The following is a 56,526-nucleotide window of genomic DNA, read 5'->3' as shown; positions in this document are numbered from 1 at the left end:
CCGATGACGGCAGCCAGGGGGATACGGTCGGTCATGTGGGCACGATGCCCCTGAGCGTGAGCCACGACAAGAGCGGCAGCATCGGCAGCCCCTGGACGGTGAAGAAATCTCCGTCGATCGCGGCGAAGAGGCGCATGCCCTCGGCCTCAACCTGGTAGCCAACGACCGAGTGGCGGATCTCGTCCCAATTCCGCGCGACGTAGTCTCCGATATAGCCCGGCGAGAGTTGCCGCATGGTCAGGCGCGCGGTCCCGACATGCCGCCAGATCGGCTCTCCGTCCTCGTAGGCGACCATTGCGCTGTGCAGCATGTGACGCCGCCCGGAAAGCGCGGCGAGTTGGGCCATCGCGTCCTCGGGATCGGCCGGCTTCGCGAGGACCATGCCGTCGAAGTCGAGCACCTGATCGCAGCCGAGGACGATATCGCCCGGGCGCTTGGCCGACACCTTGCGCGCCTTGGCCTCGGCAAGTGCGTCCGAAATGTCGCGCGGCGAGCAGCCCTCGGCGATCATCGCGTCGCGGATGGAGGCTTCATCGACCCTCGCGTCCACCGTCTCGATCGGAACACAGGCCGCGGCGAAGAGAGCGCGCCGCGTGTCGGAGCGAGATGCCAGGACAAGTGCCATAATAACCCTGTGGATAGAGTTGGGACGAAATCGGCCGGCGACGCGGCCTCGGGAGAACCGGATCCCTTGTCGAGAAATTCCCGAAACTTGTCCACTGCATCAGGCAGGTTCTGAACAGCTTGGGACAAATCTCCGTCAATCTGAATTTATCCCCATGGTTATCCCGAAGATACCCTTCATCTGGTGACTACTTAAGTATATGAAGTTGCTATTATATTTAGATGTTCTTCGTTTGTCTTTGCGCTGATCCTTTCCCAAGGTACACAGACCGGGAGAACTGCACGAGAATCGGGGTTTCTGCGCCTCTGCACAGGGCCTACTACCTACAACAATCCTTCTCTTAAGATTCTTGATAGGTATTAGAGAGAGATGAATGATCTCTTGAGCACCGCCTACCCTTGGCTTCTCAGCCTGCACATCCTGTCCTTCGTCGCCTGGATGGCCGGCCTGTTCTATCTGCCCAGGCTGTTCGTCTATCACGTCGAGGCCGCTGCCGGTGACGCAGGCCGGGAAGAGATGTTTCAGGTCATGGAGCGTCGGCTTCTCAGGGCGATCATGAACCCCGCGATGATCTCCACCTGGATCTTCGGGCTGCTTCTGATTGGAACGGGTGTGGTCGACTGGTCGTCCCTCTGGCCCTGGACGAAGGCTGCCGCGGTCCTCGCCATGACCTGGTTTCACATGTGGTGTGCTCGTCAGCGGAAGGCGCTTGCGGCCGGCCATGTCGATGTGCCCGGCCGGCGCTACCGGATGATGAACGAAGTGCCGACGGTGCTTCTGATCGTGATCGTGCTCTCTGTGGTGGTGAAACCGTTCTAGGCTTGGAGCTTGCCTCGGAAGCGGTTAAGGATGACTTAAGCGCGGCTCTACGGTGCGGACAGATTGACAAGTCCCCGTCAGCTGCCTAATTCGCCTAGGCGGCCGTCCGGCCGTTCGATTTCCCTTTACGATCCTTGATTGGCCCCACGACGGGCCCCGGAGCCTTTCCATGAGCGATGACCGCGTAAACCTGGCCGATCTCAAGGCGCAGAGCCCGAAGGATCTTCTTGCGCTGGCCGAAGAGCTCGAGATCGAGAACGCCTCGACCATGCGCAAGGGCGAGATGATGTTCTCGATCCTGAAGGAGCGCGCGGACGAAGACTGGACGATCGGCGGCGACGGGGTTCTCGAGGTGCTCCAGGACGGTTTCGGCTTCCTGCGCTCGCCCGAGGCCAACTATCTGCCCGGCCCCGATGACATCTATGTCAGCCCCGAGATGATTCGGCGGTACTCGCTGCGCACCGGCGACACGGTGTCCGGCGTCATTCGCGGCCCTGACGAGAACGAGCGGTATTTTGCGCTGGTCGAGGTCGAGACGATCAATTTCGAGGACCCGGCAAAGGCGCGCCACAAAGTCGCCTTCGACAACCTGACGCCGCTCTATCCTGACGAGCGATTGAACATGGAAGTTGAGGATCCGACGATCAAGGATCGCTCGGCCCGCATCATCGACTTGGTGGCACCGATCGGTAAAGGGCAGCGATCGCTGATCGTCGCCCCTCCACGGACCGGCAAGACGGTCCTGCTGCAGAACATCGCCAACTCCATCGAGAGGAACCACCCCGAGTGCTACCTGATCGTGCTGCTGATCGACGAGCGGCCGGAAGAAGTTACCGACATGCAGCGCTCGGTGAAGGGAGAAGTGGTGTCTTCGACCTTCGACGAGCCCGCAACGCGCCACGTCGCGGTCAGCGAAATGGTCATCGAAAAGGCCAAGCGGCTGGTCGAGCACAAGCGTGACGTCGTAATCCTGCTCGACTCGATTACCCGCCTCGGCCGAGCATTCAACACGACGGTCCCCTCTTCGGGCAAGGTGTTGACGGGCGGTGTCGACGCGAACGCGCTGCAACGCCCCAAGCGCTTCTTCGGCGCGGCCCGGAACATCGAGGAAGGGGGGTCTCTGACGATCATCGCGACCGCCCTGATCGACACAGGCAGCCGCATGGACGAGGTGATCTTCGAAGAGTTCAAGGGCACCGGCAATTCCGAGATCGTGCTCGATCGCAAGGTTGCGGACAAGCGCGTCTACCCGGCGATGGACATCCTCAAGTCAGGGACACGGAAGGAAGAGCTTCTGGTCGACAAGGGCGACCTGCAGAAGACATACGTCCTGCGTCGAATCCTCAATCCCATGGGGACGACCGACGCGATCGAGTTCCTTCTGGGTAAGCTGAAGCAGACCAAGTCGAATGCCGAATTCTTCGACTCGATGAACACGTAAAGCGCCATGGATACGATCTTTGCCCAGGCGACCGCACGCGGGAAGTCCGGGGTGGCGGTCGTACGAATCTCGGGACCGGAGGCCTTTCCCGGCGTCGGGACCCTGTGCGCCCTGCCCCCGGCGCGTCGCGCTGGATTGCGCAAGATCCGCGATCGCCAGGGGCGGATCCTCGACGAGGGGGTCGTCCTCGTCTTCCCCCGGGGTGCCAGTTTTACGGGCGAAGATGTTGTCGAGCTGCAATTGCACGGCTCTGTAGCGGTTGTTCAGGCGGTCTTGCGGGCTCTCGACCGGATCTCAGGCTTCCGACCTGCCGAGCCTGGGGAATTCACGCGGAGAGCGTTGGACAACCACCACCTCGATCTGGTTCAGGTCGAAGGACTTGCGGACCTGATCGATGCGGAAACCGAGGCGCAGCGTCTGCAAGCACAAGCGGTGCTGAGCGGTGCGCTGTCGGAGAAGGTGGCGCTATGGCGTCGAAACCTCGTCGAAGCGGCCGCCCTGCTGGAGGTTACGCTCGATTTCGCGGATGAGGACGTCCCTGTTGATGTGACGCCCGATGTCACCGCACGGATTTGTTCGGTGCAGACTTCACTGGAGGCCGAAATTGCAGGTTCGAGCGCGGCAGAACGCGTCAGGGATGGATTTGAAGTCGCCATCATGGGACCGCCCAATGCCGGGAAGAGCACATTGCTCAATGCGATCGCGAAGCGCCCCGTGGCGTTGACGTCCGAAATCGCAGGCACGACCCGGGACGTTCTCGAAGTACGAATGGATCTGAATGGTCTTCCAGTGACCCTCTTGGATACGGCCGGTATCCGCGAAACGCAGGATTCTCTGGAGAGTGCCGGCATCGAAATGGCCCGGGTCCGCGCGCGGCAGGCCGATCTTCGGATTTGGCTGGACACTGATGGATCGGGAGCCGCGGAAGAAGCTGATATCATTCTGCGCGCACAGGATGACGAGGGAAAATTCGGCGGCATCTCGGGAAAGACCGGTTACGGCGTGAGCAGGTTGCTCGAGACGATTGGCGCCACTCTCGCCGACCGTGTCCCGGAAAGCAGGCTCGCGATACGGGAACGACACCGAAGTGCCATGGTGCGGGCCGCTAGCTTGTTGCGCAATGCCGCCGACGACCTTGCAAGGGGGCTTGAACCGGAGCTCGCAGCTGTGCAACTGCGAGAGGCCTCTGGTTCTCTTGCCGAGATCGTGGGTGGTATCGATGTTGAAGATTTGCTCGGAGAGATCTTCGGCCGTTTCTGCATCGGGAAATGAGGAGTGTTTCACGTGAAACATACGGATGTGGTAATTGTCGGAGGTGGCCACGCGGGTGTTGAAGCTGCCAGCGCTGCCCGCCGCCTGGGAGCGGAAGTCACCCTCGTAACGCTACGCGCGGACCAGATCGGGGCCATGTCCTGCAATCCGGCGATTGGAGGCCTCGGAAAAGGTCATTTGGTTCGGGAACTCGACGCTCTGGGCGGCATCATGGGCGTCGCTGCGGATCGCGCCGGAATTCAGTACCGCTTGCTCAACCGCTCGAAAGGTCCTGCCGTTCAAGGTCCGCGCGCGCAGATGGATCGGGCTTTGTACCGGGCGGCGGTCCAAAGCATGGTCGCAGAGCTCGGGATAACGATCGTGGAAGCCCAGGTGACGGACCTGCTCGTCTCGGGTGATCGTGTGCAAGGCGTCCAGACCGATGTCGCAGGTGAAATTCGGGCACGGGCTGTGGTTCTCACCACCGGCACATTTCTGAACGGTGTCCTGCATATCGGCGACGAGCAACGCTCCGGTGGCCGCATGGGCGAGAACGCGGCGATCGCCCTGTCAAAGCGTCTTTATGGCCTCGGTCTCCCGATGGGGCGCCTGAAAACCGGCACCCCCCCTCGCCTTGACGGAAAGACGATTGACTGGAGCCAGTTGGAGCCTCAGCCTGGCGACGAGGACCCGGTTCTTCTGTCGTTCCTAGGCGAAAGGCCCCTTCCCCGCCAGGTTCCCTGCCATATCACACACACGAACGAGCGGACTCACGCGATCATCCGCCAAAACCTCGACCGGTCTGCCATGTATTCCGGTAATATCACCGGCCAAGGCCCACGATACTGCCCTTCCATCGAGGACAAGGTTTCAAGGTTTTCGGACAAGCCCTCGCATCAGATCTTCCTTGAGCCGGAGGGCCTTGATGATGACACGGTATACCCGAACGGCATTTCCACGTCTCTTCCGGCGGACGTTCAGGAGGCGTATGTCCAGTCGATCAAGGGTCTGGAAGACGCTACCATTCTGAAGCCCGGCTACGCGATCGAGTATGACTACGTCGACCCCCGCGCCCTGGACGCCTCGTTGCAGCTCAAAGCGCTTGGCGGGCTGTATCTCGCGGGGCAAATAAACGGAACGACCGGATACGAAGAAGCAGGTGCACAAGGGCTCGTGGCAGGTCTGAACGCGGCTGCGGCTTGCTTCCAGAGGACTGCGATCCTGTTTTCGAGGACCGACGCCTATCTGGGGGTGATGATCGACGATCTGATAACCCGAGGCGTAACGGAACCGTATCGGATGTTCACGTCGCGAGCGGAGTTCCGGCTGTCACTCCGCGCAGACAACGCCGATCAGCGGCTCACACCCCGCGGTATCGAGCTAGGGATCATTGACGATGCGCGACGTGCTGCCTTCGCTGAGAAGACGCGTCAGCTTGACGAGGTCAGAGGCTACCTCGAGAGCAGGACCTTCTCTCCGAAGGATTGCCGGGCAGTCGGTATAGAACTGTCTGCCGACGGTGTGCGGCGGACAGGGTTGCAACTGCTGAGTCTGCCGAATGTAGCACCCGCGGATGTCGAGAAACTTGCTCCGGAACTCGGTGAATATCCAATCCCGGCCGTTCGCCAGATCGCTCGGGAGGCGGTGTATTCGAACTATCTTGAGCGGCAAGAGCGAGACGCTGCACGAATTCGCCGGGAAGAAGCCCTTCGGATTCCCGCCGAATTCGACTACAATTCGGTGAACGGCATCTCGTTAGAGCTGAAGCAGAAGCTGGACCGTGTGCGTCCTGGAAACATCGGTATAGCGTCTCGCATTGAAGGAATGACCCCTGCCGCCCTGAACTCGCTCATCTACGGGATCCGATTCGCCGAACGTGAATCGGCACGATCCGCTTCGTGATTGTTTCACGTGAAACTTCTGCCCAGCTCGAGCGGCTGGAGAATTTGATAGGTCTCTGGAATCCAAAGATAAACTTGGTTTCCAAGAGAACGATCGAGGATCTTCGGACCCGTCATATCGCCGACAGCATTCAAGTCGTAGAGGCTGCCGGGCACTGCGAAACATGGGCGGACTTGGGGTCCGGCGGAGGTTTCCCGGGAATTGTGGTTGCCATCTGCAGGCCTGGGACGGAAGTTGTTCTCGTTGAAGCGGATCAGCGCAAGGCGGTTTTCCTCCGTCGGGTGGTCGGGGAACTTGGCTTGAATGCGAAGGTCGTCTCCTCCCGGATCGAGGATATCGAGCCGCTGCATGCAGACGTCATATCCGCTCGCGCGCTTGCGCCGTTGGAGAAGCTGATCCCTCTTGCACTCAGGCACGGGCGACCGGATACGCGATACGTCTTCCCCAAGGGCGCACGGTTCCGCGAAGAGATCGCGACGGCTCGCCGGAAGTGGCGGTTCGAGATTGACGTCCGGCCCAGCAGGATCGACAAGGAAGCTGCCATCCTCATCATGGAGCGTATCGAACGTGCCTGAGACGCGGTCCGGCGGCGGGAAGATCGTTGCTATCGTCAATCAGAAAGGCGGGGTCGGTAAGACGACGACCGCCATCAACCTTGGCGCGGCTCTTGCCGATCAAGGTAAGCGCGTGGCCATCATCGACCTGGATCCGCAGGGAAATGCCAGTACCGGACTGGGGATCGAGATCGACCGCCGGCAATTGTCGACTTACGATCTCTTGCTAGAGAACATCCCTCTTGCCGAGGTCCTGCAGGATTGCGCCATCGAAAATCTTCAGGTTGTTCCTGCGACGTCGGATCTGTCGTCCGCGGACATCGAAATGGTGTCCAAGGGACAGCGCACGACCCTTCTGAAATCAGCACTCCGGGGATCGGCGATCGAGGGACTTGACTTCGTACTTATCGATTGCCCACCGTCGCTGTCGCTTCTGACCGTGAATGCCATGGTAGCGGCCCACTCGGTTCTTGTTCCACTACAGAGCGAGTTCTTTGCGCTCGAGGGGCTGTCTCAGCTCATGCTGACGATCCGCGAGGTCCGAGCGAGCGCGAATCCGGACCTTGCCATCGAAGGGGTTGTTCTGACGATGTATGACGGGCGGAACAAGCTTGCCCAGGGTGTTCTTGCAGACGCGAAGGAAACCCTGGGGGAGCTTGTGTTCGATACGATCATTCCCCGAAACGTACGCGTCAGCGAGGCGCCGTCTTTCGCCCAGCCGGTCCTTTACTATGATCCGGCATCCAAGGGCAGCCTGGCCTATCGGGCTTTGGCCCATGAGTTTGTCGCCCGCGACCAAGTCTGAGGTATCCCATGGTGGAAAAGAAGGAAAAGCGGCGCGGTTTGGGCCGTGGATTATCGGCCTTGATGGCCGATCTTGATACGGTTGAGACGGCTTCGGTCCCCGATCCCGAAGCCTCCGACGATGCGCCCCGGCGGCCGGATCTGCTTGTTCCGATCGACCACATCGAGCCCAATCCGGACCAGCCGCGACGCACTTTCGATGGCGAACCCCTTGAGGAATTGGCGAATTCGATCGCGCATCGGGGTGTAATCCAACCCCTTATCGTTCGCCCACATCCGGAAAAAAATGAACATTATCAGATAGTTGCTGGTGAGCGTCGTTGGCGGGCCGCGCAGATGGCGCAGCTGCACGAGCTGCCGGTGGTCGTGCGCGCCTTCGATGACACCGAGATGCTCGAGGTCGCGATCATTGAAAACATCCAGCGGGCAGACCTGAACCCGGTGGACGAGGCGGCGGGTTATCGCCAGCTGATGGACCGCTTCGGCCATACACAGGAGCAGATGGCCGAGGCGCTCGGGAAGAGCCGTTCTCACATCGCCAATTCGCTGCGGTTGTTGAACTTGCCCCAGGACGTGCTGAGTTGGCTTGGTCGAGGCCAACTGACAGCCGGCCATGCCCGCGCCCTGGTGGCAAACGAGAACGCGAGTGACCTTGCCAAGAAGATCATCGCGAAGAACCTGTCTGTGCGTGAAACCGAGGCGCTTGTGAGGAAGCCGAAAGACGCTCGGGCTCCGCGGCCGCGCAAGTCGGATGCCGAGAAGGACGCGGATACGCGCGCCTTGGAGCAGGACCTGTCGGGTGCGCTTGGGCTGCCAGTGACGATAGATCACAAGCAGGAAGGCCAGAGCGGCAGGATTTCGATCAGCTATAAGTCCTTGGAAGAGTTGGACGAAATCTGTCAGCTCCTCTCGCGGGGCCTTGGCTAGGCGAGAAGCTCACGCAGAACAGCGTTCAACAGCGGTCGCCCGGCGGGCGTCAGTACCAGCCTGTCCGCAGTCCGCACGAGCAGGCCCAGCTCTTCCAGGTTGCGCGTGTCGCCGAGGCTCGCATCAAGCCCGGCAAGATCCACTCCCGACCGTAAGCGAAGGCCCATCATGATGCGCTCTTCCGCTATCTCGCGCGCGGATAGCTCGGTTCTCGTCTCGTAGCCCTTGCCACGCTCGACGGCGTTCAACCAGCCGCCGGGAGCCATGAGTGCCTCTGTCGCGATGCGTCCCAAGGGGGCGCTCAGACGCCCATGAGCGCCCGGTCCGATCCCGATATATTCGCCCCCCGTCCAGTAGATCATGTTGTGTCGCGATTCAGCATCCAACGCAGCATGGTTCGAAACCTCATAAGCAGGCAGGCCGGCACCGGCCGTCATATCCTGTGTGAGTTCGAACATGTCCGCTGCTAGATCCTCGTCCGGCAGTCCGGGCAGCTTCCCGCGGTCGAACCGGTCGCCGAAGGCTGTGCCGGGTTCGATCGTCAGCTGGTAGAGGGACAGGTGATCGGCCGCCAAGCCGAGCGCGCGACCTAGTTCAGCCTCCCACGCGGCCAGGGATTGATCCTGGCGAGCATAGATCAGGTCGAAACTCACGCGGGGGAAATTCTCACGCGCGACCGTGAACGCCGCTTCTGCCTCGCTGACGCTGTGCAGCCGGCCGAGCTTTCGTAGATCGGGATCGTTCAGCGCCTGGATGCCGATGGAGATGCGGTTGACGCCCGCAGTGCGGTAGCCTCGAAACCGCTCGGCCTCGACGGATGTGGGGTTTGCCTCCAGCGTGATCTCGACATCGTTCGCGAACCGCCACGCCTTTTGAGTCGCGTCGATGATCGACGCCACCGTCTCGACCTCCATCAGGCTCGGCGTGCCACCCCCGAAGAAGATCGAACCGATGACCGCATCGGGCATTTCGTCGCGGTACCGCGCGATCTCGCGCGCGAACGCCGCCCGCCAGCGCGCCTGATCGATCCCCGACACGACATGGGAATTGAAATCGCAATAGGGGCACTTCGCCTGGCAGAACGGCCAGTGGATGTAGAGTCCGACCCTATTCAAAGGCGCCCGCAATCAGCTTCGCGAAAGCGTCGGACCGGTGAGAAATGTGGTTCTTTTCCCAGCGATCCATTTCGCCAAATGTCTGATCATGGCCGTCCGGAAGAAAGATCGGGTCGAACCCATGTCCCTGATCCCCCCGCATCGGCCAGACGATCCGACCCTCCATGGTGCCCGGATAGACGGCGTCCTCGCCGTCGGGCCATGCCAGGACCAAGGTACAGCAGAACCTGGCACGCCATGGTTCCTTGGCGCCCTTCCCGACCAGTTCGTCACGGACGCGGCTCATCGCCATCGCGAAGTCCCTGCCGCGCGGCGTTTCTGCCCAGTCTGCGGTGTACACGCCAGGCGCACCGTCAAGCGCGTCGACCTCGAGCCCGGAATCATCGGCCAACGCGGGCAGGCCTGTGGCTTTCGCCGCTGCATGTGCCTTGATCCTGGCGTTTTCCACGAAGGTGGCGCCGTCCTCGATCGGTTCGGGCAACCCGTGATCCGCGTTCGACGTGATCTCGAGCCCGTAGGGCGACAACAGGTCCCTGATCTCGGCGAGCTTTCCGGAATTGTGGGTCGCCACCACTAGCCGGTCGCTTTCGAACCGGCGGCTCATGCCAGGGCCGCCTTCTGGGCGGCCACCAACTCGTCCACGCCCTTTTCCGCGAGGTCTAGAAGTCCGTCCATCTGCTCGCGCGAGAAGGTCGTGCCCTCGCCCGCCATCTGCACCTCGATCAGCCGCTTGGATCCGGTCAGGATGAAATTGCCGTCCACCCCGGCGTCGCTGTCCTCGGGGTAGTCGAGGTCCAGCACCATCTGCCCGGCATAAAGGCCGCAGGACACGGCGGCGACGTGATCCGTGATCGGGTCGGTCACGAGGGCGCCGGCCTTCATCAGCTTGTTCACGGCGATCTTCAGCGCGACCCATCCCCCGGTGATCGAGGCGCAGCGCGTCCCGCCATCGGCCTGTATGACGTCGCAATCGATGGTGATCTGACGCTCGCCAAGTGCATTGCGATCCACCGCGGCGCGCAGAGAACGCCCGATCAGGCGCTGGATTTCCTGCGTGCGGCCAGACTGACCGTTCTTGGCTTCGCGCCGGCCGCGGGTGTGGGTCGCGCGCGGCAGCATCCCGTATTCGGCGGTCACCCACCCCTGCCCCGTGCCTTTCAGGAAGGGAGGCACTCGCTCTTCCAACGTAGCCGTGCAAAGCACGTGGGTGTCGCCGCAGCGGATCAGGCACGACCCTTCGGCATGGCGCGTCACGCCCGTTTCGATTGAAACCGGGCGCATATCGCTTAAGTCTCTGCCGGATGGACGCATGAACTACACTCCTGAATATTTGATGCCCAGATATTCCTCGACCGTATGCCCGCGCAACCCCCGCACTTTTTGGCCGAGATGACGCAGAACCCCGACAAGCATGGCCTCATGACCGAGATGAACGACCGGACGCGCGAAGTGTTTCGCCGCGTGGTCGAGGGCTATCTGGAAACAGGTGATCCCGTGGGCTCGCGGACGCTGACCCGCAGCATGAGCGAGAAGGTCTCGGCCGCGACGATCCGCAACGTGATGTCGGACCTCGAGTTCCTGGGCCTTCTCGACGCGCCGCATGTCAGCGCCGGTCGCGTGCCCACGCAGCTTGGCCTGAGGATGTTCGTCGACGGGCTGCTCGAAGTGGGCGAACTGGGCGAGAACGACCGCCAGAAAATCGACCAGACCCTGGGCTCGAACGAGCGCGACATGGGCACGATCCTCGACCGGGTGGGCGCCGCGCTGTCCGGCGCCACCTCCGGGGCGTCGCTGGTCCTCGCGCCGAAGCACGAGGCGCCGATCCGCCACATCGATTTCGTCTCGCTGGCTGCGGACCGCGCGCTGGTCGTGCTGGTTTTCGCCGATGGTCACGTGGAAAACCGCGTCTTCGCGCCTCCGCCGGGGCAGACCCCGTCATCGATGCGCGAGGCCGCGAACTTCCTCAACGCCATGGCCGAGGGGCGCACCTTGGGCGAACTGCGTGACACGGTCACCGCCGAGATCGCCCGCCACCGGCGCGAGCTGGACACTCTGGCGCAAGCCATGGTCGACACCGGGCTCGCAGTCTGGGACCACGACGGCGAACCCTACGAGCGCCTGATCGTCCGTGGCCGGGCCAATTTGCTGGGCGAAAGCGAGGCCGACCTCGAACGTGCGCGCCAGTTGTTCGACGATCTCGAGCGCAAGCGCGACATCGCCGAGTTTTTGGAACTGACCGACGAGGGCCAGGGCGTGCGGATCTTCATCGGGTCCGAGAACAAACTCTTCTCACTTTCGGGTTCATCTCTGGTGGTGTCTCCTTATATGAACGCGGATCGCAAGATCATCGGTGCGGTGGGGGTGATCGGCCCCACCCGGCTGAATTACGGGCGAATCGTGCCCATCGTGGATTACACGGCCCAGGTGGTGGGAAAACTGCTGTCGGGTCGAAGCTGAGAGGCAAAGAAGAGCGTATGGCTGACGAGAACGAACAGGACATCCAGGCCGCCATCGACGAGATGCTCAAGCGCGAGACCGAGGGCACCGACGGCCCGTCCGAAGCGGACAAGGTCAAGCGCCGCCCCGCGACGAAGAGCACCTCTGACGAGCCCATGGATCTTGACGCACTGGCGGGCGAAGAGCCCCCGATCGTCGAGGAAACCGACGGCATCGCCGGCGAGGTCGAAGAGCTGCGGGCCGAGAACAACGAGCTCAAGGACCGGTTCGTCCGCGCTCTTGCGGATGCCGAGAACGCCCGCAAGCGTGCCGACCGCGAGCGGCGTGAGGCCGAGAATTACGGTGGGTTGAAGATGGCCCGCGACATGCTGCCGGTCTACGACAACCTGCAGCGTGCCGTGGCCGCCATCCCCGAGGAGAACCGCGAAGCGAACGCCTCGCTGATCGAGGGCGTGGAGCTGACGCTGCGGGAGCTTCAGAACGTCTTCGCCAAGCACGGCGTGACCATCGTGGAACCGCAGCTCGGCGATCGCTTCAATCCGAACATGCACGAAGCGATGTTCGAAGCGCCTGTACCCGACACGAAGCATGGCGACATCATCCAGGTGATGACCGTGGGCTTCATGATCCACGACCGCCTTCTGCGTGCCGCACAGGTCGGCGTCAGTTCCACCCCGAAGTAATCGGCTCTGTCCGGAGGACGTCGCGAAATGAAACTATCCGACGCCCTCGGGCGCCTTGGCACGGAAAGCGCCTTCGAGGTCCTCGCCCGGGCCTCGAAGCTCGCGGCCGAGGGGCGCGACATCATCAATCTCGGCATCGGACAGCCCGATTTTCCGACCCCCGAGCATATCGTCGAAGCGGCCGTCAAAGCGCTGCGCGACGGCGCCCACGGCTACACGCCTGCAAATGGTCTTCCTGCCCTACGCGAGTCTGTGGCGGCCGACCTGAACCGCCGGCACGGCGTTGAAGTGCATCCCGATCGGGTCATCGTTCAACCTGGTGGCAAGCCCACGATGTTCTACGCCGCGCTCGCGTTCGGGGAGCCCGGCGCCGAGATCATGTACCCGGATCCGGGATTTCCGATCTATGAGTCGGTGATCTCGTTCTCCGGCGCGACGCCGGTGCCGATCGAGTTGAGAGAAGAGGACGGTTTTGCGTTCCGGGCCGAAGAGGTGCTTGCCAGGATCACGGACCGGACGCGGCTCATCATCATCAACTCGCCGGCCAATCCCACCGGCGCAGTGACCCCGAAGGCCGAGATCGACAAGCTGGTGGCCGGCCTCGCCGATCATCCCGATGTGGCGATCCTGTCGGACGAGATCTACTCGCAGATGCTTTATGGCGGACGCGAACACGTGTCCCTGCTGAGCTATCCCGAAATTCGGGACCGGCTGATCGTGCTGGACGGCTGGTCCAAGACCTACGCCATGACCGGCTGGCGGCTCGGCTACGCGGTCTGGCCTGAACGGCTGGTGGAGCCGATCACCCGCCTGTGCATCAACGACCATTCCTGCGTCAACGCGGCGGCGCAACATGCCGGCATCGCCGCCCTGGAAGGACCGCAGGAGCCCGTGGCCCGGATGGTCGCCCAGTTCGACCGGCGCCGGCACGCCGTGGTCTCGGGGCTCAACGGGTTGCCGGGGGTCAAGTGCGCAGACGCCGGCGGCGCGTTCTACGTTTTCCCGAACATAACAGGCACCGGAATGGATGCCCGCACGGTGCAGGACCGCCTTCTAACCGAGGCCGGAGTTGCCACCGTAGCGGGCACCAGCTTCGGGCGGGCCGGCGAGGGATTCATCCGCGTCTCGTATGCGAACAGCCTTGAGCGTATAGAAACCGCCATCGCGCGCTTTTCCGACCTTCTGAGCTGACACAGGACCGGCAGATGATGCCTTCGAGGCTGCCGATCTTGCGGTGATCGGCATCGGTTAACAGTAACGGAACCTTTCGCAGTCATATGAGAGCAAACTGCAACCGCGTCGGTGCCGATGCCGATGGTGGCAAGGGGGTCCCGGTATGCTCCTCGGTAATAGTGCATCGCTTGCCACCACCGCTGGTGACACGCTGTCTGGCGGCGATGGCAACGACACGCTCGTGGGCGGGAGCGGAAGCGACCAGCTAACGGGCGGTCAGGGTGCCGATGTCTTTGTCTTCATCTTCGACACGGAACAGACGGGCTTCGATACGATCACGGACTATTCCGGGGAAGATCGCATCGCCCTCTATGGCTACGAAAACAGGCCGCTGACGCTTGAAACGGAGTCGTATCTCGGCATCTCCGGTGTCTTCGCTCTGCATAATGTGCCTGACAGCTTCGACGTCATGGTCCATCTTCCCGACATCGGATGGGAAGTTCATACATTTGACACCAGCCCGACCTCGAACGTCGTTTACGCCGTGGCGAGCTACAACCTGACGAGCGCCCTCATTTCGGGTAAGGTCTCGAACGCTGACGGCTCCACGGAAGACATCATATACGACTTCGCGAACGAGCAGCCCTATTCGAGCGTCCACATCTACAAGAACTCCGTCGGCCAGAACCACATGACGGAGACGATCCTCGATGACGGTGCCTACAACAAGCGCAGCTACGACGTGGATCACGTCTCAAATCATACCAGCTTGCTCAGGACCTTCACGTCCGGTGGGGTAGAAAAGACCCGTGTTCTGGAACTGGATAATGGGTCGCGGACGGACACCGTCTTCGACTGGGCAAGTCAAAGCGCCTGGACCGAACTTCGCCGCAACTTCGACGTCGACGGCCGCCTCACTTTCGAGGAAACGCTGAACGACAACGGAACCACCAGCCAGATCTCGTACGACTATGCAAACGCCAGCAACTGGGCCCGTATCGTGACCGAGCTGAACGTGGCGGATCAGATGACCATGCAGCGAAGATACATGGATGACGGCTCGAACATCACCGTGAATTTCGACTTCGACGACTCGCGCAACTGGACTCAGTATCAACAGAGCGTCGATGCCAACGGAAACGTCCTCTATGGCACGCAGATCATGGATGATGGCCGTCGTTTCACGACGCATTTCGACCACGATGGCACCAGAACCTGGCAGTCCTATCTGCAACATTTCGGTTCCGATGGAACGGTTATCAGCACCACGTTCCAGTTGGACGATGGAAGCCTTTTCATCGCATGACCGGCCAACACCATGAGCGTTGACGGTGCACCGGACTCGGTCGAGAATCCGGGCAGCCAGCGCGTACGTTTCACGATCGTCAGTCCCGCAGGACCCGACAATTCTGTTGCGCATCTTCTGCCGAAACTTCGAGAAGCCCTCGCGGTTCACCCCAATGCCGATGCACGGCTTCTCATGGGCCATGACGGACCATTGCGTCGGAAGCTGAGTTCTGTCCTGCCCGGGCGAAAGCGCATCGCCGCCCTGATCGAAGCCGATGTTCTGATCGTCCACACCGCTTTGATGATGTGCGCCGCCGAGATCCTCCTCGCGCGGCTGATGGGGCGGCGGATCTGCGCGATCTACTGGGACACCTATCCGGACAGTTTTCGCAGACCCTGGGGAAATCGCCCCGCGCACATCCTTGCCGCCATGGGTGCGCTCGAACGCTTCCTGCTGCGGCGCTGCGACCTGATCCTTCCACCCTCGACGGATTACATGCCTGCGCTCGAACGGCTAGGCGTCGCGGATCGGGTGCATGTCCTGCCGATTTGGCCTTTCACCGAGACCTTCCCGGCGCGGCGCGAGCGTCCCGGAACGGGCCCGGTTCGGGTCGTATTCGCGGGCCAGATCAATCTGATCCGCGGCCTCGACCATGCATGCCGAGTCCTGTCGAACGCCGCCCGGCATCACCCGGTAGAATTGCACGTCTACGGCGATCTGAAAGGCTGGACGCCTCCTGAATTGGATGAGGGCTTCTCGATCGTCACACACGGCCGCGTGCCGCAAGCCAGCGTCAGCGCCGCTCTGCCCGACTTCGATTTCGGCCTTGTCTCGTTGCATCCTGACTTCGACTGCGCCGTCTTCCCGTCCAAGACAGCGTCCTGCATCACCGCCGGCCTGCCGATCTTGTATGTCGGCCCCGAACTCCCCGCCTATTCGCGCTTCCTGCAGGATACCGGTGTCGGCGCGACCATCACGCTCGAGGAAACATTCGATCTAGCCGAGGCTTCCCGACGCTATCGAGCACACCTGCCGGCCGCGCAGCAACGCGCGTTGGAGGTCCTTCGGATCGATCCGGTCTCGATTCAGGCGATGATTGGAACGCGTTGAAGGCGGGCGCGACGGATCGTCAGCCCGGCCGCCCCGATGATGAGGGCGGCAAGGTAGGCAATCAACGCGACCTCTGGCCAGAACGAGAAGACCAGCACATACACCGCGACGCCCGGAACCAGTGCACCCAGCATATAGATAGCGTAGGACCGCAGTTGGAAATGCGCCATTTGGTACAAAACCGCGATCGACCAGCCGCCCCGGATCGCTTCGCAGGCCAGGAGAAGCACGATCATGGTTCCGTAGCTGACCCCCTCTGCCTCGACCGTACCCGCAATCCCGGCGAGGAGCGCGACGGCGGCGAGGCTGGAAAGCGCCAATGCGCCTCCAGCCCTGGGGGATGTGAACATCCGCTCCGGCACGCTCGAGCCTGCAAGCGTCATGTGGCCGAGTTGCAGGATCGTGTCGGTGACCCGAAGCAAGAGGAACACGAGGGCTGCGAATTCCGGAGTGGCATCGTTGCGCCAGACCTCGCGCAGGCCGAAGGTTGCCAGCAAGCTGGTGACGTTGATCGCGCCGACGCCGGCGCCTTCCTTGACGAAGCGCCACGCGCCTGACGCCCCCGCCACCTCGACCCGCGCCATCACGTCGCGCAAAAGCCCCGGGCAAAAGACGACCAGCAACGCCAGATTGCCGATCTGAAAGGCCCCGAGCAGAAGATAAGGCAAAGCGGGATGAGCCGCATCGTTCAGCAACAGCACGAGGCCCGGTGAAACGGCTAGAGCGGAGAGGCAGGTCGGGCCGAATGCTCGGAACGGACCCGTACGCTTTTGTACGACCGCTGCCCACGGCCCGGCCAAGGCCGAGGCCGACGCGCCCAACCAGATCGGGATCAGAACTGGCCAGATTTCTCGGTAAACCGGAAAAATGCCAAGCAGCAACAGTGGAAATATGCCCGACAGCGGCAGCAGGCAGATGCCTGCGATGATGTAGTCGCGCACGTCGTCTTCCGCGTCGAGCCGTTGAACGCGGAAGAACCCTGCCGCGGAAACGAACGCGATCAGGATCGCCTGCAGGAACACGAGCTGAAAGAACCGCGCCGCGTCGGACGCGCTCAACGCGGTTCCGGCCAGCAGGTACAGGCCCAGCATGAAACACGACCGAGCCGCGATAGACAAACCGATCGCGATGGCGCGGGCCTTCATGCGTTAGGCACACGAATAGAGCTCACCTGTGCCCCCGCCGTCTGTGGCCGATTGCTCAGGATCCGCGCAACCTGGCACCCGAACAGCAGCAGGTAGATCGCGATCCAGTCGAGCGAAATGGCTAGCTGCATGTTCGCGGACGAGTAGATGATCATCATCGCCACCAGAAGCAGGCATCCCAGCGACAGCTGATCCCTGTTCTGCAGCCACGACTTCTCGGACACCGCAAAGACGATGCCCCAGACGAAGAAGTAGAACGGCATCAGCACCCAGTGGAAATCGGTCGCGAGCACCGTATAGACCGACGCCCACTTGTTGCTCGTGTCCCACCCGTGATCCGGCAGCCGGTCGATATAGGTCGACATCTCGCAGGCGACGCGCACGGTGCTGCACAGCGCGGATTGCAGCGGAGGCATGTGTCCGATGAACCAGCCGAACCGCATCGGCAGTTCGGTAGCGCGAGCCAATCCTTCGTAGCCCTGCGTCAGGTAGTTGGTGAGCGTGATGCGCAGGAACTCGAGGCTCGGCGAGACATAGACCGAAAGCGCATTGTCGAAATCGAAGCAGGCGTCGGGAGAGCCGGGCAGACAGCTGAAGTCGATGCCATCGTACCGCCCCATCTTGCGCGCCGCGAAGAGCATGAGGATGAAGGCCACAACGCCGAGCGCGATGACGACCCGTCTGCCCAGGACCCGGTGGTAGTACGAGAGGATCAGGAAGAAGATGGCCAGATCGACCGTCTCCTTGTCCGTCCCCCGCATCATGCTCGATGCGAGATAGGGGAATATGAGGAACAGCAGCAACTTCGTGTTCCGCCGGAAGCTGGCGACGATCAGCAGGAAGATCATGGGCCAGACAACCGCCTTCGCGACCGTCACCAGCATCGCGATTGCGCCGGATTGCCGTTCGTCGAGTCGGGTCAGATAGCTGGAATAGACGTCGCCGAACGCGAGGGAGTACGCAGTCGGGTCAAGGATGAAGCGCCCGGTGATGTCTTGGACATGAAGCGCGGTGAGGGCCAGGAACACGCACCCGAGCCACCAGGCCGCGCGCCGGTCGACGAAGGTGTCGAACCCTCGCGCGGGTAGTGCAGGGCAGCGCTCGCCGACGGCGGAGCCCAGGTTGAACAGCCCCAGGCACGACAGAACGACTGCCGCAGGGGCGAACCGATCTGCGCCCGGCCAGTCGATGGGGCCGAAGTAGAACAGCGCCAGCACCGACAGTACCCAGATGTTATAGAACTTCAGCATGCGATCCGCCGGTCCAGCAGCTCGAGGATAACGCCGATCACTTCGTCCTGCTCGCTCACGGTCAGATCGCTGCCCGAGGGCAGGCACAGGCCGCGATCGAACAATCCCTCGTCGAAGCGGCGCCCGACGTAGCGCGCACCTGCGAAGAGCGGCTGCATGTGCATCGGCTTCCACATGGGACGGGATTCGATCTCGCGCGCCAGCAAGGCCAGCCGGAGATCCTCGCGTGTGATCCCGGCGATATCGGGATCGACCGTCATCACCGTGAGCCAGCGCGTCGAGTGCGCCCCGTCCGGCTCCGGCATGAACGTGATGCCAGGCCGCGCCAGCGCGTCGCGATAGCGCGTGAACAGCCGACGGCGCGCCGCAACCCGGTCGCCAAGCACGCCCAGTTGGCCGACCCCCACAGCAGCCGCAAGGTTGCTCATGCGGTAATTGTAGCCGAGCTGCGAATGTTCGTAATGCGGCGCGGGCTCGCGCGCCTGCGTCGACAGGACCCGTGCGCGCTGGATCAGGCCCGCGTCTCGCGACACCAGCATCCCGCCGCCAGACGTCGTGATGATCTTGTTGCCGTTGAACGACAGGATGGCCGCGTCGCCCCCGGTCCCGGCCTTCCGGCCATCGCGTTCCGCGCCTGCCGACTCGGCCGAGTCCACGATCAGCGCGACGCCGTATCGCTCGCAGATCGACTCGAACCGGTCGATGTCGACGCTCTGGCCGTACAGATCCGTGGGGACCACGGCTTGAGGCAGCGACCTGTTCCGTGCGGCAGCTCTGAGCGCCTCTTCCAGGAGATCGGCGTCCATCGTCCAGTCTGTGGGCGAAAGGTCGAAGAAGACGGGCTGCGCACCTTGGTACAGGATGGGGAACGCCCCGCCCGCGAACGTCATCGAGCCGGTCCAGACTTCTGAGCCGGGCTCCACGCCCTTCAGGCGCAGCGCCAGGTGCAGCGCGGCGGTCCCGCTCGATACCGCTGCGCATGAGACGCCGCCGCCCAGGTAATCCGCGAAATTCCTTTCGAACCGATCGAGCATGGGCCCGACCGGCGCGACGAAATTGCTGTCGAAGACCTCTTCGACCAGTCTGCGCTCGGTTCCCGACATGTGGGGTCGTGACAGCCAGATTCGCATTCTAGTCCCCGTATCCGAAACGCGAGAGCAGCGGCGCCATCGTTGCCGCCAGGCGGGCTGCGTCTGGTCCAAGCGTCTGACGTCCCTTTCCGACCGACGCGCGCGAGATGCTCGTTGTAGCGTGTGCCAACGCCTCATCCGTGCGGGCTTGGCCTACCATCTCGGCGATGGTCCGCAGCGCCGACAGCGGCTCGGCGATGACATCCTCGTAGCGCAACGTCAGCGCGACCGAGGACGGCATCGCCTTGATCGCCGCGTCCGCCGCCGCCGCGCAGGCGCTCCATTGCGCCGCACACAGATCGGCGAGCGGCACGCCCGCGCTCTGCATCTCGGCCATTCCTTCGAAGCGGGGACCCCAGACCGACATGCGCCGGTCCGGATTGCGCAGCATCGAAATCCGGTTGCGCAGATACGACCAGCCATACCGTGGCAGGTCGGATGCGGGCGTGTAGCGAACCTTGGCGGCGTAGTAAGGCAGCGCGGGCAGTTCCATCTCGCCCCGCCACCGCTTTCGCGCCGATCCGACCACGTCGCGCCCGTCACGCACGATATGGACGTATTTTGCCTCGGGCAGGACGGCCCGCACGAATGGCAGGCGCAGGGTGTTGGCGCAGGTCTTCTCGACGATGACATCAGGCTTTCCTCGCGCGCGCCACAACCGCAGGAAGGACCCGCGGATGAATTCTTGCGCCCGCTCGGCCCGCTCGGGCGGGATGGCGTCCGTGGGCCAACCCAGGTTTCCGTGCCGCCAGATCGGGTTGATCTCGTCGCAGGGCCAGGTCACGAACCCGTCCAGGGCCGTCACCGCGTCGCGCAGCATGTTGGTCCCCGAGCGTGCCGCGCCCACGATGATCAGCGGTTGAAACGGTAGCTCGCTCATGCTGCACCAACCTCGGAAACGAGTGCGCTCCAGCGGGAGAGCGCCGCCTCTACCGACAGATGCGACGCGTGATACCGCGCCACCCTGTTCCGGGTCCCGTTGTTCTGCGCGTCTGCCGCCGCACGAATTTCTGCCGCCATCGCGGCCGGGTCGCCATACGGCACGACCCGCCCGATCCCCTCGGTAAGCAGAGTTCGGGCCAACTCGCTTTCAGCCTCGATCATCGCGAGAACCGGCACGCCCAGTCCCAGGTAAGTCAGCGTCTTCGACGGGAACGCCGCGCGATAGATGCCGGGTTTCAGCGCGACCAATGCCAGGTCCGCCGTGGCGATCGTTGGGGCCGCATCGCGGAACGGGCGATGGGGCACGAATTGCACATTCCTCAGACCCTGCGCCGAACGGCGCAGAGCGGCCTCTTCCGCGCCTTCGCCCATGATCATGATCTCGATCCGGTTCGATCCGTCATCGAGAAGCCGTGCTGCCCCGATCAGCGTCTCAAGCCCTTGGAACCGACCTATATTGCCCGCGAAGATCACCCGGAACACGCCCTCGGGCTTTGCTGCAGGGGCCGGCGGAGGACCTTCGAAGTCGGAAAGCATGAAATTGTTCACGACCGCGATCTTCTTCGCCCCGATACCACGGGCTTGGATGGTCTGCGCCATGTCCCGCGACAGGACAATCACCCGATCGGCCGCGCGGGTATTCGCGTGGTCGATCCAGCCCACGATGCGCGCAAGAAGCCCGGACGACGTCCAGTTTCCGGCGAAGACCTGCAGCTCGGGATAGATGTCCTGGCAATGATACACGAACCGGGCGCCCAGCAGCCACGCTGCCCCGCGCGCACCCAATCCGTTCACCGCGGGCGGCATCGTCGCAGTCCAAACCACGTCGAAACGCCGCCCCCGCAGCCGCCAGACCATCGCCGTCCACAGGGCTCGCACAGGAAACAGTAACGCAGCTATCCGGCGACCCGGACCGCGACCCAAACGATGGACCTCAACGCCGTCCACTGCTTCGAAGCGGGCGGCGTTCTGCGCACGGTCTGCCACCTTGTAGCTCGGTTGCTCGGTCAGGACTGTCACGTCATGCCCGTCGCGCACCAGATGCGCGGCGATCTCGCGCAACATCGTCGCGTAGGGCGGCGAATCCGGCCAGAAATGGCGATAGATGACCAGGAGCCGCACGGGTCAGAGTTCCTTCCTTGCCTGCAGCGTCAGCAGGATGCAGCGAATATCCGTGCGGATGGAGGAGCGGTGCAGATACTCAAGATTGAGCCGCACCTTGTCCGGCCAGATAACGGTGTCGTTGTACCGGCGCGGGTCCGCGACCCGTGCCAGGATGTCCTCTTCATCGCGGTACTTCAGCGTCGCCGGCCCCGTGATGCCCGGTCGCAGGGTCAATAGCGCCCGCGCCTCTCCCTCCAGCGTGTCCGCATAGCCCGGGACGTCAGGGCGCGGACCGACGAGGCTCATGTCGCCCGTCAGCACGTTCCAGAGCTGCGGCAGCTCGTCCAGCTTCCACTGCCGCAACCTCTGCCCCAGAGACGTGATCCGCGCGTCTCCCTTCGCTGTCACGGTGCCGCCGGCATTGGGGATCATCGTGCGGATCTTGTAGAGCGTGAACGGTCGTCCCTCGCGCCCCACCCGCGTCTGCGCGAAGATGCCTGACGCTCCGGTATCCCGCGCCGCCAGCCATGCTGTCACGCAGATGATCGGCCAGAGCAGCGCCAGCCCCATTGCTGACAGCAGGATGTCCAGCAACCGTTTGTGAAAGGCACGCCCCGGCGTCATCGGCTACCGTCACGCATCATAATACGCGCTTCCGTAGTTGCCGTAGGTCCCGTGCTTGCCCCCATGGCCGTAGCGCTTCATGGCCGAGACATCGATCTGCGACAGCACCAGGCCGCTGGGTGTCAGGTTCACCGTCTCCAACAGGCGCAGCGCCTCCTTGACCTGCGTCCGGCTCGTGCGGTTCCAGGCCACGTTGAAGATGATGGCGTCGACGTGCTGACCGATCACCCGGGCATCCGGAACGACCAGAACCGGGGGAGTGTCGATCACGATGAAGTCGTAGGTTTCGCGCAGGCGCTCCAGGAAGGCGTGGAAGGTTTCGGACGAGAAGATATCCGCGGCATTCACCTTGCTCTTCTCACCCAACAGGATGTCGGCGTTCAGACGCGGGTCGGTCACGAGCAGCCGTTCGAACGAAGCGCCGGTTCCAGTCAGGGCGGCCACGATCCCTCCGCCGCTGGAACGCGCCGCAACACCGCGGAAATACTCGTTCAGGGTACGCCGGCGCACGTCGCCTTCGATCAGAAGAACCTTCTTCCCCAGGTTGGCCAGGTTGTGCGCGAGCGACACCGCTTGGGTCGTCTTGCCTTCGCCGGGCACCGAAGAGGTGGACATGATGATCTGCGGGGGCTTGTCCATCGAGGACAGAAGCACCGACGTCCGCAGGTTCCGGATTGCCTCGCACGCGGCAGAGGTCGGCTTTTCCGTAAGGTAGGTCAGAAGCTGGTTGCGGCGCCGGATCGGCATCACCGGGATTTGGCCGATGATCTCCAGCCCGGTTTCGGATTCCAGCACGTCGCCGGTTCGGAAGCCCCGGTCGATGAACTGCCTGGCGAACACGAGCGATCCGCCCAGTACCAGCCCCATGGCAAGCGACAAGACGAAGATGACCGACTTCCGCGGCTCGATATACCGGCCCGGAACGGCGGCGGACAGGATGCGGCTGTCGGCATTCTGGAGGCCCAGTTGCACCGTCGCTTCCTTGCGCCGGGCAAGGAACGTCTCGTACAGGGTGCGGGTGGCCTGAAGCTCGCGTTCGAGCTGCTGGAGCTGGGACATGTCCTCGGACTGAACCGCGACCTCTTCCTCCAGGCGCTCGACCGAGCGTGCCAGAAGATCGACCTGGCGTTGCTGGCGGTCGAAGGCCGTGGACGTGCTTCTGAGCGTCGAGTCCACGTGGCTGATGACGGCAGCAGCGGACGGATCGGTTTCGTCGCCGGCGATCGCGAGCAAGGCGTCGGCATCGCCCGCGTCGCGGGCGATCCGAATGCTGCGCATCTGCGCCTCGGAAGCGGCAGCGTCGGCTTGTGCGGCGGACAGCCGCGCGCGCGCATCGGCAAGCTGCCGGTTCAGCGCCTCGACCGCCTGAAGGTTCACGATATCGGTGCTGGTTCGGAAGTCTTTCAGCGCCTGTTCACGTTCACGCAGCTCGAGCTCCAGCTCGGCGACCCGGTCGGACAGCCATGTGACCGCGTTCTCGGTCATCCGGTACTTCTGCTGGATCTGGTCGGCGATGTAGAGCTCGGCCAGCCGGTCCGCGATGGCCATCGACTTCGCGCGGCTTGTCGTCGTGGCGGTGATGTCGAAGATGTAGCGGTCTCGTCGGACGGTCGCCGTGACGGCCTCGCCGACGATATCGACGGTCTGGTTCAGTGTCTCCTGTTCGGGCGACAAGATCAGGTCTTCCGACGATGGCAGGCCCAGACGGTCTTTCACATGCCTGACCAACGACTCCACCGACACCAGCGGCAGGGGACGCAGGGCCGGGTTGAACTCGGGATCGGCGGTCAGATCCAGGTCCTGCACGAGCTGTTCGAGAACGCCGCGCGACCGGATCACATCGACCTCGGTGTTCATCGCCGAGTCCTCGGTAGAGCTTCCTCCGACGATCGCCTCGATATCGACGATGGGAGGGGCCTGAAGCTCGACCTTGAGAGACGTGGTCGAGGCATATTTGGGGACGGCCGCGAAAAACGCATAGTAGCCACCCAGGCCGACCATGAGGGTGACACAGAGAAGAACCGTCAGCTTCTCGCGCCACACTGCGCCAAGCACCGCGAGCAGATCGATTTCCTTTGCCGCCCCGGCGGCACCAAACTTCGTGTTCCGAGTGTCTTGGAGCATTGGGCCTGGATTCCTCGATGGATGTTGATGGTCGGTCCTGTCCTCAATCGACACGACAAACCCTAGGGCCGGGACCAGCTTCGTGATCAGGCGAGATTTCGGTGTGCTAGCGCGCCGTTAACCATTATCGGCGATTCCTTAACCGAAGGTTTCGCGGCGAGGTCTCGGCGGGCACATGGCGGTCAGGATGACGGGTTCAGGTCAGCCATGGCTCCGGATCCCGTCCCAGGCGTTTGACAGCCGCGCGGTCCCGAGGATCAGGTTGACCACCCGCTCAGACGTGTTGGCGATGCAGTAATCGGCGGGAACGGGATGCGGCAAACCTGCCGCCTCGCGCGTGGCGAAGCTTCCTGCGGCGGCCTCGACGCCGGCGACGATCGCGTCGCGATCCACGCCAGTGACCATGATGCTGCCCGTGTCCAGTGCCTCGGGGCGTTCGATCGCATCGCGCGGGGTGATCGCCGGGAAGCCGAGGATCGAGGACTCCTCGGCGATGGTGCCCGAGTCCGAGATCGCGCAGAAAGCGTGCATCTGCAGATGGTTGTAGTCGTGGAACCCGAAGGGGGTGGCCCAGGTCACGCGGCGGTCGAATTCGGCCCCCAACGTGTCCAGCCTTTTGCGTGTGCGCGGATGGGTCGAGACGATGATCGGCTTGTCGTGCCGCTCGGCCAGCGCGTTCAATGCCGCCACCAGAGACGAGAGCCGGGCGGGGCTGTCGACGTTCTCTTCGCGGTGGAGCGACACCACGAAGTAGCCGCGCCGCTCCAGCCCGAGGCGGGCCAGAACGTCGGACGCCTCGATCCGGTCGCGGTAGTGCTCGAGCACCTCGCGCATGGGGCTTCCGGTCAGGTGGATGCGGCGATGCGGCAGACCCTCGGACAGAAGATGGCGACGGGCGTGCTCGGTATAGACGAGGTTGAAATCGGCGACGTGGTCCACGAGGCGGCGGTTGGTCTCTTCCGGGACGTTCAGGTCGAAGGAGCGGTTGCCAGCCTCCATGTGATAGACCGGGATCTTCATCCGACGCGCCATGATGGCCGAGATGGCCGAGTTCGTGTCGCCGAGGATCAGTACGGCATCGGGGCGAAGTTCGGTCAGGACGCGCTCGGTCCCGGTCAGGATGCCGGCCAGCGTCTCGCCCAGGGTGCCGCCACCGGCACCCAGGAAATGATCGGGTGGGCGGACGCCGAGATCCTCGAAGAAGACCTCGTTCAGGGCGCGGTCCCAGTTCTGGCCGGTGTGGATCACCGTGTGATCCGTAAGCGTGTCGAGCCGCGCCATGACGCGCGACAGGCGGATGATCTCGGGACGGGTTCCGAGGATGGTGGCGACCTTCAGTCTGTTCACGGCATGACCCTGTCTGCGTAGGTGTCGGGGGCGGCGGGATCGAAGAGGGCGTGGCTCCAGAACAGCGTGAGCAATTCTCCGGGGCCAATGTTCTCGATCGAGTGGGTGGTCAGCGTCGGCATGTCGATCGCCACGGGCTCCGAGCCGGACACGCGGATTTCCTGCACCTCGTCTGACAAGACGTGACGCAGGCGGATCACCGCCTCGCCCCCGAGGACGAGGAATCGTTCCACCTTGTCGAGGTGGAAATGGTCGCCGCGCGTGACGCCGGGCTTCGTCGTGGACAGGAACGTCTGACCCCCGCCGCCGCCTTTCACGGCCTCGAACAGCGTGCCGCGGGAATCAGTGTTGCGGGTCAGGGGCCGGACGGCGGGCACCTTGGCGGCGCGGTATGTGTTGAAGAGCTGCAGGTCGAACGGATCGGACAGGTCGGGGATGACGTTCGCAGCGTACGAGTCGTGGAACCCCCGCAGGCGTTCGTAGAGCGCCGCGACCGTCATCTGCCGGCCCTCCGGCGTGATCCGGCCCGCCTGCCCTTTCGCGATCGCGTCGATGGCCATGTCGGCGGCGGCCCCGGCGTGCAGCAGGGCGACCTGGCCGTCGGGGTTCAACTGAGGCCCGGTCCCGTCGAGGATCTGATGGATCAGGGTGGCGGTGACGTTGTTGTAGAACGGCCGCGCGTCCTCGCCGAAGATGTGAGGCAGAACCAGGTCGGTCATCCGCGTGACGCCCTCGGCCAGCACATCGGCCGCCCGGGCCTTGGACCGGCCATAGGCGGTGTCGCGCCCGGCATGAGTCGAGTTCGCGTGAACGATATGAGCATCACAGTCGGCGGCGCCGCAGGCCGCGACGAGGCGCTGGGAGATCGCGGGATTTGCAGTCTCGACCTCGGCCTCGGGGGCGCGGTTCACGCCGGCGAAATGCAGAACCGCATCCGCCCCTGCAAGCGCCGAGGCGAGCTGCGCGTCATTCTGGAATGCGGCGTGGCCGAGGGTGACGATGTCCCACGGCTTGGCCTCACCGCGATGGGCGGCGGCGCAATTCGCTGCGTGCAGGCGGGAGCGGGCGTGGCGGCCGATCAGCCCACCGGCGCCGGTGACGACGACGCGCATCATGCCCCTGCCCCGAGCGCCATGAACACGCACAGGGAGCGGACGCCCGAGCCGGAGCTGGCGAGGCTGTCCGCGCGCACCGGTGGCTCCGTGGCGCGGGTGAAGTGATCTTCCTCGGAGACGTTCGTGGTGATGCCGAACAGGCGCACGCGCCAGCCGCAACGGTCGACGGCGCCCCTGATGCGCAGGGCGAGAGAGGTGTGGTTCACGACACGGGCCATTCTGGTCCCCCTTTTCGTCGGGCGTAGGTCAGGCAGTGAGGGCGAGCGGCCGCCCGCTGTCCTGCAGCGCGCCCTGAACCTCGGGAAGGCTGAGGAGCAGCCGCTTCACGCCCTCCACGTCCAGCCGTTCGGTGTTGTGCGAGTGGTAGTCCTCGATCCGGGCGGTCCGCGGATCGCCTTCGCTGAAGAACGGCTTGTAGTTCAGGTCCCGAGTGTCGGGCATGATCCGCCAGTAGGCGCCCATGTCCTCGGCCCGCGCGAGCTCTTCGGCGCTGGCCAGCGTCTCGTAGAGCTTTTCGGCATGGCGCCAACCGATGGTCTCGACGGGATGGCGGGGCGCGTCGAACAACTGCTTCAGCGCCTCGATCAGGTCGGCGATGGTCGAGGCCGGAGCCTTCTTGATGAACAGGTCGCCCTGGTTGGCGTGGGCGAAGGCGTGGCGCACGAGGGCGACGCTGTCGCGCAGCGGCATCAGGAAGCGCGTCATGGTGGGCTCGGTCACCGTGATCGGCCGGCCCTCGCGGATCTGGCGCACGAAGAGCGGGATCGCCGAGCCGCGAGAATACATGACGTTGCCGTAGCGCACGCACGAGATCGTGGTGTCGGCGGTGTCGCCCAAGCTGCGCGCGGCCGCCAGCGCCGTCTTTTCCATAAGGGCCTTCGACAGGCCCATCGCGTTGACGGGAAATACCGCCTTGTCGGTCGACAGGCACACGAGCGAGCGCACTCCCGCACGGATCGCCGCCCGGATCACGTTCTCGGACCCGATGACATTGGTGCGCACCGCTTCGTGCGGGAAGAACTCGCACGACGGCACCTGCTTCAGTGCGGCCGCGTGGAACACCGAGTCCACGCCGGCCATGGCGCGCTCGACCGATTCCGGGTCGCGGATGTCACCGATGTAGTAGCGCACCCGGTCGTCGCGCAGCTCGGCGCGCAGGGCGTCCTGCTTTTCCTCGTCGCGGCTGAGGATGCGGATCTGGGGCACGCCCTCGGCCAGCAGACCCTTCAGCATGGTCTTGCCGAACGATCCGGTGCCGCCCGTGATGAGCACGCGTTCGATCCGCTGTGCGGGCCCGTTCTGGGTCCCGAAGGGTCTTGCCATCATTGTCTGGTTCTCCATCTCGATGGTCACATGGCGTCGGCAGTGGCGGGGATGTGGTAGCCGCTGACATATCGCTCGATGCAGGTGCGCAGGCGGATCGCGTCGCCGGCGTCGATCGCCGCCTGAACGGCGCGTAACATCGCCTGAGTTTCGATTTCCGAAAGGTGCTCTTCCTCGGCGCGCAGTATCTTTTCGTGGGGGGTCGCGGTCAGCGCGTCGCCGATCACAAGCTCTTCGTACAGCTTTTCGCCGGGCCGCAACCCGGTCACCCGGATCGCGATCCCGTCGGGGTCGGTGTCGCTCTGGACCTTTGCGCCGGACAGTTCGATCATCCGCCGCGCAAGCTCCATGATCCGCACCGGTTCGCCCATATCCAGGACGAAGACGTCGCCGCCTGCCGCGAACGCCCCACCCAGCAGCACGAGGCGCGCAGCTTCGGGGATCGTCATGAAGTACCGCGTCACCTCGGGATGGGTCACGGTGATCGGGCCGCCGCGGGCGATCTGCTTCTGGAACAGCGGCAGGACCGACCCGGACGAGCCGAGCACGTTGCCGAAGCGCACCATCGCCAGAGTCGTGCGCGGATTGCGGCGCTGCAGGTCCTGGACGACCATTTCCGCCAGGCGCTTCGAGGCGCCCATCACATTGGTGGGCCGTACCGCCTTGTCGGTCGAGACCAGCATGAACCGCTCCACCCCCGCGTCGACGGCGGCGCGGGCGACGATCCGGGTGCCGATGACGTTGTTGCAGGCGCCTTCCAGCTCGTTGTCCTCGACCATCGGGACGTGCTTGTAGGCCGCGGCGTGCAGGATGAAGTCGACGCCCTCGCTTTCGATCACCTGGCGCACGCGGCTTTCGTTGGTGACCGAGCCCAGGCGCGCGCGGACCTCGATCCCGGTGCCATCGACCAGCATGGTTCGCAGTTCGGCGTCGATCTCGTAGAGCGCGAATTCGCTGTGCTCGAACAGGACGATGCGCGCGGGGCGGCAATCGACCAGCTGGCGGCACAGTTCCGAGCCGATGGATCCGCCAGCCCCGGTGACCATCACCGTGCGCCCGGCATAGGTCCGGGTCACGGCCGGCACATCGAGGTCGACCTTGTCGCGACAGAGAAGGTCGTCGGGGCGCACGGGCCGCAATGCCTGCTCGACGCTGCCACGCTCGATCAATTCGGCGAAGGACGGCAGGGTCTGCACCTCGCAGCCCAGTGCGCGGATTTCGGCGGCGATCCAGTTGCGCCGCTCGTCCGAGGCCGAGGACAGCGCGAGGATCACGGTCTTCACGCCGAAGCGCGCCGCCAGCCGCGGCAGCATCCGTGCGCCATGAACCTTCAGGCCAGCGATGCGAAGCCCCTCGAAGGCGCGGTTGTCATCGACGAACGCGACGGGGCACAGGCTACCGGAAGAGCGCAGCGCATAGGCGATCTGCACCCCTTCGGTCCCGGCGCCGTAAAGGATCACGGGCGTCTGACCGGCGCTCAGCCTGCGGATGCTGAAGAGGGTGCCGAGAATTGCCAGCCGCGCACCGACCGCAAGGGTGAAGAACGCCGTGCCGAAGATCAGAGGCAGCGACAGCGGCGCGGGTGCCTGCAGCATTTGAGCGGCGGCCGCCGCGATCGTCGCAAGAAGCGTCGCGCCGAGGGCAAGCGAGGCCAGCGCGCGTGCCTCGGTATGATGCAATCGGATTTGCGGGATGCCGAGGCCGTGCAGGACCGCCGCGGCAAGGCCGCAAGTCGCCACCAGCACGCCGGTATGGGCGCGGATCGCGTCGGCGGCGTCCGCAGTGTCGAAGCGCAGCACGACAGCCAGGACCAGCGCCACCGCCACCAGCGACAGGTCGAGCGCCAGCACGAGCGCCCACTTGGTCCGCCGCGGCAGGCCGATGATCTTGTCGTAGAGCGGCGGGAGGGCCCTCTTTGCCTGCGCAGGAGCCGCGACCACGGGACGGTCCTCGTTCGACGCGGAACGGGCGATGGGCGTCATTGTGTTCACGGGGACGTCTCACGGCCAGGGATGGACAGTGAGTGTCGTAGAGTGCGCAGAGTTAACGCTTGCTTAGCGCGGGTCGCGGAAATGGCCGCGGAGTGTCAGAAACAACCAGGTTCAAGCTTTTGTGGCGAGTGTGCGCAGCTCGTAGATCAGGTCCAGCGCCTCGCGCGGGCTCAGGTCGTCGGGGTGGAGCGCCGCGAGTCGCGACTCGACCGCCGAGCCTTTCGGCGCGACCGGCGCAGGCGGCGGGGCGGCCGAAAACAATGGCAGGTCGTCGATCAGCGTCGCCTGCCGGCCCCCCGCCTCGCCCTCTTCCAGCGCGCGCAAGACCACCTCGGCACGCGCCACCACGGCTTGCGGCAGTCCGGCCAGCTTGGCCACCTGCACCCCGTAGGAGCGATCCGCGGTCCCCTTGCGCACCTCGTGGAGGAAGATCACCTCGCCCTCCCACTCCTTCACCGCGACGGTCGCGTTCCTCACCCCGTCAAGCTTTTCTGCCAACCGCGTCAGCTCGTGATAGTGCGTCGCGAACAGCGCGCGGCATCCGTTCACGTCGTGCAGGTGTTCCAGCGTCGCCCAAGCGATCGACAGGCCATCGTAGGTGGCCGTGCCGCGGCCGATCTCGTCGAGGATCACCAGCGCGCTCTCGTCCGCCTGGTTCAGGATCGCCGCGGTTTCGACCATCTCGACCATGAAGGTCGACCGCCCCCGCGCGAGGTCGTCCGCCGCGCCGACCCGGCTGAACAGCTGGCTGACTATGCCGATCCGGGCCTCGCGCGCGGGAACGAACGCCCCCATCTGCGCCAGAAGTGCGATCACCGCGTTCTGCCGCAGGAAGGTCGACTTGCCGGCCATGTTCGGACCCGTCAGCAGCCAGCAGGCCGGCCCCACTCCATCCGACAGGTCGCAATCGTTGGCGATGAAGGGCCCTGCCCCCTGCGCCTTCAAGGCACGCTCGACGACAGGATGACGGCCTTGTTCCACGTGGAACAGGCGGCTGTCCTCGACGGTCGGGCGCACCCAATCCTCGGTCAGCGCCAGATGCGCCAGCGCCGCGGTCACGTCCAGCGCCGCCAGCGCGCGCGCCGCCTCGCCGACGGCCGCTGCCTCGGCGACCACGGCTTGCGACAGGCTGCCGAAGATCCGCTTCTCGATCTCGAGCGCCCTGCCCCCGGCATTCAGGATCTTCGTCTCCAGTTCGGACAGCTCGACCGTGGTGAAGCGTACGGCGCTGGCGGTCGTCTGGCGGTGGATGAAGCGGTCCGACAGGGCGAACATCTTGTCGGCATGAGTCGAAGTGACCTCGATGAAGTAGCCCAGCACGTTGTTGTGCTTGACCTTCAGCGCGCCGATTCCCGTCGCTTCGGCATACTCGGCCTGCATCGAGGCGATCACGCCCCGCCCCTCGTCCCGCAGCGTCCGCGCCTCGTCGAGGTCACCGTCGTAGCCGGGCGCGACGAAGCCGCCGTCGCGCGCCAGAAGCGGCGGTTCGGCCACCAGCGCGGCGTCCAGAAGGTCGATCAGTGCCTCGTGGCCGCCCAAAGCCCGCGCCGCCTCGGCCAGAACGTCGGGCAAATCCTCGGCGCCTTCCAGCACCTCGCGCAGCTCGTCCGCGCGGGTCAGGCCGTCGCGGATGGCCGTCAGGTCGCGCGGCCCGCCCCGGTCGAGCGCCAGCCGCGACAGCGCCCGGTCCATGTCCGACACCTGTCGCAGCCACTCGCGCAGGGTCTCGCCCAGCCGCGCATCATCCACCAGCCGCGCGACGCCCGCCTGTCGCGCCCGGATCGTGCTCAGATCCCGCGAGGGCGAGGTCAGCCGCCGTTCGAGCAGCCGCCCCCCGACCGCCGTCACCGTCCGGTCGATGGCCCACAGAAGCGACCCCTGCCGGCCGCCCGACAGGGAGTGCGTCAGCTCGAGGTTGCGCCGTGTCGCCGCGTCGATCTGCATGACGGCCTGCGGTTCTTCCCGCAAAGGCGCGCGCAGCAGCGGCAGCTTCCCCCGCTGCGTGATCTCGAGGTAGTCGACGATCGCCGCCATGGCCGAGACTTCGGCCCGCCCGAATGCGCCGAACGCGTCCAGCGACCCGACCTTCCACGTCGCGCACAGCCGCTTCTCTCCCGCCACGCTGTCGAAGGACCCGCGCGACAGTCCTGTCGCCGAGCCCCCCAATTCGGCGACCAGCGGGGTCAGGTCGGCCTCGTGTGCCTCGCTCAGCAGCACCTCGCGGGGGGCCAGCCGCGCAAGCTCCGGCCCCAGCCGCACGCGCGGGCACGGCGTCACGCGCAATTCGCCGGTCGAGATGTCGACCCAGGCCAGCGCCCCCTCGCCCCGCACATCGGCCCAGGCGGCGAGGAAGTTGTGCCGCCGGGCGTCCAGCAACGACTCTTCGGTCAGCGTGCCGGGCGTCACCAGCCGCACCACCGCGCGCTTCACCACGGATTTGGACCCGCGCTTCTTGGCCTCGGCGGGGTCCTCCATCTGCTCGCAGACGGCGACGCGGAAGCCCTTGCGGATCAGGGTCAGCAGGTAGCCTTCGGCGGCGTGGACCGGGACGCCGCACATGGGGATGTCATCGCCCAGATGCTTGCCGCGCTTGGTCAGGGCGATGTCCAGCGCCTCGGCGGCCGCCACCGCGTCATCGAAGAACAGTTCGTAGAAGTCACCCATCCGGTAGAACAGCAGCGCGTCCGGGTGATCCGCCTTGATCTCGAGAAACTGCGCCATCATCGGCGTCGGTGCGTCGCTCACGGGTGCCCCCTTGCCCCAGGTCGCACCCCTCTAGCAAAGCCCCGCGTCCCGCAAAAGTCGGGCCTGAGCGTCTTTTCGTTTGTTTCCCAAAAATACCCGGCCGCGCAGTTTTCAGTATGGATGCGCGACCTTCTCCGTGTCACCTAGGGTGCCGGGGCAGGAGTGAGGGAACCGATGGCCAAGAAGTTCACCGACGAAGAGGCGCTGCAGTTCCACATGCAGCCGCGTCCGGGCAAGTTCGACATCGCGGCGTCGGTTCCGATGTCCACGCAGCGCGACCTGTCGCTGGCCTACTCCCCCGGCGTGGCCGTCCCGTGCGAGCGCATCGCGGCCGAGCCCGGCCAGGCCTACGACTACACCAACAAGGGCAACCTAGTCGCCGTGATCTCGAACGGAACCGCCGTGCTGGGCCTCGGCAACCTCGGCGCGCTGGCGTCGAAGCCGGTGATGGAGGGCAAGGCGGTCCTGTTCAAACGCTTCGCCGACGTGAACTCGATCGACATCGAGCTTGCCACCGAGGACCCCGACGCCTTCTGCGCCGCCGTCAAGCTGATGGAGCCGACCTTCGGTGGCATCAACCTGGAAGACATCAAGGCGCCCGAGTGCTTCATCATCGAAAGCCGCCTCAAGGAAGAGATGGACATCCCCGTCTTCCACGACGACCAGCACGGCACGGCGGTGATCTGCGCGGCGGGGCTGATCAACGCGCTGCATATCAGCGGCAAGCGGATCGAGGACGTGCGGATCGTCCTGAACGGCGCGGGTGCGGCCGGGATCGCGTGCCTCGAGCTGCTCAAGGCGATGGGCGCGACCGCCGACAACTGCATCATGTGCGACACCAAGGGAGTCATCTATCAGGGCCGGACCGAGGGGATGAACCAGTGGAAGTCCGCGCACGCCGCCCGGACCGACCTGCGCACGCTCGAGCAGGCGATGGACGGCGCGGACGTGTTCCTGGGCGTCTCCGTGAAGGGTGCCGTCACGCAGAAGATGGTCGAGAGCATGGCCCCGAACGCCGTGATCTTCGCCATGGCCAACCCCGACCCCGAGATCACGCCCGAGGATGTCCACGCCGTCCGCGAGGACGTGATCGTCGCGACGGGGCGCTCGGACTATCCCAACCAGGTGAACAACGTCCTTGGCTTCCCCTACCTCTTCCGCGGAGCGCTCGACATCCATGCCCGTGCGATCAACGACGAGATGAAGATCGCATGCGCCGAGGCGCTGGCCGCCCTCGCGCGCGAGGACGTCCCGGACGAGGTCGCCCTCGCCTATGGCCGCAGCCTGAAATTCGGGCGCGACTACATCATCCCGACCCCGTTCGACCCGCGCCTGATCTGGCGCATTCCCCCCGCCGTCGCGCGCGCCGGCATGGATACCGGCGTCGGCCGTCGGCCCATCGTCGACATGGAGGGCTACCAGCAGGCGCTGAAGGCGCGGATGGACCCGACCGCCTCGATCCTGCAGGGCATCTACGCCCGCGCCCGCCGGGCCCAAAAACGGATGATCTTCGCCGAGGGCGACGACATCCGCGTGCTGAGAGCCGCCCTCGCCTATCGTCGCGAGGGTCTGGGAGAGGCGATCGTCGTCGGCCGCGACGCGGACATCCGCGAGAAGCTGCACACCGAGGGGCTGGGCTCGGCCTTCGACGGGCTGAACATCGTGAACGCCGCCAAGACCGAGCACCTCGAGACCTACAAGGACTTCCTATACGAGCGCCTGCAACGGAAGGGCTACGATCGGTCCGACATCCACAGGATGGCCGCCCGCGACCGTCATGTCTTTTCGGCTCTGATGCTGGCCCATGGGCACGGCGATGCGCTGGTCACCGGGGCCACGCGCAAGTCCGCCCACGTGCTCGACCAGATCAACATGGTCTTCGATGCGCGGGCCGAGGATGGCGCCGTCGGCATCACCGCCCTGTCGCTGCGCGGCCGGATCGTGCTGATTGCCGACACGCTGGTTCACGAATGGCCCGACGAGGACGACCTCGCCAACATCGCCTCGCGCGGCGCCGACGTCGCACGCGCCCTGGGTCTCGAGCCGCGCGTTGCCTTCGTCAGCTTCTCGACCTTCGGCTACCCGGTATCCGAGCGTGCCCGCAAGATGCACCTCGCGCCGCAGGTGCTCGACGCGCGGGGGGCGGATTTCGAGTACGAGGGCGAGATGACGGTCGATGTCGCGCTCAACACCGAGGCGATGAAGCACTACCCCTTCTGCCGCCTCACCGGCCCGGCCAACGTGCTGGTCGTACCGGCCAGGCACTCGGCCTCGATCTCGGTGAAGCTGATGCAGGAGATGGGAGGCGCGACGGTCCTCGGGCCCATCCTCACGGGGATCGCGAAGCCGGTGCAGATCGCCTCGACCGGCATGGGCGTGGCCGACATCCTCAACATGGCGGCGATTGCGGCCCGCGACATGGCCTAGACCGCCACCGTCACCGCTTCGGCGAAGATCCTGGCGCCGACCTCGATCAATGCGTCGGGGAAGTCGTAGCGCGGGTCGTGGAGCGGGGGCTGTCCTTCGCCCGCGCCCAGGAACAGCATGGCGGCCGGAGCCAACGCGCTCAGCCGGCCGAAGTCCTCTGAGGGCCGCCACGGCTGCCCTTCGGGGCCGTGCTCAACCCCTGCTGCGTCCAGCGCCCGGCGCAGGACCTTCACCGCCTCGGGATGGTTCGACGTCGCCTCGAACACCTCGTGGTAGTCGATCGTGACCCCCAGCCTGTCGGCCACGGCCGTCTCGCGGACCAGCGCCTCGGCGTCGCGCACCAGCTGGGCCATCCGTTCATCGGTCAGGGTGCGCAAGGTCGCGCGCAATTCGCCCCGCCCTGGCGCCACGCCGAAGGCGGTGCCGCCCATCGAGACGCCCGCCACCGTCACCAGCGCGAACTGTTCCGCCGGGAACGTACCCTCGTCCAGATCCGTCAGCCCCTCCATCAGCCGTGACAAGGCGCGGCGCGGGCTCAGCCCGTGTTCCGGGCTGGAGGCATGTGCCTCGCGCCCGGTCAGACGAACCCGCATCCCGCGCGAGGCCGAGCCCATCGGCCCATCGGCCAGGGCCGCGCTTCCGATCGGCAGGCCCGGAAGGTTATGGAGCGACACCACCAGGTCCGGCGCCAGGCCCGCCGTGCGGGGATCGGCCAGCACCGCCTTTGCGCCTGCGCCGTCCTCTTCGGCCGGTTGGAACAGCAGCACCACCCTGCCCCGCGCGAAGCCTCGGCCCAAGGCGCGCGCCAGTGCCACGAGGATCGCCATATGCCCGTCGTGGCCGCACATATGCGCGACGCCATCGTGCTCGGACGACCACGGCACGCCGCTCTCCTCAAGGATGGGCAGCGCGTCCAGCTCGGCCCGGATCATCAGGCAGCGCCCGGGCCCGGTGCCGTGGAACACGGCTGCGACGCCGGTGCCGCCGAGCCCCTCCAACACCTCGTGGGCACCGGCGCCGCGCATCTCCGCCGCGATGATCCGCGCGGTCTCGTGCTCCTGCCCCGACAGTTCGGGACGGGCATGAAGACGGCGGCGCAGGGCGCGCGCCGCCGTCAGGTCGTCATTCGTCACATCTATCATGGGCGGCAGCCTGTCCGGGCCGCCGCCCGCCGTCAATTCACGAACGGTGCGTCGTCGCCCCAGACCTCGCGCACGCGCGCGTCGCGGCCACAGCCTTCGCGGTAGCGCTTGTAGGCGACCTCTTTCGGCACGGCGAGGCCCACCGAGGTGAAGGCGATCCGGTCGTCGGACTTGTAATAGTCCTGGTGATAGTCGCCCACCGGGTAGAATTCGTCGAAGGACATGACCGGCGTGACGATCTGCTGCCCCAGCTCCTGCTCGGCGGCGGCGATGGCGGCTTCGGCGGCCTGGCGCTGTTCCTCGGTCTCGACATGGATCGCGGTCTCGTATTCCCGACCCCGGTCGCAGAACTGCCCCCCTGCGTCGAGCGGATCGACCGAGCGCAGGAACAGGTCGTAGATCTGGCGGTAGCTGATCTGGCTATCGTCGAAGGGCACTTCCACCGCCTCGATGTGGTCGCCCGAGTTGCCGTAGGTCGGGTTCGCGGTCGTGCCCCCGGCGAAGCCCGAGATGACGTCGCCGACGCCCTGAACCTTCTCGAAGTCGGCCTCGACACACCAGAAGCAGCCACCCGACAGGTAGGCGGTCTGCTGCGCGGCGCCGGCAGGCACGGCGCCTGCGGCTACCGTCGCGGCCAGGATTGCGAATTTCATCATCGTGGGTCCTCCTTTGCGGCAGAACGTGCGCGCGCCCTGTCCGATTTCAAACCGAACTTCCCGTGACTGACGCCATCTTGACCGATGTTTCACCGCCACCGCCGTACCTTTCCGTGGCGCCATCGCCACCCCATATTCGGCGCGAGAACGAAGATCGGAGCCGGACGGATGGGATACGCAAAGACCGCGATGCTGATGGCCGCGATGACGGCGCTGTTCATCGGCGTCGGCTACCTGCTCGGCGGGACCACGGGCATGATCATCGCCTTCGCGGTGGCCGTCGGGATGAACGCGTTCTCGTGGTGGAACTCGGACAAGATGGTCCTGCGGATGCACAATGCGCAGCCGGTGGGGCCGAACGATCGCACGGGCCTCAGCGACATGGTTGCCGGCCTCGCGCGCAACGCTGGTCTGCCGATGCCCGCAGTCTACATCATCGACACGCCCCAGCCGAACGCCTTCGCCACCGGCCGCAACCCCGAGAACGCCGCCGTTGCCGTGACCACGGGCTTGATGCGCAGCCTCAGCCGCGAGGAATTGGCCGGCGTCGTTGCGCACGAACTGGCGCATATCCGGAACCGCGACACGGCGATCATGACCGTCACGGCGACCTTCGCCGGTGCGATCTCGATGCTGGCGAATTTCGCGCTGTTCTTCGGTGGCTCGCGCGAGCGGATGGGGATCGCGGGAACCATCGCCATGATGATCCTTGCACCGCTGGCCGCCGCGCTGGTGCAGATGGCGATCAGCCGGACCCGCGAATACTCGGCCGACCGCGCGGGGGCCGAGATCTGCGGCAATCCGCTGTGGCTTGCATCGGCACTCGGGAAGATCGCGCAAGGTGCGGCCCGGATCGACAATCATGCCGCCGAGCGCAATCCAGCCACGGCGCACATGTTCATCATCAACCCCCTGCACGCACACAAGCACGACAACCTGTTCTCGACCCACCCGGCGACAGAGAACCGCGTCGCCGCCCTGCGCGAGATGGCTGGCGGGGCGCAGCCCGCCGCCGTTCCGGCGCAGCGCGGCCCTTGGGGCTGACTACTTCAGAAGTTGCGAAAGTTTCAGTGCGACCTTCATGTCGCCCGACACCTTGATCTTGCCGGTGGCGAAGGCCGTCATCGGGTTCAGCTTGCCCGTGACGAGCTTTTCCAAGTTCGGCTCGGAGATGTGGATGGTGCAGTCGGCTGGATCGTCGGCCAGCCGGGCGTCGGTCCCGTCAAGGGTGATCGCGCCGTCATCGCCGCAGTCGAACTTGATGCTGTCGTCCAGCGGCTTGCGGTCCAGCCCGCGCTGGAACCTGTCGCGAATGTCGGTGAGTGCCATCTGCCCGTCCTCCTGCACGCGAACTGCATGAAGGACGGGCGTGACTGAAGCGTGACGTTACGACCCGAGCCGCCGCTTGCGCGCCGCCAGCAGCTTCAAGCGCAGGGCGTTCAACTGGATGAACCCCGCCGCGTCCTTCTGGTCATAGGCACCGGCGTCGTCCTCGAAGGTCACATGCGCCTCGGAATAGAGCGAGTGGTCCGACCACCGCCCGACCGTCCGCGCCATGCCCTTGTAGAGCTTCAGACGCACGGTGCCGGTCACGTGCTGCTGCGAATGGTCGATGGCGGCTTGCAGCATCTCGCGCTCGGGCGAGAACCAGAAGCCGTTGTAGATCAGCTCGGCGTAGCGGGGCATCAGCTCGTCCTTCAGATGCGCCTGCCCGCGGTCGAGCGTGATCTGCTCAATCCCGCGATGCGCCTCGAGCAGCAGCGTGCCGCCGGGCGTCTCGTAGATGCCGCGGGATTTCATGCCGACGAAGCGCCCCTCGACCAGGTCGAGCCGGCCGATGCCATGCTTGCCGCCCAGCTCGTTCAGCTTGGTCAGAACCGTTGCAGGCGACATCGCCGCGCCGTTGACCGACACGGCATCGCCCTTCTCGAACCCGATCTCGATGAACTCGGGCGTATCGGGCGCGTCCTCGGGGTTCACGGTGCGCTGGTAGACGTAGTCGGGCGCGTCATCGGCCGGGTTTTCCAGCACCTTGCCTTCGGACGAGGTGTGCAGAAGATTCGCGTCCACGCTGAACGGCGCCTCGCCGCGCTTGTCCTTGGCGATGGGGATCTGATGCTTCTCGGCGAAGTTTATGAGATCCGTGCGAGACGAAAGGCTCCATTCCCGCCACGGCGCGATGACCTTTAGGTCTGGGTTGAGCGCTGCCGCCGAAAGTTCATAGCGAACCTGGTCATTGCCCTTGCCGGTCGATCCATGCGCGATCGCATCTGCGCCGGTCTCTTGAGCGATCTCGACGCAGCGCTTGGTGATGAGGGGCCGAGCGATGGAGGTTCCGAGCAGGTAGAGACCTTCGTAAACGGCATTGGCGCGAAACATCGGGAAGACGAAGTCGCGCACGAATTCCTCACGCAAGTCGTCAATGTAGATTTCGCTTGCGCCCAGCATCTCGGCCTTCTTGCGTGCAGGCTCGAGTTCTTCGCCCTGGCCCAGGTCGGCGGTGAAGGTCACGACCTCGCAGCCATACTCGGTCTGCAACCACTTGAGAATGATCGAGGTATCGAGCCCGCCCGAATAGGCCAGCACCACTTTCTTCGGTTGCGACATGATCCCGTGTCTCCTTTGCGTCAGGGCGCGGATATCGGTTTGCGCGGCGGGGAGCAATATTGGCGTTCCGTGCTTCGTATGCTTCTTGCAACCGCGGGATGATCGCGGAGAACTTGCGATGAAAAAGGGCTGGCACTTGTTCCGTCACGCGGCGGCAATGATCCTGCGCGATCTGCCCGGCACGCTCCGGGTCACCCTGCCGCCTTACCTGATCGGCGCCATCTGCCTCGCGGTTATGATCGCCCATTGGCCCGAGGCCACCCTGGGCGCGCCGAACGACGAAGAGATGTCCCTGCCCGGCACCGGCTATTTTCTCGGCTCGATCGGTCTGTGGTTTTCGATGCTCTGGATGGCCGTCCTCTGGCACCGATGGGTGCTTCTCGGCGAGATGCCGGAGACGGTGCCGCCCCTGTATCCGGGGCGGCTGGCGGCGTATTTCTGGAAGGGCCTGCTGATCTCGTTGATCCTGATCCCGGCCATTCTGATCGTTGCCGTTCCGGCCGGGATCGCCCTGTTCGGGGCCGGTGTGCCGCAAGCCGACTTGATCATGACCTTCCTGACATCGGCGGTGGCGCTGGGGATCTTCGGGCGCTTCTGCCCGGTCCTGCCTGCCGCCGCCGTCGGGCGCTCGATGGGCCTGCGCGAGGGGTGGTCGGCGACCGCAGGGGCAACGGGGCCCATCGTCGTGGCATCGATCCTGCTTGCGGCGGTCACCACGCTTCCGCCCATCGTGTTCACCGACGTGATCCTGATCGATGTCGCCGTGCAGATCGTCGTTCAATGGGTTCTGACGCTCCTTGGGGCCAGCCTGATGACGACGATCTACGGCCATTATGTCGAAGGCCTGGAATTGACCTGAGCGCGGCTTGCGGGCATCCCGATGCCCATGGATGATTTCACCGATGCCGCCCAGGCCCTCACGGCCCGCCTGCGGACGCTGTTCCCCGCGACTCCGCTGCAGCGGAACGCGTATCTGAGCCAGAAATACGATGCCGACATCTGGCTGAAGCGCGAGGATCTGACGCCGGTGCGATCCTACAAGATCCGCGGGGCGTTCAACGCCATGCGCAAGGCGCTCGAGTCCGATCCCGACCGGGCGTTGTTCGTGGCTGCCTCGGCCGGCAACCATGCGCAGGGTGTGGCCTTCAACTGCGCCCATTTCGGGGTGAGGGGCGTGATCTTCATGCCGGTCACCACGCCGCAGCAGAAGATCGACAAGACCCGTGCTTTCGGCGGCACGGACATCGAGATTCGCCTGGTCGGCGACTATTTCGACGAGACGCTTCGCGTGGCACAGGAATTCTGCGCGGCAGAGGGCGGCCATTTCCTCGCCCCGTTCGACGACCCGCACGTGATCGAGGGACAGGCCTCGGTCGTGGTCGAGATGCTGGACGAGATGCCCGCGCCGCCCGACATGGTGATCCTGCCGGTGGGCGGCGGCGGTCTGTCGTCGGGCATCAAGCGGTATCTCGATGCGACCGTTCCGGGCCTGTCCCTGTGGCTGGTCGAGCCGGTGGGTGGCGCGAGCTTGACGGCCGCCCTCGCGGCCGGCGCGCCGGAAAGCCTGAGCCGCGTGGACAGCTTCGTCGATGGCGCCTCGGTCGCCCGGATCGGGGCGCGGCCATTCGAGATCCTGAAGACCGTCCCACCCGAGAGGGTACTGCTGGCGCCAGAGGACCGCATCTGCGCGACCATGCTCGAGATGCTGAACGTCGAGGGGATCGTCCTGGAACCTGCGGGGGCGCTGTCGCTCGACGTGCTGCCCGAATTGGCAGATCAGATCCGTGGGAAGACTGTAGTCTGCGTCACATCGGGCGGCAATTTCGACTTCGAGCGACTGCCCGAGGTGCGCGAGCGTGCGCAGCGGTTCTCGGGCATCAAGAAATACTTCGTCCTACGCCTGCCGCAGCGCCCCGGCGCGTTGCGCGACTTCCTCGAGCTTCTGGGGCCGGATGACGACATCGCCCGGTTCGAGTATCTCAAGAAGTCCGCGCGCAACTTCGGGTCCGTCCTGATCGGGATCGAGACCACGCACGCGCGCAACTTCGAATCGCTCTTCCAGCGCCTCGACGCGGCCGAGTTCGTCTATCGGGACATCACGGCCGACCCGATCTTGTCGGAATTCCTGATCTGACAGCCGCATTCCCCGGCGAAGGCGTCGGCCGACTGTTCCACAAGATGTGCGATCATCGCCGGATCCGTCTTCCGCCCCTCGTGCAGCGCCGTTTCGGCCTGTTTGCACACGAGGACGAGGCGCGCCATGCCCATGGTTTGCGCCGACCCTTTAAGCGTATGGACAAGAGGCACGAGGTCGGCACCGTCTTCCGCCCCGATCCGCTCGACCAGGACGGCGGCTTCCGAAACGAAAAGTGCGTGCAGTTCGGGCAGGATCTCCGCCCCGAAATCGTCACGCATTTCGGCGAGGCGCTGCATGTCGATAAGCGGCGTATCATCAATCATGCGGCGTGGAATCGCACAGCCGCGTTAAGGATAAGTAAGCAGGTGCGCTTAAACCGCGCTTAAGACCTTGGCGTCTACGGTTCGGCATTTCCAAGGGATATTGCTGCCGTGACCGACCCAGACCTGGAGAGTGCCGACGACTACCCTGCCCCTAGGCGTCCGACGATCCTTCTGGTCGATGACAGCAGCCTTCAGCGGCGGGTACTGGCCGCGGCGCTTCGTGGAACGCCCTTCACCGTAATCGAGGCAGCAAGCGGCGAAGAGGCGCTTGACCTGTGCCGCGAGACCCCGCCCGACATCGTGGTCAGCGACTGGATGATGCCGGGGATGAGCGGTCTGGATCTCTGCGCCGCGCTCAGGTCGGACCTCCGCGAGGACTACATCTATTTCATCATCCTGACGACCAAGACGGGGACCGAGGATCTGGCCACCGCGCTCAGCATCGGGGCGGACGACTTCGTCAGCAAACCACTGTCGCACCAGGAGCTTCTCGCACGTATCACCGCGGGCGAACGCATTCTCGGAATGACCCGCGAGCTGCGTGAGAAGAACCGCCTCGTCATGCAGACGCTCGACCGCATGAGGCGGATGAACGACCGGTTGGACCAGGATCTGGCCGAAGCCCGCCGCCTTCAGCTGTCCCTTTCCGCGAAGGGACCGATCGAGGTGCCGGGATGGTCGATCCACTTCGACCTCGAGCCGTCTGGCCATGTCGGAGGGGACATCCTGGGCACGTTCCCCGTGGGCGAGGATCGGATCGGGCTCTATTCCATCGACGTGTCCGGGCACGGGATCACGTCCGCCCTGGTCACGATGCGTCTGTCGTCCTGGCTCTCCAGCGGCAGTCCCAAGCGCAATATCGCACTGACCGACGGGCCTGACGGCATCAGGATGCTGCCGCCTGATCAGATCTGCACCCGGCTGAACGAGCGTTTCCTCGCGGATCACGACACCGGGCACTACTTCACCATCCTCATCGGCGAGCTCGACCCTGTAACCGGGCGCTTCGCCTTCTGCCAGGCCGGACATCCCCATCCGCTCCACTGCCTCGAAGCGGGCGACATGCGGTACGTCGGACTTGGCGGACCGCCGGTCGGGCTGATCGACGACATGGAATACGAGGCTGGCGAGATCACCCTCGCGCCCGGGGACAGGCTTCTGATCTACTCGGACGGGATCACGGAGTGCCCGGCGCCGGACGGCACGATGGTGGACGAGGTCGGCCTGACCCGGATGATCGACAGGCACCGGAACGCGCATGGGGCCGCGCTCTTTTCGGCAGTCCGAGCAGAGCTGGCTTACATGCGCGACGGCGGGGATCTGCCCGACGATATTTCCGCGATCCTGATTGAACGGCTCTAGCGCAGCAGCGTTTCCAGGAAACGCGCATCGCCCGGGATGGAAAGCTGCTGCACGGCCTCTTCGGCCGCCATCCATAGCGCCTCGTGCTCGGGTTCCACCGGCGGTCCGATGCGCAAGGTGGGGCGCGCCAGGTAGATGTGGCACACCTTCTCGGCATGGATCTGGTAGTCCGGCATCCACACGAAGCGCCGGTGCGCTCCCAACCGCCGCGGCGCCATCAGGCGGTAGCCTGTCTCTTCATAGACCTCGCGGTGCAGCGCGCGGACGGCGCCCTCGCCCGGATCGATGCCGCCGCCGGGAAGCTGAAATTCCGCGCGTGGGCTTCTCTGGAATGTCACCAGAACCTGCCCGTCCAGCATGAGGATCGCATAGGCGCCGGGCCTGTGCGTGTAGCGGATACCGGCTTCGGGAGGGGATTCGATGCGGATCATGGCGGCCTTTCCGGGGTTCAAGCGCGCGTCGCCTTGCCTATATGGGGCCAGTAACACCGAAATCCGCTCGATCGAGGAAACCATGACCCTGGGACAGACCATCGCCTGGGACGACACCGTCCTGCCCTTCCAGCTCGACCGTTCCGACACCCGCGGACGCGTCGCGCGGCTCGACGGCGTTCTGGCCGAGGTGCTGCGGCAACACGACTACCCGCCCGAGATCGAGGCCCTGGTGGCAGAAGCCGTCATGCTGACCGCGCTGATCGGGCAGACGATCAAGCTGCGGTGGAAACTGTCGCTGCAGGTGCGCGGCGACGGTCCCGTGCGGCTGATCGCCACCGACTACTATGCGCCGGGACAGGATGGCAGCCCCGCTCAGATCCGGGCCTATGCCAGCTATGACGGCGACCGGCTGACGGCCGGCGGGGACGCCTTCGACCACATCGGCAACGGGTATTTCGCCATGCTGCTCGACCAGGGCGACGGGACGAAGCCGTATTCCGGCATCACGCCGCTGGCCGGCGGGTCGCTGTCGGCCTGTGCCGAGACGTATTTCGCGCAGTCCGAGCAACTGCCGACCCGTTTCGCATTGACCTTCGGCCAGGCGCAAGAGCCCGGCCAGGCCGCGCATTGGCGCGGCGGCGGGGTCATGCTCCAGCACATGCCCGCGGCGTCGCCCCTTCGCGCCGATGCCGAGGCGAGCGCGCAGGACGGTCTGATGAACGCCGGAGATATCCTCGACGGGGACGAAGCCGAGAACTGGACCCGCGTGAACACCCTGCTCGACACGGTGGAAGAGACCGAGCTCGTCGGCCCCCATGTCGCGCCGACCGATCTTCTGGTGCGCCTGTTCCACGAAGAGGCGCCACGGGTCTTCGACGCCCAGCCGATCCGCTTTGGGTGCACCTGCTCGGCCGACCGGGTTCGGCAGTCGCTGTCGATCTACTCGCAGCGCGATCTGGCGCATATGACGACCGACGAGGGCACGGTTACCGCCGACTGCCAGTTCTGCGGCGCGCATTACGAGCTCGATCCCAAGACGCTCGGGTTCGAGGCCGAGGAGGCTCCGAAAAACGGTGAGTGACCTGCGTGGCACCTTGATGTCCGCCTTGGCGCGGGTTTCGGCGCCCTCGTCCGATTTCGAACTGTCGTCCGCTTCGGCGCCCGCCCGCCCGGCACTGCGCGAGGCGGGCGTCCTCGTCCCCATCCGCGAAGATGGTCGGGTGATCCTGACCAAACGGGCGAGCCATCTCAGCCAGCATCCCGGCCAGATCGCCTTCCCGGGCGGCAAGGTCGAACCAATCGACGCGGACGCCACGGCCGCCGCCCTGCGCGAGGCACAGGAGGAGATCGCCTTGCCCGGGGACGCGGCCGAAGTCCTGGGCACGCTGCCGCCTCATGTCACGGTCACCGGCTACCGGATGACACCTGTGGTCGCCTTGATCCGCGGCGCGCCGCCCCTGCGCCCCGAGGCCGGCGAAGTGGCCGAGATTTTCGAGGTTCCGCTGGCGCATCTGGTCGACCGCCGGAACTACACGGTGCAGGGGCGCCTCTGGCGGCGGGAGCTTAGGCGCTACTACGTCGTGCCCTTCGGCCCCTATTACATCTGGGGCGCAACCGCGCGAATCCTGCGCGGGCTCGCCGAGAGGATGGCATGAGGATCGATGGCCCCTGGCGGCAGCATGACGGCGTGCAGACGTTCCTTCGCGCGCTTGCCGACGCGGGGCACCGGGGTCTGTTCGTCGGGGGCTGCGTGCGCAACGCAGCGCTAGATGCGCCGGTGGATGACATCGACATCGCGACCGATGCACCCCCCGAGCGGACCGTCCAGATCGCCGAGGCCGCCGGTTTCAAGGCCGTTCCCACCGGAATCGACCACGGCACCGTCACGGTGATCGCCGAGGGGCGCCCGCTCGAGGTGACGACGTTCCGCCGTGATGTCGAAACCGACGGACGCCATGCGCGGGTCGCGTTCTCGACCGAGGTGGCAGAGGATGCCGCGCGGCGCGATTTCACGATGAACGCGCTCTATGCCGAGGCCGACGGCACCGTGGTCGACCCTCTGGATGGCCTGCCCGATCTTCAGGCCCGGCGCGTGCGGTTCGTCGGCGATCCTCGCGCGCGGATCGCCGAGGATTACCTGCGGATCCTGCGCTATTTCCGCTTCCACGCCTGGTACGGAGACGCCTCGGAAGGCGTCGATGCCGAGGCGCTGGCGGCGTGTGCCGACCTCGCGGACGGGATCGAGCGCCTCTCGGCCGAGCGCATCGGCAAGGAGATGCTGAAGCTTCTGGCCGCCCCCGATCCCGCGCCCTCGGTTGCGTCGATGGAGCAGTCGGGCATCCTCGCACGTGTCCTGCCGGGTGCCGGGACCGCATCCCTTGCGCCCCTTGTACACCTGGAAGGGCTGATCGGCGTCGCTCCCGACGCGCTGCGCCGCCTCGCCGCGATCGGCGGCGAGGGCGCGCACGACCGCCTGCGCCTGTCGAAGAAGGAGGCTGGGCGGCTTGCCCGGCTGACGGACGGGACCGGCGCGGAGTCCGGGCTGGCCGAACTCGCCTTTCGCCATGGGCGGGACGAGGCGCAGGACATCGCCCTCTTGCGCGCGGCTCATTTCGGCGCGCCGCTACCGGCGGATCTGAACGAGAAGCTCGACCTCGGGGCCGGCGCCGTGTTCCCGGTGCGGGGGGCGGATCTGAAGGATCGGCTCGAGGGGCCGGAGCTGGGCCGGCAATTGCACGAGCTTGAACGGCGCTGGATCGCCTCGGGCTTCACGTTGACGCGCGACGAACTGCTGGGCTGACGGCCCGCGCTTTTCCTTTCGCACGCCCGTCCCTATGTCAGCGGGGCACCCCGGAAGGCCCTCATGTTCCGTTTCTTCGAAAACCTGGTGGACCCCTTTGCCCACCACCCGGACAGCGACGCGCCGCCGCGTCGGCTGTGGCCGTTCCTGCGCGACTACTCCCGGCCCTTCACCGGCATCTTCGTGTTCGCGGGGCTCACTTCGGTCGCCGTCGCCGCGATCGAGATCCTGCTGATCGCCTACCTGGGTCGCGTCGTGAACCTGCTCTCGGATGCGGATCCCCGGCAGACCTGGGCCGAGCACGGGACCGAACTGATCCTCGTGGCGCTCGCGATCCTGTTCGTGCGGCCGGTGATCCAGTCGCTGAACGTGTTGCTGCTGAACAACGCGATCCTGCCCAATTTCGGCACGCTGTTCCGCTGGCGCGCGCATTCGCACGTCATGCGCCAGTCGGTCGGCTGGTTCGAGAACGACTTCGCCGGGCGCATTGCCAACCGGATCATGCAGGCGCCGCCGGCTGCGGGCGAGGCCGTGTTCCAGGTCTTCGACGCGATGACTTATGCCGTCAGCTATATCGTCGGCGCGGCGATCCTCCTGTCCGGCGCCGACCCGCGCCTCGTCATCCCGCTGCTGATCTGGGGGATCCTCTACGGGTTCCTCATCCGGTGGGTCGTCCGACGCGTCGGTCCGGCCAGCGAGGCGGCCGCGGATGCCCGCAGCTTCGTCACCGGGCGGGTGGTGGACAGCTACTCGAACATCCATTCGGTGAAGCTCTTTGCCCATCACGACAAGGAAATGGAATACGGTCGCGAGGCGATCGCGCTGGCCCGGACGAAATTCCAGTTCGAGATGCGCCTCTACACCCTGATGGACGTGATGCTGACCGTGCTGAACGGGGTGCTGACGGTCGGAGTGGTCGGATGGGCCATCGCGCTGTGGTATTCCGGCGCCGCGACGGTGGGCGTGGTGGCGACGGCGAGCGCGCTGGTGATGCGCCTGTCGGGCATGACGGGCTGGGTCATGTGGGCCATCAGCTCGTTCTTCCGCAACCTCGGCGTCGTCGCCGAAGGGATGGAGACGATCGCCCAGCCGATCGCGTTGACCGACCACCCTGGCGCCCGGCCCCTGCAGTTCGAGCGTGGCGAGGTCCGGTTTGATCGCGTGACCCATCGATACGGGCGCGAGACCGGCGGCCTAGACGGGCTCGACCTGACGGTTCGTCCGGGCGAGAAGGTTGGTCTTGTCGGCCGCTCGGGGGCGGGAAAGTCGACGCTCGTCAAGCTGCTGCTGCGCTTCTACGACGCCGAGCAAGGCCGCATCCTGATCGACGGGCAGGATATAGGCACCGTCACCCAGTCCAGCCTGCGCCGCCAGATCGGCATGGTCAGCCAGGACAGCGCGCTTCTGCACCGGTCGGTCCGCGACAACATCCTCTACGGCAAGCCCGACGCGACCGAAGCCGAGGTGATCGCGGCCGCGCGCCGGGCCGAGGCGCATGAGTTCATCGAGGGCCTGTCCGATTCCAAGGGTCGCTCGGGCTATGACGCGCTTGTGGGCGAACGCGGCGTGAAGCTGTCGGGTGGGCAGCGGCAGAGGATCACGCTTGCCCGGGTGATCCTGAAGAACGCGCCGATCCTGGTGCTGGACGAGGCGACCTCGGCCTTGGATTCCGAGGTCGAGACGGCGATCCAGGAGACGCTCTACGGCGTGATGGAGGGCAAGACTGTGATCGCGATCGCGCACCGGCTCTCCACCATCGCCCGGATGGACCGGATCGTTGTGATCGACGAGGGCCGGATCGTCGAAGAGGGCGCACATGACGACCTGATCCGCCGCGATGGCCTCTATGCGCGGCTATGGGCCCGGCAATCGGGCGGTTTTCTTGATCTGGAGGCGGCCGAATGATCCGTTCCCTCGCAAACGTCATCGACGCGTTCCGCCCGGCCGAGGGGTCGCCACCCGACTCGCTCGGCAAGTTCTTCCTCTGGGCCCTGTCGGGCGCGTGGGGGTGGATGATCGTCGCCGGCGCGCTTTCGGCGCTTGCCGGGACGGCCGAGGTCTTCACCGCGCTGATCCTCGGCTGGGTCGTGGATTCGGCCGCCGGCGCGACGGATGTCGGCAGCTATTTCACGGACGAGGCGCCGCTGTTGCTGGGGGCGTTGGCGTTCTTCGTGCTCTTGCGGCCGGTCCTCTTCGGGCTGTCATCGGCGTCGAACGCGATCGTGGTCGCGCCGAACTTGAACCCGATGGTCCTGATGCGGCTGAATCGCTGGACGCTGGGACAGGCCGTCACCTTCTTCGACAACGATTTCGCGGGCCGGATCGCCCAGAAGCAGATGCAGACCGCCCGGGCGATCACCGAGGTCGCCTCCGAGTTCATCAACGTGGTCTGCTTCGCGCTGGCCTCGGTCGTGGGCGCGGCACTGCTGGTGGGCACCATCAACGTGTGGATGGCGGTGGGCCTTGGCGTGTGGCTGGTGATCTACCTGGCGACGATCCGGTGGTTCATGCCGCGCATCCGGGTTCGCTCCAAGGCGCGCGCGGCGACGCGGGCCATGGTCTCGGGGCAGGTCGTGGACACGATCACCAACATCAAGACGGTCAAGCTGTTCGCCCATGACGACCACGAGGACCAGGCCGCCCACGACGCGATCTCGACCTTCCGCGAGAAGGTGGTGGATTTCGGCGTGCTCACGGCCGGGTTCCGCTTCACGCTGATGACGCTGGCGGGAGTGCTGCCGGTCCTGCTGATCGGCGGGACGCTTTGGCTGTGGTCGATCGGCACAGCGACTGCGGGCGATATCGCGGCGGCGGGGACGATCTCGATCCGGATTGCGCAGATGACGGGCTGGGTCAGCTTCACGCTGATGGCGATGTATTCGAACGTGGGCGAGGTCGAGGACGGGATGAACACCCTGACCCCGCCGCACCAGTTGACCGATCCCGGCGACGCGGATGCGCTGCCCACGGGCGCCGAGGTCCGCTTCGAGGATGTCAGTTTCACCTACGGTCGGAATGTGGGCGGGTTGCGCAACGTGACGCTGACCTTGCGCGCGGGCGAGAAGCTGGGCGTGGTCGGGGCGTCGGGGGCGGGCAAGTCCACGATGGTGGCGCTGTTGCTGCGCCTCTACGACACCGAGACGGGGCGGATCACCGTGGCCGGCAAGGACGTGCGCGACGTGGCGCAGTCCGACCTGCGAAAGCGTATCGGGATGGTCACGCAGGAGACCGCGATGTTCAACCGCTCGGCGCGCGAGAACATCCTCTACGGTCGCCCCGACGCGAGCGATGCCGAGATGTTCGAGGCCGCAAGGAAGGCCGAGGCGCACGACTTCATCCTCCAGCTGGCCGACCACAAGGGCCGCACGGGATATGCCGCGCATCTTGGCGAGCGTGGCGTGAAGCTGTCGGGGGGGCAGCGCCAGCGAATCGCGCTGGCCCGCGCGATCCTGAAGGACGCGCCGATCCTGGTGCTGGACGAGGCGACATCGGCGCTCGACTCCGAGGTCGAGGCCGCGATCCAGGAGGCCCTGGACCGTGTGATGGAAGGCAAGACGGTCCTCGCCATCGCGCACCGGCTGTCGACGCTGGCCAACATGGACCGGATCATCGTGCTGGAAGAGGGCCGGATCGTCGAGGAAGGCACCCATCCCGATCTGTTGGAGAAGGACGGCATCTACGCCCGCTACTGGAAGCGGCAGTCGGGCGGGTTCATCCAATATGACGAGGCGGCCGAGTAGATGCAGCTGAGGATCGAGCGGCTGGGCCATCGCGGCGACGGGATCGCGCCGGGCCCGATCTTTGCACCGCGGACCCTGCCCGGCGAGCTGGTCGAAGGCGAAGTGACGGGCGACCGGATGGCGGCCCCGACGGTGATCGAGCCTTCGCGGGATCGGGTGAAACCAGAGTGCCCGAACTACGATGCCTGTGGCGGCTGCGATCTGATGCATGCCGACGACGCCTTCGTCGGCCGCTGGAAGGTCGGAATCGTGCGTCAGGCGCTCGAGGCGCGGGGGCTGCCTGCGCCGATCGTGGGGGTCGCCACGTCCTCGGCCCGGTCGCGGCGGCGCGCGGTCCTTTCCGCCAAGGGCGGCACGGTCGGCTTCCACGGCCGACGTTCGCACGAGCTGGTCGACGTGACTGGCTGCCGGGTCCTCGTGCCCGAGATCGAAGGCGCCCTGCCGGTGCTCGCCCGCATTGCCAGGGCCGCGGGGTCCGCACGGACCGAGCTGTCGCTGACGGTGATCGCCGGCAGGAACGGGCTGGACGTGGCGGTGCGGGGCGGCCCGGACCCGTCGCAGGCTGCACTGACTGACCTCACGGGCATCGCGGCGGAGGCCGATCTGGCGCGCCTTACCGTGAATGGCGAGCTCGTCGCCCGCTCGCGGGCCGCTTCCGTCTCGTTCGCGGGTGTGCTGGCCGAACCGCCGCCGGGCGGGTTCCTGCAGGCCACGCGGCACGGCGAATCGGCGCTTCTGGCCTGCGTATCGAAGGCGCTGGGCCAGGCGGGGCGGGTGGCCGATCTGTTCTCGGGCTGCGGAACCTTTGCCCTGCCGATCTCGAGGCGCGCCGAGGTTCACGCGGTCGAGGGCGATCCCGACCTTCTCGAGGCCGCCGCGGCCGCCTGGCGCCATACTAAGGGTCACCGCAAGCTGACGACCGAGAGGCGCGACCTGTTCCGCGATCCGCTTGCCGCGGCCGAGCTGTCTCGCTTCGATGGGCTAGTGATCGACCCGCCCCGCGCGGGGGCTGAGGCGCAGTGCCGCGAGCTTGCGGAATCGGACGTGCCGCGTGTCGCCGGGATCTCGTGCAACCCTCTCTCATTCGCCCGCGACGCCGAGATCCTGATCGGCGGCGGCTATCGGCTGGACTGGATCCGGGTGGTGGACCAGTTCCGCTGGTCTCCGCATGTCGAGGTTGCGGCAGCGTTTCAACGCTCTTGACGGCACTTTTCCGCCTCTCAAACTCGTGATGGCCAGCCCCCCGGTTCCGGGGTTATGGCGGGCACGGTAAAGGGCAAGAAAGACCCAGAGGCGAGCGAGACCAATGAAAATGATCCGGGCAATCCTGATGCTGACCGTCCTGGCCGCGCTTGCGGCGTGTGGCGGAAAAAGCAAGTTCCAGTCCTATGACGGCCCCGAAGTGACGCGGGTGCTGGTCTTCAAGGACGAGCGCAAGCTGTTCCTGATGCACGACGACGAGGTGTTGGCCGACTACGACATCGGCCTCGGCTTCTCACCCGACGGGCATAAGGAAATCGAGGGAGACGGTCGCACGCCCGAAGGGCACTACCTGATCGACCGGCGCAATCCGAACAGCCGATTCCACCTGTCCATCGGCATCTCGTATCCGAACGAGATCGATGTCGCGCGGGCGGAGGCGCTCGGAAAGGAGCCGGGCGGAGACATCTTCATCCACGGCCGTGGACCGACATATTGGGAGGACGCGCCGGATGACTGGACGTTCGGCTGCCTCGCGGTGACGGATGACGAGATCGAAAGGATCTATGCCATGGTGCGCGACGGGACGCCGATCTCGATCTATCCCTCGCGGGCACACATGAAGGCCGAGCTGCGCGCCCTCCGCCGTCAGGCGAAGAAGGCTGGCAGCACGACCGTCGTGGCGCCGGCGGTACCCGTCACTGGTACGACGGCGGTCGCACCCGTCGCGGCGGATACGACGGTAGTCACACCGGCGACGCCAATGCCGGCCGTCCCGGCGACGCAGCTGCCCGTGACGGAAGCGGCCGCCGGTTAGCGGCCGGTCGGCGGGGCGACGATCACCCCCTGGGTCTGCCGGATCGCGGATTGTTCCCGTGTTCCGGTGACCATCGTCCACCAGATCTTGCCATTGGCCTCCTGGTGCCACGCGAAGCCCAGATCGCGCGCGAGGGGGTCGACGACGATCTGGCGCGTCTCGGGCGTCTCCATCCAGGCGGCGAGCGTCTCGAGCTCGGTTTCGTAGGTCTCGGAGATGTTCTGGCCGAGCACGCGTCCTGAGTAGCCCACGCGGTCCGCGCGATCGAGCGGCGAAGAGCCGTCGGATCCAAAATGCCAAGGCCGATTCTGTATGCTCATGTCGCGCGAGTGGGTCGCCGCGGCGGCCGTCAGCTCCGAGTTCAGCGACAGGGACGGCGCCCCCGCCGCCTGGCGCAGCGCGTTCAACCCGTCGAGAAAACGCAGCTGCACCACGTCGTCACCTTGCGCCGAAACGCTGTAGAGCTGCGGCAAGGGCCGCCCGTCCGGGCCGACTTGCGCCACCGGGGGCGGCGCCGCGCAGGCGGCGAGGGACAGGCAAAGGGCAGCGGTCGCAAGTGGGGCGAACTTCATCGACGATCTCCGGTCGGACCAGCCCGGCCTTAGCGCCTACAGTGCATCATGGCAATTGACCCTTGGCGGATTGACGCCAGCGTGAATTGCGCCGGTCCGGCGCGCGCTATATGTTCGGCGAAAACAAGACCGGCACCCATTTTTCGAGTTTGAGGCGGTAACAATGACCACCAAGTTTTCCGGCGGCGTCAGCCGTCGCGCGTTTGTCGGCGGAGCGGCGGCTACACTGTTGTCGGCGCCGGCCATCGCGCAGCAGAGCAATTCGACCGAGTTCAGCGCGCCAGTGACCGACGCGACCCGGCGCAATGTGTCGAGCTTCCGCACCCTCGAATGGCAGCCCTATTTCGAGACGCTGACCAACGGCGCCATCCTGTGCGACATCTCTTCGCGTGCGTTGCATTTCTGGAACGACGACGGCTCGATCTACAAGCTCTATCCCACCTCCGTCCCGCAGACCGACGATCTCACCCGGCGCGGCCGGACCGAGGTGATCCGAAAGGTCGAAGGACCAAGCTGGGCGCCGACGCCCGAGATGAAACAGCGGAACCCAGAATGGCCGGATTTCATCGGACCGGGCCCGGACAATCCTCTCGGGACACACGCATTGTACCTGAGCTGGCAATATTACCGCATCCACGGAACGCAGGACACGCGGAAGATCGGCCGCCGTTCGTCGAACGGCTGCATCGGGCTGTATAACGAGCATATTGCGGAACTCTTCAGCCTCACCGGGTCGGGCACGCAGGTGTTGCTTATTTGACAGATTCCGGTGCGGGGGGAACTCTTCACGCTGCAGTGGCATTTGCGTGATGTGACTGATGGCTTATTACCGCAGTCGAGGTACAGTCTATGGGTGCCTGCTGCCGCCTCACTGAACTCTAGGCACCAGGCCAAACTGGAGTAATGAAATGAAGAAAATCGCTCTCGCCGCTGCTCTTTCCGTTGCCTCGACCTCCGCGTTCGCCGGTGGCATGGCGCCCGTCGCGCCCGTCATGGAGCCCGCCGTGGTTGTCGAAGAGTCGTCGTCCTCGTCGGCCGGCATCGTGATCCCGCTTCTGCTGCTGGCTGTCGTGGCCGCCGTGGCCGTTTCGGACTAATTTCACGGCAGATTCCTTAAGAAAGGCGGCCGGTTTCCCGGCCGCCTTTTTCTATGTCCGCAGGTTGGATCGGCTCAGGTCCAGCCGGCCAGATTCTCCGTGATTGTCGCCTCGAGCGCACTGATATGTGCCTCGTCGTCGTTCAGGCACGGAATGTAGGTGAAGCGCTCCCCACCTGCATGCTCGAAGCTTTCGCGGATTTCCTCGTTGATCTCTTCGAGCGTCTCGATGCAGTCCGCCGAGAAGGCGGGCGCGCAGACCGCGATGTTCTTGATCCCACGCTCGGCAAGGCGCGCGACCTCTTCCACGGTATAGGGCTGCAGCCATTCCTCGGGGCCGAAGCGGCTCTGGAAGGTGGTGGTGATCTGCGTGTCGTCCCAGCCCAGCCGCTCTTTCAGCAGGCGCGTCGTCTTCTGGCACTGGCAATGGTAGGGGTCGCCCTCCATCAGGTAGCGCTTCGGCACCCCGTGATACGAGCAGACCAGCATGTCGGGCTTCGTCTCGAGCGCGCCGTAGGCCCGCTCGATCGATTGGGCGAGGGCGTCGATATAGTCTGGCCGGTCGAAGTAGGGCGGAACGGTGCGCGACGCCGGCTGCCACTTTGCCTTCATCAGCGCCCGGAAGAACTGGTCGTTGGCGGTCGCCGTCGTGGCGCCCGCGTATTGCGGGTAGAGGGGGAAGAACAGGATCTTCTGGCAGCCGTCGCGGATCATCTCCTCGACCTTCGTAAAGGTCGACGGGTTGCCGTAACGCATGCAGAACTCGATTCGGACGTCGCCGCCGAAGCGGTCCTGCATCCGCTCGCGCAGTTTCGCTGTCTGCGCCTTGGTGATCGTCATGAGGGGGCTTTCGCCCGCCTCGTTGTTCCAGATCGACTTGTAGGCCGCGCCGGACGAGAAGGGGCGTTTCGTCAGGATCACGCCCTGCAGCAGGGGCTGCCAAACGAAGGGCGAGTAGTCGATCACCCGCTTGTCCGAGAGGAACTCGTTCAGGTAGCGGCGCATCGACCAGTAGTCGTAACCGTCCGGGGTGCCGAGATTGGCGAGCAGCACGCCGATCTTCGCACGCGGGATCTTCGGGTGATCACTGTCCGCATGGGCGGGACGTTCCGCGTCTCTTGCGGTGGGTTCGGCGTTCTTCGTGTCGAGCATCGTGGTCGGTCCTCACATCCGCGCGTTCGATCGGGATATAGAATTGCTCTAAACTGTCAATCTCGGTCCCGCTGCGAATCGTCGCGGTTCCCTGTTCCCAAGGCGTCCGCCAGCCTGGTCGTGGCAGAACCGGGGCGGAGCGGTTTCGGTTGGCTCCCGTCCGGCGCCCAGCCCGACAGGTGAACCAGCTCGAACGTCGCGTGGATGCGGGCGGGATCGTCCGCGTCGGGGAAGCGGTCGTGGTAAAGGCGTGCAGCCTCGGCGAACAGCGTGCGGGGCGGGATGCGGCGATCGCGGGCGGCGAGCGCGTTCGCTTCGCCCATCTGCCGCAGTTCGCGCAGCAAACCGAGCATGTCGGCGTAGCTGACGGTCAGCTTCTCGGTATCCGCGACGGGCAGGTTGAGGCCGGCGCGTTGCAGCAGGCTGCCGGCGTCGCGAATCTCGAGCATCGGGGCCACGCGGGGCGACAGGCCGCCCATGAGGCGTGTTTCCGCCTCGGCCAGGACGGCGCGCAGTTCGGCAAGGGTCTGGCCGCCGAAGGCCACCGACAGGCACAGCCCGTCCGGCCGAAGTGCGTGGCGCGCCTGCACGAGCTGCCCCACGGGATCGTTGGCCCAATGCAGCGCCATGGCGTGCAGCACCAGGTCGAAGGCCTCGCGAGGCAGATCGAGCGTCTCGTCATCTGCCACGACCGTTGCCGCGGGAAATCGCGCGGCCCAGAATTCAGGCTGCCCGGTGACGATCGCGATGTCCCGAAAGCTCCGCTTAACCATTTGCAGGCGATCATCGATCTGGTCGGCGGCAATCTCGTGCAGGAACAGGGCATCCGGCGTGGTGCGGGCACGGTTGCGGGCGAGGGTGGCCCGGTCGGTCAGTCTCGGCGGAGCATTGGTCATGGAGCGGAGGTAGGAGGGCGATGGGTCTGTGGCAATCGGTGGTGGACGCAATCTACCCGCCCGGCTGCGCCTTTTGCGATGCCGAGACCGAGACGGCGGGCGGGCTTTGCGGCGCCTGCTGGAGCAAGACGCGCTTCCTGAAGGGCTGCGTCTGCGACCAGTGTGGCGCTCCGCTA

Annotated in this window: 54 protein-coding genes (2 of these 54 running past the window's edge); 27 read left to right on the top strand and 27 right to left on the bottom strand. The window is 65.3% G+C overall.

Going from position 1 to position 56,526, the window contains the following annotated elements:
* Both PAM7066_RS11480 and PAM7066_RS11475 read right to left on the bottom strand, forming a co-directional pair.
* Positions 1-35: the beginning of a shikimate dehydrogenase gene (locus PAM7066_RS11480; protein WP_085854306.1), read on the bottom strand. Its footprint begins 796 nt before the window's first position; the window shows 35 of its 831 coding nt (coding positions 1-35); it begins with the start codon at positions 33-35; its stop codon lies off the left edge, out of view.
* Complete coding sequence (locus PAM7066_RS11475; protein ID WP_085854305.1) at positions 32-625, bottom strand: Maf family protein; 594 nt, start codon at positions 623-625, stop codon at positions 32-34. The genes PAM7066_RS11480 and PAM7066_RS11475 overlap by 4 nt, the downstream gene beginning before the upstream one ends.
* Before the next feature lie 369 nt (positions 626-994).
* Here PAM7066_RS11475 and hemJ point away from each other — a divergent pair, with 369 nt between their 5' ends.
* The 7 genes from hemJ (at position 995) to PAM7066_RS11440 (ending at position 8,323) form a co-directional block, all read left to right on the top strand.
* A complete protein-coding gene (gene hemJ, locus PAM7066_RS11470; protein ID WP_085854304.1) occupies positions 995-1,444 on the top strand; it encodes a protoporphyrinogen oxidase HemJ in 450 nt (149 codons plus the stop codon).
* A 169-nt stretch (positions 1,445-1,613) separates the two neighbouring features.
* Positions 1,614-2,885, top strand: coding sequence for a transcription termination factor Rho (gene rho / locus PAM7066_RS11465; RefSeq protein ID WP_085854303.1), 1,272 nt, complete (start codon positions 1,614-1,616; stop codon positions 2,883-2,885).
* A gap of 6 nt (positions 2,886-2,891) precedes the next feature.
* On the top strand, positions 2,892-4,157 hold the full coding sequence (mnmE, locus tag PAM7066_RS11460) for a tRNA uridine-5-carboxymethylaminomethyl(34) synthesis GTPase MnmE (protein ID WP_085854302.1): 1,266 nt from the start codon (positions 2,892-2,894) through the stop codon (positions 4,155-4,157).
* 12 nt (positions 4,158-4,169) lie between these two features.
* The gene (gene mnmG, locus PAM7066_RS11455) at positions 4,170-6,038 is read left to right on the top strand and encodes a tRNA uridine-5-carboxymethylaminomethyl(34) synthesis enzyme MnmG (RefSeq protein WP_085854467.1); all 1,869 of its coding nucleotides are present in this window, start codon (positions 4,170-4,172) and stop codon (positions 6,036-6,038) included.
* On the top strand, positions 6,035-6,613 hold the full coding sequence (gene rsmG, locus PAM7066_RS11450; RefSeq protein ID WP_245749666.1) for a 16S rRNA (guanine(527)-N(7))-methyltransferase RsmG: 579 nt from the start codon (positions 6,035-6,037) through the stop codon (positions 6,611-6,613). The genes mnmG and rsmG overlap by 4 nt, the downstream gene beginning before the upstream one ends.
* Positions 6,606-7,397, top strand: coding sequence for a ParA family protein (locus PAM7066_RS11445; RefSeq protein ID WP_085854300.1), 792 nt, complete (start codon positions 6,606-6,608; stop codon positions 7,395-7,397). The genes rsmG and PAM7066_RS11445 overlap by 8 nt, the downstream gene beginning before the upstream one ends.
* A gap of 8 nt (positions 7,398-7,405) precedes the next feature.
* A complete protein-coding gene (locus PAM7066_RS11440; RefSeq protein WP_085854299.1) occupies positions 7,406-8,323 on the top strand; it encodes a ParB/RepB/Spo0J family partition protein in 918 nt (305 codons plus the stop codon).
* On the opposite strand, the gene hemW is transcribed toward PAM7066_RS11440, so the two are convergent.
* The 3 genes from hemW to rph are packed head-to-tail and all read right to left on the bottom strand — an operon-like array spanning position 8,320 to position 10,749.
* Positions 8,320-9,438 carry a radical SAM family heme chaperone HemW gene (gene hemW, locus PAM7066_RS11435; RefSeq protein WP_090928961.1) on the bottom strand — a complete coding sequence of 373 codons (1,119 nt, stop codon included), beginning with the start codon at positions 9,436-9,438 and terminating at the stop codon, positions 8,320-8,322. The two genes, PAM7066_RS11440 and hemW, sit on opposite strands and share 4 nt — an antisense overlap.
* On the bottom strand, positions 9,431-10,042 hold the full coding sequence (gene rdgB, locus PAM7066_RS11430; RefSeq protein WP_085854298.1) for an RdgB/HAM1 family non-canonical purine NTP pyrophosphatase: 612 nt from the start codon (positions 10,040-10,042) through the stop codon (positions 9,431-9,433). The genes hemW and rdgB overlap by 8 nt, the downstream gene beginning before the upstream one ends.
* Complete coding sequence (gene rph, locus PAM7066_RS11425; RefSeq protein ID WP_085854297.1) at positions 10,039-10,749, bottom strand: ribonuclease PH; 711 nt, start codon at positions 10,747-10,749, stop codon at positions 10,039-10,041. Before rph ends, rdgB begins: the two co-directional genes overlap by 4 nt.
* Positions 10,750-10,827: 78 nt before the next feature.
* Here rph and hrcA point away from each other — a divergent pair, with 78 nt between their 5' ends.
* The 5 genes from hrcA to PAM7066_RS11400 all read left to right on the top strand — a co-directional run bounded on the left by hrcA (position 10,828) and on the right by PAM7066_RS11400 (position 16,149).
* Positions 10,828-11,895 carry a heat-inducible transcriptional repressor HrcA gene (gene hrcA, locus PAM7066_RS11420; RefSeq protein ID WP_085854296.1) on the top strand — a complete coding sequence of 356 codons (1,068 nt, stop codon included), beginning with the start codon at positions 10,828-10,830 and terminating at the stop codon, positions 11,893-11,895.
* A gap of 155 nt (positions 11,896-12,050) precedes the next feature.
* Complete coding sequence (locus PAM7066_RS11415) at positions 12,051-12,578, top strand: nucleotide exchange factor GrpE (RefSeq protein WP_090928976.1); 528 nt, start codon at positions 12,051-12,053, stop codon at positions 12,576-12,578.
* Between the two features lie 27 nt (positions 12,579-12,605).
* Entirely contained in the window at positions 12,606-13,769 is a 1,164-nt protein-coding gene (locus PAM7066_RS11410; RefSeq protein WP_085854294.1) for a pyridoxal phosphate-dependent aminotransferase, read from the top strand.
* A 145-nt stretch (positions 13,770-13,914) separates the two neighbouring features.
* Positions 13,915-15,057 (top strand): calcium-binding protein, encoded by a 1,143-nt coding sequence (locus PAM7066_RS11405; RefSeq protein WP_085854293.1) that lies wholly within the window; start codon positions 13,915-13,917, stop codon positions 15,055-15,057.
* A gap of 12 nt (positions 15,058-15,069) precedes the next feature.
* Positions 15,070-16,149: a glycosyltransferase gene (locus PAM7066_RS11400; RefSeq protein WP_085854292.1), complete on the top strand. Its 1,080-nt coding sequence runs from the start codon at positions 15,070-15,072 to the stop codon at positions 16,147-16,149.
* Here PAM7066_RS11400 and PAM7066_RS11395 read toward each other — a convergent pair.
* The 13 genes from PAM7066_RS11395 to mutS all read right to left on the bottom strand — a co-directional run bounded on the left by PAM7066_RS11395 (position 16,125) and on the right by mutS (position 32,968).
* Positions 16,125-17,294: a hypothetical protein gene (locus PAM7066_RS11395; RefSeq protein WP_085854291.1), complete on the bottom strand. Its 1,170-nt coding sequence runs from the start codon at positions 17,292-17,294 to the stop codon at positions 16,125-16,127. The two genes, PAM7066_RS11400 and PAM7066_RS11395, sit on opposite strands and share 25 nt — an antisense overlap.
* Positions 17,291-18,544 carry a hypothetical protein gene (locus PAM7066_RS11390; protein ID WP_085854290.1) on the bottom strand — a complete coding sequence of 418 codons (1,254 nt, stop codon included), beginning with the start codon at positions 18,542-18,544 and terminating at the stop codon, positions 17,291-17,293. The genes PAM7066_RS11395 and PAM7066_RS11390 overlap by 4 nt, the downstream gene beginning before the upstream one ends.
* Positions 18,538-19,674: a DegT/DnrJ/EryC1/StrS family aminotransferase gene (locus PAM7066_RS11385; protein ID WP_139214997.1), complete on the bottom strand. Its 1,137-nt coding sequence runs from the start codon at positions 19,672-19,674 to the stop codon at positions 18,538-18,540. Before PAM7066_RS11385 ends, PAM7066_RS11390 begins: the two co-directional genes overlap by 7 nt.
* A 1-nt stretch (position 19,675) precedes the next feature.
* The gene (locus PAM7066_RS11380) at positions 19,676-20,554 is read right to left on the bottom strand and encodes a sulfotransferase (RefSeq protein ID WP_085854288.1); all 879 of its coding nucleotides are present in this window, start codon (positions 20,552-20,554) and stop codon (positions 19,676-19,678) included.
* Entirely contained in the window at positions 20,551-21,738 is a 1,188-nt protein-coding gene (locus PAM7066_RS11375) for a glycosyltransferase family 4 protein (protein ID WP_085854287.1), read from the bottom strand. The genes PAM7066_RS11380 and PAM7066_RS11375 overlap by 4 nt, the downstream gene beginning before the upstream one ends.
* Before the next feature lie 3 nt (positions 21,739-21,741).
* Positions 21,742-22,344: a sugar transferase gene (locus tag PAM7066_RS11370; RefSeq protein ID WP_085854286.1), complete on the bottom strand. Its 603-nt coding sequence runs from the start codon at positions 22,342-22,344 to the stop codon at positions 21,742-21,744.
* A 9-nt stretch (positions 22,345-22,353) separates the two neighbouring features.
* Entirely contained in the window at positions 22,354-24,468 is a 2,115-nt protein-coding gene (locus PAM7066_RS11365; RefSeq protein WP_085854285.1) for a GumC family protein, read from the bottom strand.
* A 201-nt stretch (positions 24,469-24,669) separates the two neighbouring features.
* Positions 24,670-25,815, bottom strand: a complete 1,146-nt coding sequence (wecB, locus tag PAM7066_RS11360) for a non-hydrolyzing UDP-N-acetylglucosamine 2-epimerase (RefSeq protein WP_085854284.1) — start codon at positions 25,813-25,815, stop codon at positions 24,670-24,672.
* The gene (locus PAM7066_RS11355) at positions 25,812-26,930 is read right to left on the bottom strand and encodes a polysaccharide biosynthesis C-terminal domain-containing protein (protein ID WP_217639955.1); all 1,119 of its coding nucleotides are present in this window, start codon (positions 26,928-26,930) and stop codon (positions 25,812-25,814) included. Before PAM7066_RS11355 ends, wecB begins: the two co-directional genes overlap by 4 nt.
* Positions 26,927-27,148, bottom strand: coding sequence for a hypothetical protein (locus PAM7066_RS11350; protein WP_085854283.1), 222 nt, complete (start codon positions 27,146-27,148; stop codon positions 26,927-26,929). The genes PAM7066_RS11355 and PAM7066_RS11350 overlap by 4 nt, the downstream gene beginning before the upstream one ends.
* 28 nt (positions 27,149-27,176) lie before the next feature.
* The gene (locus PAM7066_RS11345; RefSeq protein ID WP_085854463.1) at positions 27,177-28,253 is read right to left on the bottom strand and encodes an SDR family NAD(P)-dependent oxidoreductase; all 1,077 of its coding nucleotides are present in this window, start codon (positions 28,251-28,253) and stop codon (positions 27,177-27,179) included.
* A gap of 26 nt (positions 28,254-28,279) precedes the next feature.
* Entirely contained in the window at positions 28,280-30,235 is a 1,956-nt protein-coding gene (locus tag PAM7066_RS11340; protein WP_085854282.1) for a polysaccharide biosynthesis protein, read from the bottom strand.
* Positions 30,236-30,355: 120 nt separating this feature from the next.
* Positions 30,356-32,968: a DNA mismatch repair protein MutS gene (mutS, locus tag PAM7066_RS11335; protein WP_085854281.1), complete on the bottom strand. Its 2,613-nt coding sequence runs from the start codon at positions 32,966-32,968 to the stop codon at positions 30,356-30,358.
* A gap of 195 nt (positions 32,969-33,163) precedes the next feature.
* Here mutS and PAM7066_RS11330 point away from each other — a divergent pair, with 195 nt between their 5' ends.
* A complete protein-coding gene (locus tag PAM7066_RS11330) occupies positions 33,164-35,416 on the top strand; it encodes an NADP-dependent malic enzyme (RefSeq protein ID WP_085854280.1) in 2,253 nt (750 codons plus the stop codon).
* Here PAM7066_RS11330 and PAM7066_RS11325 read toward each other — a convergent pair.
* Positions 35,413-36,558 carry an amidohydrolase gene (locus PAM7066_RS11325; protein WP_090928957.1) on the bottom strand — a complete coding sequence of 382 codons (1,146 nt, stop codon included), beginning with the start codon at positions 36,556-36,558 and terminating at the stop codon, positions 35,413-35,415. The two genes, PAM7066_RS11330 and PAM7066_RS11325, sit on opposite strands and share 4 nt — an antisense overlap.
* Before the next feature lie 32 nt (positions 36,559-36,590).
* A complete protein-coding gene (msrA, locus tag PAM7066_RS11320) occupies positions 36,591-37,214 on the bottom strand; it encodes a peptide-methionine (S)-S-oxide reductase MsrA (RefSeq protein ID WP_306456074.1) in 624 nt (207 codons plus the stop codon).
* Positions 37,215-37,382: 168 nt separating this feature from the next.
* Between msrA and htpX the strand changes: the two genes are divergently transcribed.
* Positions 37,383-38,258 (top strand): zinc metalloprotease HtpX, encoded by an 876-nt coding sequence (htpX, locus tag PAM7066_RS11315; RefSeq protein ID WP_085854279.1) that lies wholly within the window; start codon positions 37,383-37,385, stop codon positions 38,256-38,258.
* On the opposite strand, the gene PAM7066_RS11310 is transcribed toward htpX, so the two are convergent.
* Together PAM7066_RS11310 and PAM7066_RS11305 are read right to left on the bottom strand one after the other, a co-directional pair.
* Positions 38,259-38,543 carry an SCP2 sterol-binding domain-containing protein gene (locus PAM7066_RS11310; RefSeq protein WP_085854278.1) on the bottom strand — a complete coding sequence of 95 codons (285 nt, stop codon included), beginning with the start codon at positions 38,541-38,543 and terminating at the stop codon, positions 38,259-38,261.
* A 57-nt stretch (positions 38,544-38,600) separates the two neighbouring features.
* On the bottom strand, positions 38,601-39,821 hold the full coding sequence (locus PAM7066_RS11305) for an argininosuccinate synthase (protein WP_085854277.1): 1,221 nt from the start codon (positions 39,819-39,821) through the stop codon (positions 38,601-38,603).
* Between the two features lie 118 nt (positions 39,822-39,939).
* On the opposite strand from PAM7066_RS11305, the gene PAM7066_RS11300 reads away from it, so the two are divergent.
* Both PAM7066_RS11300 and ilvA read left to right on the top strand, forming a co-directional pair.
* Positions 39,940-40,680: a hypothetical protein gene (locus PAM7066_RS11300; protein WP_085854276.1), complete on the top strand. Its 741-nt coding sequence runs from the start codon at positions 39,940-39,942 to the stop codon at positions 40,678-40,680.
* Positions 40,681-40,707: 27 nt separating this feature from the next.
* A complete protein-coding gene (ilvA, locus tag PAM7066_RS11295; RefSeq protein WP_085854458.1) occupies positions 40,708-41,955 on the top strand; it encodes a threonine ammonia-lyase IlvA in 1,248 nt (415 codons plus the stop codon).
* Here the strand turns inward: ilvA and PAM7066_RS11290 are convergent.
* A complete protein-coding gene (locus PAM7066_RS11290) occupies positions 41,907-42,281 on the bottom strand; it encodes an Hpt domain-containing protein (RefSeq protein WP_085854275.1) in 375 nt (124 codons plus the stop codon). The two genes, ilvA and PAM7066_RS11290, sit on opposite strands and share 49 nt — an antisense overlap.
* Before the next feature lie 108 nt (positions 42,282-42,389).
* On the opposite strand from PAM7066_RS11290, the gene PAM7066_RS11285 reads away from it, so the two are divergent.
* The gene (locus tag PAM7066_RS11285) at positions 42,390-43,643 is read left to right on the top strand and encodes a PP2C family protein-serine/threonine phosphatase (RefSeq protein ID WP_085854274.1); all 1,254 of its coding nucleotides are present in this window, start codon (positions 42,390-42,392) and stop codon (positions 43,641-43,643) included.
* Here PAM7066_RS11285 and PAM7066_RS11280 read toward each other — a convergent pair.
* Positions 43,640-44,074, bottom strand: coding sequence for an NUDIX domain-containing protein (locus PAM7066_RS11280; protein ID WP_085854273.1), 435 nt, complete (start codon positions 44,072-44,074; stop codon positions 43,640-43,642). The genes PAM7066_RS11285 and PAM7066_RS11280 overlap by 4 nt on opposite strands.
* Before the next feature lie 82 nt (positions 44,075-44,156).
* Between PAM7066_RS11280 and hslO the strand changes: the two genes are divergently transcribed.
* The 7 genes from hslO to PAM7066_RS11245 all read left to right on the top strand — a co-directional run bounded on the left by hslO (position 44,157) and on the right by PAM7066_RS11245 (position 52,634).
* Complete coding sequence (hslO, locus tag PAM7066_RS11275; RefSeq protein ID WP_085854457.1) at positions 44,157-45,158, top strand: Hsp33 family molecular chaperone HslO; 1,002 nt, start codon at positions 44,157-44,159, stop codon at positions 45,156-45,158.
* Positions 45,151-45,732 carry a CoA pyrophosphatase gene (locus PAM7066_RS11270; RefSeq protein WP_245749665.1) on the top strand — a complete coding sequence of 194 codons (582 nt, stop codon included), beginning with the start codon at positions 45,151-45,153 and terminating at the stop codon, positions 45,730-45,732. The genes hslO and PAM7066_RS11270 overlap by 8 nt, the downstream gene beginning before the upstream one ends.
* Positions 45,729-46,877, top strand: coding sequence for a CCA tRNA nucleotidyltransferase (locus tag PAM7066_RS11265; RefSeq protein WP_085854272.1), 1,149 nt, complete (start codon positions 45,729-45,731; stop codon positions 46,875-46,877). Before PAM7066_RS11270 ends, PAM7066_RS11265 begins: the two co-directional genes overlap by 4 nt.
* 63 nt (positions 46,878-46,940) lie before the next feature.
* Positions 46,941-48,782, top strand: coding sequence for an ABC transporter ATP-binding protein (locus PAM7066_RS11260; protein WP_085854271.1), 1,842 nt, complete (start codon positions 46,941-46,943; stop codon positions 48,780-48,782).
* Positions 48,779-50,617, top strand: a complete 1,839-nt coding sequence (locus PAM7066_RS11255; protein WP_085854270.1) for an ABC transporter ATP-binding protein — start codon at positions 48,779-48,781, stop codon at positions 50,615-50,617. Before PAM7066_RS11260 ends, PAM7066_RS11255 begins: the two co-directional genes overlap by 4 nt.
* Positions 50,618-51,820: a class I SAM-dependent RNA methyltransferase gene (locus tag PAM7066_RS11250; RefSeq protein ID WP_085854269.1), complete on the top strand. Its 1,203-nt coding sequence runs from the start codon at positions 50,618-50,620 to the stop codon at positions 51,818-51,820.
* A gap of 109 nt (positions 51,821-51,929) precedes the next feature.
* Positions 51,930-52,634: a L,D-transpeptidase family protein gene (locus PAM7066_RS11245; RefSeq protein ID WP_306456073.1), complete on the top strand. Its 705-nt coding sequence runs from the start codon at positions 51,930-51,932 to the stop codon at positions 52,632-52,634.
* Here the strand turns inward: PAM7066_RS11245 and dalA are convergent.
* Positions 52,631-53,206 (bottom strand): divisome-associated lipoprotein DalA, encoded by a 576-nt coding sequence (gene dalA, locus PAM7066_RS11240; protein WP_085854267.1) that lies wholly within the window; start codon positions 53,204-53,206, stop codon positions 52,631-52,633. The genes PAM7066_RS11245 and dalA overlap by 4 nt on opposite strands.
* Positions 53,207-53,369: 163 nt before the next feature.
* On the opposite strand from dalA, the gene PAM7066_RS11235 reads away from it, so the two are divergent.
* Both PAM7066_RS11235 and PAM7066_RS11230 read left to right on the top strand, forming a co-directional pair.
* Positions 53,370-53,966 carry a L,D-transpeptidase gene (locus tag PAM7066_RS11235; protein WP_085854266.1) on the top strand — a complete coding sequence of 199 codons (597 nt, stop codon included), beginning with the start codon at positions 53,370-53,372 and terminating at the stop codon, positions 53,964-53,966.
* Between the two features lie 148 nt (positions 53,967-54,114).
* A complete protein-coding gene (locus PAM7066_RS11230) occupies positions 54,115-54,303 on the top strand; it encodes a hypothetical protein (RefSeq protein ID WP_085854265.1) in 189 nt (62 codons plus the stop codon).
* Positions 54,304-54,377: 74 nt separating this feature from the next.
* Here the strand turns inward: PAM7066_RS11230 and hemH are convergent, their stop codons facing one another.
* Both hemH and PAM7066_RS11220 read right to left on the bottom strand, forming a co-directional pair.
* Positions 54,378-55,454 carry a ferrochelatase gene (gene hemH / locus PAM7066_RS11225; protein ID WP_085854264.1) on the bottom strand — a complete coding sequence of 359 codons (1,077 nt, stop codon included), beginning with the start codon at positions 55,452-55,454 and terminating at the stop codon, positions 54,378-54,380.
* Between the two features lie 56 nt (positions 55,455-55,510).
* Positions 55,511-56,350 (bottom strand): methyltransferase domain-containing protein, encoded by an 840-nt coding sequence (locus PAM7066_RS11220; RefSeq protein WP_085854263.1) that lies wholly within the window; start codon positions 56,348-56,350, stop codon positions 55,511-55,513.
* Between the two features lie 20 nt (positions 56,351-56,370).
* Here PAM7066_RS11220 and PAM7066_RS11215 point away from each other — a divergent pair, with 20 nt between their 5' ends.
* Positions 56,371-56,526: the 5' portion of a double zinc ribbon domain-containing protein gene (locus PAM7066_RS11215; RefSeq protein WP_085854262.1), read on the top strand. It continues 570 nt past the right edge of the window; 156 of the gene's 726 nt are visible here — the first part of the coding sequence; it begins with the start codon at positions 56,371-56,373; the stop codon falls past the right edge of the window.

Source organism: Palleronia marisminoris, from assembly GCF_900172315.1.
Lineage (GTDB): Bacteria > Pseudomonadota > Alphaproteobacteria > Rhodobacterales > Rhodobacteraceae > Palleronia > Palleronia marisminoris.
The sequence above is the reverse complement of the archived record's forward strand: the minus strand, read 5'-3'. Positions and strand labels throughout refer to the sequence as shown.

Coding starts and splice junctions, on each gene's coding strand:
- PAM7066_RS11255 (WP_085854270.1), top strand. CDS start 48,779: ATGATCCGTTCCCTCGCAAACGTCATCGACGCGTTCCGCCCGGCCGAG.
- PAM7066_RS11290 (WP_085854275.1), bottom strand. CDS start 42,281: ATGATTGATGATACGCCGCTTATCGACATGCAGCGCCTCGCCGAAATG.
- rho (WP_085854303.1), top strand. CDS start 1,614: ATGAGCGATGACCGCGTAAACCTGGCCGATCTCAAGGCGCAGAGCCCG.
- hemH (WP_085854264.1), bottom strand. CDS start 55,454: ATGCTCGACACGAAGAACGCCGAACCCACCGCAAGAGACGCGGAACGT.
- PAM7066_RS11350 (WP_085854283.1), bottom strand. CDS start 27,148: ATGGCCCGTGTCGTGAACCACACCTCTCTCGCCCTGCGCATCAGGGGC.
- mutS (WP_085854281.1), bottom strand. CDS start 32,968: ATGATGGCGCAGTTTCTCGAGATCAAGGCGGATCACCCGGACGCGCTG.
- hemJ (WP_085854304.1), top strand. CDS start 995: ATGAATGATCTCTTGAGCACCGCCTACCCTTGGCTTCTCAGCCTGCAC.
- PAM7066_RS11265 (WP_085854272.1), top strand. CDS start 45,729: ATGAGGATCGATGGCCCCTGGCGGCAGCATGACGGCGTGCAGACGTTC.
- PAM7066_RS11440 (WP_085854299.1), top strand. CDS start 7,406: ATGGTGGAAAAGAAGGAAAAGCGGCGCGGTTTGGGCCGTGGATTATCG.
- PAM7066_RS11250 (WP_085854269.1), top strand. CDS start 50,618: ATGCAGCTGAGGATCGAGCGGCTGGGCCATCGCGGCGACGGGATCGCG.
- PAM7066_RS11235 (WP_085854266.1), top strand. CDS start 53,370: ATGACCACCAAGTTTTCCGGCGGCGTCAGCCGTCGCGCGTTTGTCGGC.
- PAM7066_RS11385 (WP_139214997.1), bottom strand. CDS start 19,674: ATGCGAATCTGGCTGTCACGACCCCACATGTCGGGAACCGAGCGCAGA.
- msrA (WP_306456074.1), bottom strand. CDS start 37,214: ATGATGAAATTCGCAATCCTGGCCGCGACGGTAGCCGCAGGCGCCGTG.
- PAM7066_RS11325 (WP_090928957.1), bottom strand. CDS start 36,558: ATGATAGATGTGACGAATGACGACCTGACGGCGGCGCGCGCCCTGCGC.
- rdgB (WP_085854298.1), bottom strand. CDS start 10,042: ATGAGCCGCCGGTTCGAAAGCGACCGGCTAGTGGTGGCGACCCACAAT.
- PAM7066_RS11370 (WP_085854286.1), bottom strand. CDS start 22,344: ATGACGCCGGGGCGTGCCTTTCACAAACGGTTGCTGGACATCCTGCTG.
- PAM7066_RS11365 (WP_085854285.1), bottom strand. CDS start 24,468: ATGCTCCAAGACACTCGGAACACGAAGTTTGGTGCCGCCGGGGCGGCA.
- PAM7066_RS11345 (WP_085854463.1), bottom strand. CDS start 28,253: ATGGCAAGACCCTTCGGGACCCAGAACGGGCCCGCACAGCGGATCGAA.
- PAM7066_RS11410 (WP_085854294.1), top strand. CDS start 12,606: ATGAAACTATCCGACGCCCTCGGGCGCCTTGGCACGGAAAGCGCCTTC.
- PAM7066_RS11230 (WP_085854265.1), top strand. CDS start 54,115: ATGAAGAAAATCGCTCTCGCCGCTGCTCTTTCCGTTGCCTCGACCTCC.
- PAM7066_RS11475 (WP_085854305.1), bottom strand. CDS start 625: ATGGCACTTGTCCTGGCATCTCGCTCCGACACGCGGCGCGCTCTCTTC.
- PAM7066_RS11300 (WP_085854276.1), top strand. CDS start 39,940: ATGAAAAAGGGCTGGCACTTGTTCCGTCACGCGGCGGCAATGATCCTG.
- rph (WP_085854297.1), bottom strand. CDS start 10,749: ATGCGTCCATCCGGCAGAGACTTAAGCGATATGCGCCCGGTTTCAATC.
- PAM7066_RS11355 (WP_217639955.1), bottom strand. CDS start 26,930: ATGATGCGCGTCGTCGTCACCGGCGCCGGTGGGCTGATCGGCCGCCAC.
- PAM7066_RS11400 (WP_085854292.1), top strand. CDS start 15,070: ATGAGCGTTGACGGTGCACCGGACTCGGTCGAGAATCCGGGCAGCCAG.
- PAM7066_RS11260 (WP_085854271.1), top strand. CDS start 46,941: ATGTTCCGTTTCTTCGAAAACCTGGTGGACCCCTTTGCCCACCACCCG.
- PAM7066_RS11395 (WP_085854291.1), bottom strand. CDS start 17,294: ATGAAGGCCCGCGCCATCGCGATCGGTTTGTCTATCGCGGCTCGGTCG.
- PAM7066_RS11340 (WP_085854282.1), bottom strand. CDS start 30,235: ATGACGCCCATCGCCCGTTCCGCGTCGAACGAGGACCGTCCCGTGGTC.
- mnmE (WP_085854302.1), top strand. CDS start 2,892: ATGGATACGATCTTTGCCCAGGCGACCGCACGCGGGAAGTCCGGGGTG.
- PAM7066_RS11220 (WP_085854263.1), bottom strand. CDS start 56,350: ATGACCAATGCTCCGCCGAGACTGACCGACCGGGCCACCCTCGCCCGC.
- PAM7066_RS11380 (WP_085854288.1), bottom strand. CDS start 20,554: ATGAGCGAGCTACCGTTTCAACCGCTGATCATCGTGGGCGCGGCACGC.
- PAM7066_RS11310 (WP_085854278.1), bottom strand. CDS start 38,543: ATGGCACTCACCGACATTCGCGACAGGTTCCAGCGCGGGCTGGACCGC.
- hslO (WP_085854457.1), top strand. CDS start 44,157: ATGACCCTGGGACAGACCATCGCCTGGGACGACACCGTCCTGCCCTTC.
- PAM7066_RS11330 (WP_085854280.1), top strand. CDS start 33,164: ATGGCCAAGAAGTTCACCGACGAAGAGGCGCTGCAGTTCCACATGCAG.
- htpX (WP_085854279.1), top strand. CDS start 37,383: ATGGGATACGCAAAGACCGCGATGCTGATGGCCGCGATGACGGCGCTG.
- PAM7066_RS11245 (WP_306456073.1), top strand. CDS start 51,930: ATGATCCGGGCAATCCTGATGCTGACCGTCCTGGCCGCGCTTGCGGCG.
- PAM7066_RS11390 (WP_085854290.1), bottom strand. CDS start 18,544: ATGCTGAAGTTCTATAACATCTGGGTACTGTCGGTGCTGGCGCTGTTC.
- hrcA (WP_085854296.1), top strand. CDS start 10,828: ATGACGCAGAACCCCGACAAGCATGGCCTCATGACCGAGATGAACGAC.
- PAM7066_RS11405 (WP_085854293.1), top strand. CDS start 13,915: ATGCTCCTCGGTAATAGTGCATCGCTTGCCACCACCGCTGGTGACACG.
- ilvA (WP_085854458.1), top strand. CDS start 40,708: ATGGATGATTTCACCGATGCCGCCCAGGCCCTCACGGCCCGCCTGCGG.
- PAM7066_RS11305 (WP_085854277.1), bottom strand. CDS start 39,821: ATGTCGCAACCGAAGAAAGTGGTGCTGGCCTATTCGGGCGGGCTCGAT.
- dalA (WP_085854267.1), bottom strand. CDS start 53,206: ATGAAGTTCGCCCCACTTGCGACCGCTGCCCTTTGCCTGTCCCTCGCC.
- PAM7066_RS11280 (WP_085854273.1), bottom strand. CDS start 44,074: ATGATCCGCATCGAATCCCCTCCCGAAGCCGGTATCCGCTACACGCAC.
- PAM7066_RS11415 (WP_090928976.1), top strand. CDS start 12,051: ATGGATCTTGACGCACTGGCGGGCGAAGAGCCCCCGATCGTCGAGGAA.